Source organism: Paraburkholderia sp. RL17-373-BIF-A, assembly GCF_046030175.1.
Classification (GTDB): Bacteria; Pseudomonadota; Gammaproteobacteria; order Burkholderiales; family Burkholderiaceae; genus Paraburkholderia.
The window spans coordinates 228,916-280,909 of sequence record NZ_JARESO010000005.1; the positions used below are offsets into that span (position 1 = coordinate 228,916).

General features: G+C 62.2%; 72 protein-coding genes and 1 tRNA gene (2 of these 73 running past the window's edge). 24 read left to right on the forward strand and 49 right to left on the reverse strand.

Annotated elements, in window-relative coordinates:
* Positions 1–1,179, reverse strand: the 5' portion of a protein-coding gene (aceE, locus tag P0D80_RS08480) for a pyruvate dehydrogenase (acetyl-transferring), homodimeric type (protein WP_132373818.1). 1,518 nt of this gene lie to the left of the window's left edge; 1,179 of the gene's 2,697 nt are visible here — the first part of the coding sequence; it begins with the start codon at positions 1,177–1,179; its stop codon lies off the left edge, out of view.
* 275 nt (positions 1,180–1,454) lie between these two features.
* Here aceE and fixL point away from each other — a divergent pair, with 275 nt between their 5' ends.
* The 6 genes from fixL (at position 1,455) to folD (ending at position 8,774) form a co-directional block, all read left to right on the forward strand.
* Positions 1,455–3,971: an oxygen sensor histidine kinase FixL gene (gene fixL, locus P0D80_RS08485; RefSeq protein ID WP_132376838.1), complete on the forward strand. Its 2,517-nt coding sequence runs from the start codon at positions 1,455–1,457 to the stop codon at positions 3,969–3,971.
* Entirely contained in the window at positions 3,968–4,612 is a 645-nt protein-coding gene (gene fixJ, locus P0D80_RS08490) for an oxygen response regulator transcription factor FixJ (RefSeq protein ID WP_006051254.1), read from the forward strand. The genes fixL and fixJ overlap by 4 nt, the downstream gene beginning before the upstream one ends.
* Positions 4,613–4,988: 376 nt before the next feature.
* Positions 4,989–5,183 (forward strand): hypothetical protein, encoded by a 195-nt coding sequence (locus tag P0D80_RS08495; RefSeq protein WP_408282755.1) that lies wholly within the window; start codon positions 4,989–4,991, stop codon positions 5,181–5,183.
* Positions 5,180–6,601, forward strand: coding sequence for a DUF3300 domain-containing protein (locus tag P0D80_RS08500; RefSeq protein ID WP_408282758.1), 1,422 nt, complete (start codon positions 5,180–5,182; stop codon positions 6,599–6,601). The genes P0D80_RS08495 and P0D80_RS08500 overlap by 4 nt, the downstream gene beginning before the upstream one ends.
* 19 nt (positions 6,602–6,620) lie before the next feature.
* Positions 6,621–7,562, forward strand: coding sequence for a DUF2950 domain-containing protein (locus tag P0D80_RS08505; protein WP_408282760.1), 942 nt, complete (start codon positions 6,621–6,623; stop codon positions 7,560–7,562).
* A gap of 351 nt (positions 7,563–7,913) precedes the next feature.
* Positions 7,914–8,774, forward strand: coding sequence for a bifunctional methylenetetrahydrofolate dehydrogenase/methenyltetrahydrofolate cyclohydrolase FolD (gene folD / locus P0D80_RS08510; RefSeq protein WP_408282761.1), 861 nt, complete (start codon positions 7,914–7,916; stop codon positions 8,772–8,774).
* Between the two features lie 243 nt (positions 8,775–9,017).
* Here the strand turns inward: folD and P0D80_RS08515 are convergent, their stop codons facing one another.
* Positions 9,018–10,133: an acyltransferase family protein gene (locus P0D80_RS08515; protein ID WP_408282764.1), complete on the reverse strand. Its 1,116-nt coding sequence runs from the start codon at positions 10,131–10,133 to the stop codon at positions 9,018–9,020.
* Between the two features lie 324 nt (positions 10,134–10,457).
* Here P0D80_RS08515 and P0D80_RS08520 point away from each other — a divergent pair, with 324 nt between their 5' ends.
* Positions 10,458–12,566 (forward strand): M3 family metallopeptidase, encoded by a 2,109-nt coding sequence (locus P0D80_RS08520; RefSeq protein WP_408282766.1) that lies wholly within the window; start codon positions 10,458–10,460, stop codon positions 12,564–12,566.
* Between the two features lie 105 nt (positions 12,567–12,671).
* Here P0D80_RS08520 and P0D80_RS08525 read toward each other — a convergent pair whose 3' ends face one another.
* Entirely contained in the window at positions 12,672–13,964 is a 1,293-nt protein-coding gene (locus P0D80_RS08525) for an amidohydrolase family protein (protein WP_408282769.1), read from the reverse strand.
* Between the two features lie 211 nt (positions 13,965–14,175).
* On the opposite strand from P0D80_RS08525, the gene P0D80_RS08530 reads away from it, so the two are divergent.
* Positions 14,176–14,874, forward strand: a complete 699-nt coding sequence (locus P0D80_RS08530; protein WP_408282772.1) for an aspartate/glutamate racemase family protein — start codon at positions 14,176–14,178, stop codon at positions 14,872–14,874.
* Between the two features lie 97 nt (positions 14,875–14,971).
* Here P0D80_RS08530 and P0D80_RS08535 read toward each other — a convergent pair.
* Together P0D80_RS08535 and P0D80_RS08540 are read right to left on the reverse strand one after the other, a co-directional pair.
* Positions 14,972–15,048, reverse strand: a tRNA-Met gene (locus P0D80_RS08535).
* Positions 15,049–15,137: 89 nt separating this feature from the next.
* Entirely contained in the window at positions 15,138–15,425 is a 288-nt protein-coding gene (locus P0D80_RS08540; protein ID WP_106279408.1) for a hypothetical protein, read from the reverse strand.
* 365 nt (positions 15,426–15,790) lie between these two features.
* Here P0D80_RS08540 and P0D80_RS08545 point away from each other — a divergent pair, with 365 nt between their 5' ends.
* Positions 15,791–17,050, forward strand: a complete 1,260-nt coding sequence (locus tag P0D80_RS08545; RefSeq protein WP_408282774.1) for a tyrosine-type recombinase/integrase — start codon at positions 15,791–15,793, stop codon at positions 17,048–17,050.
* 22 nt (positions 17,051–17,072) lie between these two features.
* On the forward strand, positions 17,073–17,645 hold the full coding sequence (locus P0D80_RS08550; RefSeq protein WP_408282776.1) for a hypothetical protein: 573 nt from the start codon (positions 17,073–17,075) through the stop codon (positions 17,643–17,645).
* Positions 17,646–17,655: 10 nt separating this feature from the next.
* Here the strand turns inward: P0D80_RS08550 and P0D80_RS08555 are convergent, their stop codons facing one another.
* From P0D80_RS08555 to P0D80_RS08570, 4 genes are read right to left on the reverse strand one after another with little or no spacing between them, the layout of a single operon-like run.
* Positions 17,656–18,234: a lysis system i-spanin subunit Rz gene (locus P0D80_RS08555; RefSeq protein ID WP_408282778.1), complete on the reverse strand. Its 579-nt coding sequence runs from the start codon at positions 18,232–18,234 to the stop codon at positions 17,656–17,658.
* 1 nt (position 18,235) lies between these two features.
* Positions 18,236–18,745, reverse strand: a complete 510-nt coding sequence (locus P0D80_RS08560) for a glycoside hydrolase family protein (protein WP_408282781.1) — start codon at positions 18,743–18,745, stop codon at positions 18,236–18,238.
* A complete protein-coding gene (locus tag P0D80_RS08565) occupies positions 18,738–18,968 on the reverse strand; it encodes a DUF7940 domain-containing protein (protein WP_408282784.1) in 231 nt (76 codons plus the stop codon). Before P0D80_RS08565 ends, P0D80_RS08560 begins: the two co-directional genes overlap by 8 nt.
* The gene (locus tag P0D80_RS08570; RefSeq protein ID WP_408282786.1) at positions 18,965–19,294 is read right to left on the reverse strand and encodes a hypothetical protein; all 330 of its coding nucleotides are present in this window, start codon (positions 19,292–19,294) and stop codon (positions 18,965–18,967) included. The genes P0D80_RS08565 and P0D80_RS08570 overlap by 4 nt, the downstream gene beginning before the upstream one ends.
* A 318-nt stretch (positions 19,295–19,612) precedes the next feature.
* Here P0D80_RS08570 and P0D80_RS08575 point away from each other — a divergent pair, with 318 nt between their 5' ends.
* Both P0D80_RS08575 and P0D80_RS08580 read left to right on the forward strand, forming a co-directional pair.
* A complete protein-coding gene (locus P0D80_RS08575) occupies positions 19,613–19,918 on the forward strand; it encodes an XRE family transcriptional regulator (protein WP_408282789.1) in 306 nt (101 codons plus the stop codon).
* Positions 19,919–19,959: 41 nt separating this feature from the next.
* On the forward strand, positions 19,960–20,745 hold the full coding sequence (locus P0D80_RS08580) for an SGNH/GDSL hydrolase family protein (RefSeq protein WP_408282791.1): 786 nt from the start codon (positions 19,960–19,962) through the stop codon (positions 20,743–20,745).
* Between the two features lie 8 nt (positions 20,746–20,753).
* Here the strand turns inward: P0D80_RS08580 and P0D80_RS08585 are convergent, their stop codons facing one another.
* The 40 genes from P0D80_RS08585 to P0D80_RS08780 all read right to left on the reverse strand — a co-directional run bounded on the left by P0D80_RS08585 (position 20,754) and on the right by P0D80_RS08780 (position 47,964).
* The gene (locus P0D80_RS08585; RefSeq protein ID WP_408282794.1) at positions 20,754–20,960 is read right to left on the reverse strand and encodes a hypothetical protein; all 207 of its coding nucleotides are present in this window, start codon (positions 20,958–20,960) and stop codon (positions 20,754–20,756) included.
* 2 nt (positions 20,961–20,962) lie between these two features.
* On the reverse strand, positions 20,963–22,129 hold the full coding sequence (locus P0D80_RS08590; protein WP_408282797.1) for a hypothetical protein: 1,167 nt from the start codon (positions 22,127–22,129) through the stop codon (positions 20,963–20,965).
* A complete protein-coding gene (locus P0D80_RS08595) occupies positions 22,086–22,757 on the reverse strand; it encodes a DUF2612 domain-containing protein (protein WP_408282799.1) in 672 nt (223 codons plus the stop codon). The genes P0D80_RS08590 and P0D80_RS08595 overlap by 44 nt, the downstream gene beginning before the upstream one ends.
* A gap of 30 nt (positions 22,758–22,787) precedes the next feature.
* Entirely contained in the window at positions 22,788–24,023 is a 1,236-nt protein-coding gene (locus P0D80_RS08600) for a baseplate J/gp47 family protein (protein ID WP_408282801.1), read from the reverse strand.
* Between the two features lie 10 nt (positions 24,024–24,033).
* On the reverse strand, positions 24,034–24,387 hold the full coding sequence (locus P0D80_RS08605; RefSeq protein WP_408282804.1) for a contractile injection system sheath initiator: 354 nt from the start codon (positions 24,385–24,387) through the stop codon (positions 24,034–24,036).
* Positions 24,388–24,393: 6 nt separating this feature from the next.
* On the reverse strand, positions 24,394–25,155 hold the full coding sequence (locus P0D80_RS08610; protein WP_408282807.1) for an oxidoreductase: 762 nt from the start codon (positions 25,153–25,155) through the stop codon (positions 24,394–24,396).
* A complete protein-coding gene (locus tag P0D80_RS08615; protein WP_408282811.1) occupies positions 25,145–26,008 on the reverse strand; it encodes a baseplate hub protein in 864 nt (287 codons plus the stop codon). Before P0D80_RS08615 ends, P0D80_RS08610 begins: the two co-directional genes overlap by 11 nt.
* Positions 26,005–26,307, reverse strand: coding sequence for a phage baseplate plug family protein (locus tag P0D80_RS08620; protein WP_408282814.1), 303 nt, complete (start codon positions 26,305–26,307; stop codon positions 26,005–26,007). The genes P0D80_RS08615 and P0D80_RS08620 overlap by 4 nt, the downstream gene beginning before the upstream one ends.
* Positions 26,307–26,960, reverse strand: a complete 654-nt coding sequence (locus P0D80_RS08625; RefSeq protein ID WP_408282816.1) for a phage baseplate protein — start codon at positions 26,958–26,960, stop codon at positions 26,307–26,309. The genes P0D80_RS08620 and P0D80_RS08625 overlap by 1 nt, the downstream gene beginning before the upstream one ends.
* Positions 26,961–26,965: 5 nt before the next feature.
* Positions 26,966–28,804: a phage tail tip lysozyme gene (locus tag P0D80_RS08630; protein WP_408282818.1), complete on the reverse strand. Its 1,839-nt coding sequence runs from the start codon at positions 28,802–28,804 to the stop codon at positions 26,966–26,968.
* Between the two features lie 3 nt (positions 28,805–28,807).
* The gene (locus tag P0D80_RS08635; protein ID WP_408282821.1) at positions 28,808–28,966 is read right to left on the reverse strand and encodes a transcription elongation factor GreA; all 159 of its coding nucleotides are present in this window, start codon (positions 28,964–28,966) and stop codon (positions 28,808–28,810) included.
* Positions 28,967–28,974: 8 nt separating this feature from the next.
* Complete coding sequence (locus P0D80_RS08640) at positions 28,975–29,418, reverse strand: hypothetical protein (protein WP_408282824.1); 444 nt, start codon at positions 29,416–29,418, stop codon at positions 28,975–28,977.
* 2 nt (positions 29,419–29,420) lie between these two features.
* Positions 29,421–29,849, reverse strand: coding sequence for a phage tail fiber protein (locus P0D80_RS08645; protein WP_408282826.1), 429 nt, complete (start codon positions 29,847–29,849; stop codon positions 29,421–29,423).
* Between the two features lie 12 nt (positions 29,850–29,861).
* Entirely contained in the window at positions 29,862–31,349 is a 1,488-nt protein-coding gene (locus P0D80_RS08650) for a DUF3383 domain-containing protein (protein ID WP_408282829.1), read from the reverse strand.
* Positions 31,350–31,376: 27 nt separating this feature from the next.
* The gene (locus P0D80_RS08655; protein WP_408282832.1) at positions 31,377–31,916 is read right to left on the reverse strand and encodes a phage neck terminator protein; all 540 of its coding nucleotides are present in this window, start codon (positions 31,914–31,916) and stop codon (positions 31,377–31,379) included.
* A 2-nt stretch (positions 31,917–31,918) separates the two neighbouring features.
* Positions 31,919–32,317 (reverse strand): hypothetical protein, encoded by a 399-nt coding sequence (locus P0D80_RS08660; RefSeq protein WP_408282834.1) that lies wholly within the window; start codon positions 32,315–32,317, stop codon positions 31,919–31,921.
* Positions 32,307–32,795 (reverse strand): hypothetical protein, encoded by a 489-nt coding sequence (locus tag P0D80_RS08665; RefSeq protein ID WP_408282837.1) that lies wholly within the window; start codon positions 32,793–32,795, stop codon positions 32,307–32,309. Before P0D80_RS08665 ends, P0D80_RS08660 begins: the two co-directional genes overlap by 11 nt.
* Positions 32,782–33,207: a DUF4054 domain-containing protein gene (locus P0D80_RS08670; protein ID WP_408282840.1), complete on the reverse strand. Its 426-nt coding sequence runs from the start codon at positions 33,205–33,207 to the stop codon at positions 32,782–32,784. Before P0D80_RS08670 ends, P0D80_RS08665 begins: the two co-directional genes overlap by 14 nt.
* The gene (locus P0D80_RS08675; RefSeq protein ID WP_408282843.1) at positions 33,207–33,632 is read right to left on the reverse strand and encodes a hypothetical protein; all 426 of its coding nucleotides are present in this window, start codon (positions 33,630–33,632) and stop codon (positions 33,207–33,209) included. Before P0D80_RS08675 ends, P0D80_RS08670 begins: the two co-directional genes overlap by 1 nt.
* On the reverse strand, positions 33,633–34,643 hold the full coding sequence (locus tag P0D80_RS08680) for a major capsid family protein (RefSeq protein ID WP_408282846.1): 1,011 nt from the start codon (positions 34,641–34,643) through the stop codon (positions 33,633–33,635).
* Positions 34,640–35,116 carry a structural cement protein Gp24 gene (locus P0D80_RS08685; RefSeq protein ID WP_408282849.1) on the reverse strand — a complete coding sequence of 159 codons (477 nt, stop codon included), beginning with the start codon at positions 35,114–35,116 and terminating at the stop codon, positions 34,640–34,642. The genes P0D80_RS08680 and P0D80_RS08685 overlap by 4 nt, the downstream gene beginning before the upstream one ends.
* Before the next feature lie 12 nt (positions 35,117–35,128).
* Positions 35,129–36,346 (reverse strand): DUF2213 domain-containing protein, encoded by a 1,218-nt coding sequence (locus P0D80_RS08690; RefSeq protein ID WP_408282851.1) that lies wholly within the window; start codon positions 36,344–36,346, stop codon positions 35,129–35,131.
* On the reverse strand, positions 36,333–37,157 hold the full coding sequence (locus P0D80_RS08695) for a phage head morphogenesis protein (RefSeq protein ID WP_408282854.1): 825 nt from the start codon (positions 37,155–37,157) through the stop codon (positions 36,333–36,335). Before P0D80_RS08695 ends, P0D80_RS08690 begins: the two co-directional genes overlap by 14 nt.
* Entirely contained in the window at positions 37,142–39,391 is a 2,250-nt protein-coding gene (locus P0D80_RS08700) for an anti-CBASS protein Acb1 family protein (protein ID WP_408282857.1), read from the reverse strand. The genes P0D80_RS08695 and P0D80_RS08700 overlap by 16 nt, the downstream gene beginning before the upstream one ends.
* 17 nt (positions 39,392–39,408) lie before the next feature.
* On the reverse strand, positions 39,409–39,999 hold the full coding sequence (locus tag P0D80_RS08705; RefSeq protein ID WP_408282859.1) for a hypothetical protein: 591 nt from the start codon (positions 39,997–39,999) through the stop codon (positions 39,409–39,411).
* A gap of 42 nt (positions 40,000–40,041) precedes the next feature.
* Positions 40,042–41,427, reverse strand: a complete 1,386-nt coding sequence (locus P0D80_RS08710) for a PBSX family phage terminase large subunit (RefSeq protein ID WP_408282862.1) — start codon at positions 41,425–41,427, stop codon at positions 40,042–40,044.
* Positions 41,428–41,507: 80 nt separating this feature from the next.
* Positions 41,508–41,933: a hypothetical protein gene (locus P0D80_RS08715; protein ID WP_408282864.1), complete on the reverse strand. Its 426-nt coding sequence runs from the start codon at positions 41,931–41,933 to the stop codon at positions 41,508–41,510.
* A gap of 92 nt (positions 41,934–42,025) precedes the next feature.
* The gene (locus tag P0D80_RS08720) at positions 42,026–42,331 is read right to left on the reverse strand and encodes a hypothetical protein (protein WP_408282867.1); all 306 of its coding nucleotides are present in this window, start codon (positions 42,329–42,331) and stop codon (positions 42,026–42,028) included.
* Complete coding sequence (locus P0D80_RS08725) at positions 42,310–42,531, reverse strand: hypothetical protein (protein ID WP_408282870.1); 222 nt, start codon at positions 42,529–42,531, stop codon at positions 42,310–42,312. Before P0D80_RS08725 ends, P0D80_RS08720 begins: the two co-directional genes overlap by 22 nt.
* Positions 42,532–42,616: 85 nt before the next feature.
* Positions 42,617–42,865: a hypothetical protein gene (locus tag P0D80_RS08730; RefSeq protein WP_408282872.1), complete on the reverse strand. Its 249-nt coding sequence runs from the start codon at positions 42,863–42,865 to the stop codon at positions 42,617–42,619.
* A gap of 2 nt (positions 42,866–42,867) precedes the next feature.
* Positions 42,868–43,356: a RusA family crossover junction endodeoxyribonuclease gene (locus P0D80_RS08735; protein WP_408282875.1), complete on the reverse strand. Its 489-nt coding sequence runs from the start codon at positions 43,354–43,356 to the stop codon at positions 42,868–42,870.
* Positions 43,356–43,802, reverse strand: a complete 447-nt coding sequence (locus P0D80_RS08740) for a hypothetical protein (RefSeq protein WP_408282877.1) — start codon at positions 43,800–43,802, stop codon at positions 43,356–43,358. The genes P0D80_RS08735 and P0D80_RS08740 overlap by 1 nt, the downstream gene beginning before the upstream one ends.
* Positions 43,799–44,134 (reverse strand): hypothetical protein, encoded by a 336-nt coding sequence (locus P0D80_RS08745; RefSeq protein ID WP_408282880.1) that lies wholly within the window; start codon positions 44,132–44,134, stop codon positions 43,799–43,801. The genes P0D80_RS08740 and P0D80_RS08745 overlap by 4 nt, the downstream gene beginning before the upstream one ends.
* Positions 44,131–44,307, reverse strand: a complete 177-nt coding sequence (locus P0D80_RS08750) for a hypothetical protein (RefSeq protein ID WP_408282883.1) — start codon at positions 44,305–44,307, stop codon at positions 44,131–44,133. The genes P0D80_RS08745 and P0D80_RS08750 overlap by 4 nt, the downstream gene beginning before the upstream one ends.
* A complete protein-coding gene (locus tag P0D80_RS08755; RefSeq protein WP_408282886.1) occupies positions 44,304–45,044 on the reverse strand; it encodes a hypothetical protein in 741 nt (246 codons plus the stop codon). Before P0D80_RS08755 ends, P0D80_RS08750 begins: the two co-directional genes overlap by 4 nt.
* A 3-nt stretch (positions 45,045–45,047) precedes the next feature.
* On the reverse strand, positions 45,048–46,067 hold the full coding sequence (locus P0D80_RS08760) for a DUF1376 domain-containing protein (protein WP_408282889.1): 1,020 nt from the start codon (positions 46,065–46,067) through the stop codon (positions 45,048–45,050).
* Positions 46,064–46,921: a DNA adenine methylase gene (locus P0D80_RS08765; protein ID WP_408282891.1), complete on the reverse strand. Its 858-nt coding sequence runs from the start codon at positions 46,919–46,921 to the stop codon at positions 46,064–46,066. Before P0D80_RS08765 ends, P0D80_RS08760 begins: the two co-directional genes overlap by 4 nt.
* Positions 46,918–47,451, reverse strand: a complete 534-nt coding sequence (locus tag P0D80_RS08770) for an XF1762 family protein (protein ID WP_408282897.1) — start codon at positions 47,449–47,451, stop codon at positions 46,918–46,920. Before P0D80_RS08770 ends, P0D80_RS08765 begins: the two co-directional genes overlap by 4 nt.
* A 31-nt stretch (positions 47,452–47,482) precedes the next feature.
* On the reverse strand, positions 47,483–47,752 hold the full coding sequence (locus tag P0D80_RS08775) for a hypothetical protein (protein WP_408282901.1): 270 nt from the start codon (positions 47,750–47,752) through the stop codon (positions 47,483–47,485).
* Positions 47,749–47,964 (reverse strand): Cro/CI family transcriptional regulator, encoded by a 216-nt coding sequence (locus P0D80_RS08780; protein ID WP_408282904.1) that lies wholly within the window; start codon positions 47,962–47,964, stop codon positions 47,749–47,751. Before P0D80_RS08780 ends, P0D80_RS08775 begins: the two co-directional genes overlap by 4 nt.
* 93 nt (positions 47,965–48,057) lie before the next feature.
* Between P0D80_RS08780 and P0D80_RS08785 the strand changes: the two genes are divergently transcribed.
* From P0D80_RS08785 to P0D80_RS08840, 12 genes are all read left to right on the forward strand, one after another.
* Positions 48,058–48,726, forward strand: a complete 669-nt coding sequence (locus tag P0D80_RS08785) for a S24 family peptidase (RefSeq protein WP_408282907.1) — start codon at positions 48,058–48,060, stop codon at positions 48,724–48,726.
* Complete coding sequence (locus P0D80_RS08790) at positions 48,723–49,013, forward strand: hypothetical protein (protein ID WP_408282910.1); 291 nt, start codon at positions 48,723–48,725, stop codon at positions 49,011–49,013. The genes P0D80_RS08785 and P0D80_RS08790 overlap by 4 nt, the downstream gene beginning before the upstream one ends.
* A gap of 127 nt (positions 49,014–49,140) precedes the next feature.
* Positions 49,141–49,458 (forward strand): hypothetical protein, encoded by a 318-nt coding sequence (locus tag P0D80_RS08795; RefSeq protein ID WP_408282913.1) that lies wholly within the window; start codon positions 49,141–49,143, stop codon positions 49,456–49,458.
* Entirely contained in the window at positions 49,458–49,595 is a 138-nt protein-coding gene (locus tag P0D80_RS08800) for a hypothetical protein (protein ID WP_408282916.1), read from the forward strand. The genes P0D80_RS08795 and P0D80_RS08800 overlap by 1 nt, the downstream gene beginning before the upstream one ends.
* 1 nt (position 49,596) lies before the next feature.
* On the forward strand, positions 49,597–49,791 hold the full coding sequence (locus tag P0D80_RS08805) for a hypothetical protein (RefSeq protein ID WP_408282918.1): 195 nt from the start codon (positions 49,597–49,599) through the stop codon (positions 49,789–49,791).
* 1 nt (position 49,792) lies between these two features.
* On the forward strand, positions 49,793–49,996 hold the full coding sequence (locus P0D80_RS08810) for a hypothetical protein (RefSeq protein WP_408282921.1): 204 nt from the start codon (positions 49,793–49,795) through the stop codon (positions 49,994–49,996).
* A gap of 78 nt (positions 49,997–50,074) precedes the next feature.
* Entirely contained in the window at positions 50,075–50,281 is a 207-nt protein-coding gene (locus P0D80_RS08815; protein WP_408282924.1) for a hypothetical protein, read from the forward strand.
* Complete coding sequence (locus P0D80_RS08820; protein ID WP_408282926.1) at positions 50,272–50,559, forward strand: hypothetical protein; 288 nt, start codon at positions 50,272–50,274, stop codon at positions 50,557–50,559. The genes P0D80_RS08815 and P0D80_RS08820 overlap by 10 nt, the downstream gene beginning before the upstream one ends.
* Entirely contained in the window at positions 50,556–50,696 is a 141-nt protein-coding gene (locus P0D80_RS08825) for a hypothetical protein (protein ID WP_408282929.1), read from the forward strand. The genes P0D80_RS08820 and P0D80_RS08825 overlap by 4 nt, the downstream gene beginning before the upstream one ends.
* The gene (locus tag P0D80_RS08830; protein ID WP_408282931.1) at positions 50,693–50,989 is read left to right on the forward strand and encodes a KTSC domain-containing protein; all 297 of its coding nucleotides are present in this window, start codon (positions 50,693–50,695) and stop codon (positions 50,987–50,989) included. Before P0D80_RS08825 ends, P0D80_RS08830 begins: the two co-directional genes overlap by 4 nt.
* Complete coding sequence (locus P0D80_RS08835) at positions 50,986–51,207, forward strand: hypothetical protein (protein ID WP_408282934.1); 222 nt, start codon at positions 50,986–50,988, stop codon at positions 51,205–51,207. The genes P0D80_RS08830 and P0D80_RS08835 overlap by 4 nt, the downstream gene beginning before the upstream one ends.
* 13 nt (positions 51,208–51,220) lie before the next feature.
* Positions 51,221–51,994, forward strand: the 5' portion of a protein-coding gene (locus tag P0D80_RS08840) for a hypothetical protein (protein WP_408282936.1). The gene runs 255 nt beyond the window's last position; the window shows 774 of its 1,029 coding nt (coding positions 1–774); its start codon is at positions 51,221–51,223; its stop codon lies beyond the right edge, outside the window.

Here is a 51,994-nt window from a genome sequence, read left to right on the forward strand (position 1 = left end):
GATGACGGTCGGCTGGCCCTGCGAATTCGACGCTTCCTGGAACGCTGCGTAGATCTTGTGCGGATCGTGGCCGCCGCGGTTCAGATTCCAGATTTCCTCGTCGGACCATTCGGCGACCAGCGCCTTCAGTTCCGGCGTGTTGAAGAAGTGTTCGCGCACATACGCGCCCGACTCCGACTTGTACGTCTGGTACTCGCCGTCGACCACATCCATCATGCGGCGCATCAGCGCGCCCGACTTGTCGCGTTGGAACAGCGCGTCCCAGCGGCTGCCCCAGATGACCTTGATGACGTTCCAGCCGGCGCCGCGGAATTCGCTTTCCAGTTCCTGGATGATCTTGCCGTTACCGCGCACCGGACCGTCGAGGCGCTGCAGGTTGCAGTTGATCACGAACACGAGGTTGTCGAGCCGTTCGCGGCCGGCCATGCCGATCGCACCGAGCGATTCCGGCTCATCCGTTTCGCCGTCGCCGAGGAAGGCCCAGACCTTGCGGCCGTCGGTCTTCGCAATGCCACGCGCCTGCATGTACTTCATGAAGCGCGCCTGATAGATCGCCATGATCGGGCCGAGACCCATCGAGACGGTCGGGAATTGCCAGAAGTCCGGCATCAGCCACGGGTGCGGGTACGACGAGATGCCCTCGCCGCCCACTTCCTGACGGAAGTTGTCGAGCTGGTTCTCGGTCAGACGGCCCAGCAGGAACGCGCGCGAGTAGACGCCCGGCGACGAGTGGCCCTGCACGAACACGAGATCGCCGCCATGTTCGGCCGACGGCGCGTGCCAGAAGTGGTTGTAGCCGACGTCGTACAGCGTGGCGGCGGAAGCGAACGAGGCGATGTGGCCGCCGACGTTGGTGTCCTTGCCGGCGCGCAGCACCATCGCGATGGCGTTCCAGCGCGTGTACGAGCGGATACGGTGTTCGATGTCCTGATCGCCGGGGATCTTCGCCTGACGCGAAACCGGGATCGTATTGATGTAAGGCGTGTTGGCCGAGAACGGCAAATGTTCGCCGTGCACGCGGGCGAATTCAATCTGTTTCTCGATCAGGTAGTGAGCGCGATCTGGGCCCACAGCAGAAATCACGCCATCCAGCGCTTCAAGCCATTCGCCGGTTTCCTGGGGATCGTCGTCTTTTTCAGCAGCGACATATTTCATGACTTCGTCGGGTACAGCGGACATGCTCGTCTCCTGGATGTAGAGGAACGCTCTTTGAACAGACGACGCGGACGAAGCACGGCCGCGGCAGCTTCGGCCGATTGTAATAAGGGTCCCGACGTCCACGCAACAAAATTTTCGAATTACGAGATCGAATCTCATAATGCGAAAAATTGTTGCGGCGCAACCTGATTTGACTGCCGATCGACGGATACGTTGGCTAGTTTGCGCCGATTAATGGTCCTTTCCGCGCTTTTTTGCGCCATTTGCTAGCTTCACGCTGCGCTACAATGCCACGCATGTTGACCGAACGGCTTTTCGCACGCTCGGCGCGCACCGCCGGTTCGCCCGCGGATTCGACGCCGTCCTCCCGCTGGCACCACGGACCGTGGTGGTCCAATTCCTATTTGCTCACGCCGCTCCTGTCGATCCTGGTCTTCCTGGTCGTCATGAGTCTGATTTTGTGGAGCCTGAACCGGCGCGAACAGCAACAGCAGGAAGACACGCTTTACCGTAATGTCGCGTGGGCGCAGCAGCAGATCCGCCTGTCCATGACCGGCGCGCAGGAGCAGATCCAGGCGCTCGCGCGCGATCTGGTCGCCGGCCACGCCGATCCGCATTCGTTCCAGGTGTCCACCACGGACATCATGCAGGGGCATCCCGAGATCCTCTACATGAACTGGTACACGAGCCAGCAGCAGCCGCGCTGGCCCAATACCGCGCTGCCGGTGTTCGGCCAGCGTCTGGCCAAGCCGAACGACACGCAGATGGACGAAGCCGTCAAAGCGGCCTTCGCCGAGGCGCGCAACACGCGCCGCCAGGTGTATTCGCCGCTCATCTACGACGACCTCGGCAACGGCTACATCACGCTGCAAACGCCGGTGTTCCGCGACCGCGACTTCCTCGGCACGATCGCCGCCGTCTTCTCGGTGGAAGGCATCCTCAAGCACGACATTCCGCCTGAGCTGTCCGCCAAGTACAAAATCTCGATCATCGACGTGAACAACCGCGAGTTGACCACCACGTCGACCCGCCCGCGCCTGCCGCGCGACATGTTCTACGATCTGCCGCTCGACCCGCCGGGCCAAGGTGTCTCGGTGCGCGTCTACGCGTTCCCGCAGATGACCAACTTCACCAACAACACGCTGGTATGGCTGGTGGCGGGTCTCTCCTGTTTCGTGTTGTGGAGCCTGTGGAGCCTGTGGAAACACACGCGCCAACGCTTCGAGGCGCAGCAGGCGCTGTACGCCGAAGCGTTCTTCCGTCGCGCGATGGAAAACTCCGTGCTGATCGGCATGCGCGTGCTCGACATGCATGGGCGCATCACCCACGTCAATCCGGCGTTTTGCCGCATGACCGGCTGGGACGAAAGCGATCTGGTCGGCAAGAACGCGCCGTTCGCCTACTGGCCGCGCGACGCTTACCCCGAAATGCAGCGCCAGCTCGACATGACGCTGCGCGGCAAGGCGCCCTCTTCCGGCTTCGAATTGCGGGTACGCCGCAAGGATGGCTCGCTGTTCCATGCGCGTCTCTACGTGTCGCCGCTGATCGACAGTTCGGGCCGCCAGACCGGCTGGATGTCGTCGATGACCGACATCACCGAGCCGAAGCGCGCGCGCGAAGAACTCGCCGCCGCGCACGAACGCTTCACCACGGTGCTCGAAAGTCTCGACGCCGCCGTCTCCGTGCTGGCCGCCGACGAAGCCGAACTCCTGTTCGCCAACCGCTATTACCGGCATCTCTTCGGCATTCGCCCGGACGGTCATCTGGAATTGGCGGGCGGCGGGTTCGATAGCGCACAGGCGTCGTCCGATTCGATCGATATGGTGGATACCTACGCCGGCCTACCCGCCGCCGCGTTGACCGAAAGCACCGCCGATGCACAGGAAATCTACGTGCAGAGTATCCAGAAGTGGTTCGAAGTGCGCCGCCAGTACATTCAGTGGGTGGACGGCCACCTCGCGCAGATGCAGATCGCAACCGACATCACAACTCGCAAGCAGGCCCAGGAACTATCGCGCCAGCAAGACGAGAAGCTGCAGTTCACCAGCCGTCTGATGACGATGGGCGAAATGGCCTCGTCGCTCGCGCACGAACTGAACCAACCGCTCGCCGCGATCAATAACTATTGCTCCGGAACCGTCGCACTGGTTAAATCCGGTCGGACGACACCTGACAATCTGCTGCCAGTGCTTGAAAAGACCGCCCAGCAGGCGGTGCGCGCGGGCATGATCATCAAGCGCATCCGCGAGTTCGTGAAGCGCAGCGAGCCGAAGCGGCAAGCCACGCGCGTGGCCGATATCGTCGCCGACGCCGTGGGTCTGGCCGAAATCGAGGCGCGCAAGCGCCGCATTCGCATCGTCACGGATCTGCGCTCGCGCCTGCCGGTGATCTACGTCGACCCGGTGCTGATCGAGCAGGTGCTGGTCAACCTGCTGAAGAACGCCGCCGAAGCGATGGCCGAAGCCCGTCCGAATGCGGTCGATCCGGTGATCCGCGTGGTCGTGCGGCTGGAGAGCGGGTTTGTCTGCATCAGCGTCGTCGACCAGGGACCGGGCGTCGACGAAGCGACAGCCGAGCGGCTGTTCGAACCGTTTTACAGCACCAAGTCCGATGGTATGGGCATGGGGCTGAACATTTGCCGTTCGATTATCGAATCGCACCGCGGCCGTCTGTGGGTGGTCAACAACGTCGAATCTGACGGCCACATCACAGGCGCCACGTTCCATTGCAGTCTGCCTATTGGAGAGCCTGATGGCCCGAGCAACGGCGGGACACAGGCGCCGACACCACAAACCGTTACGGGAGAGCTATGAACAGCCCAGTCACCACACAGGAAACTGTCTTTGTCGTCGATGACGACGAGGCCGTGCGAGATTCGCTGCGCTGGCTGCTGGAGGCGAACGGCTACCGCGTGCAATGCTTCTCCAGCGCCGAGCAGTTCATCGACGCATGGCAGCCGCATCAGCATCCGGGCCAGATCGCGTGCCTGATTCTCGATGTGCGGATGTCCGGCATGAGCGGGCTCGAGTTGCAGGAACGCCTGATCGCCGACAACGCATCGCTGCCGATCATTTTCGTGACGGGCCACGGCGATGTGCCGATGGCCGTGTCCACGATGAAAAAAGGCGCGATGGACTTCATCGAAAAGCCGTTCGACGAAGCCGAGTTGCGCAAGCTGGTCGAGCGCATGCTCGACAAGGCGCGCAGCGAAAGCACCAGCGTGCAGCAGCAGCGCGCCGCGGCAGAACGTCTCGGCAAGCTGACCGCGCGTGAGCATCAGGTGCTCGAGCGCATCATCGCCGGCCGCCTGAACAAGCAGATCGCCGACGACCTCGGCATCAGCATCAAGACGGTCGAAGCGCACCGCGCGAACATCATGGAAAAGCTCAACGTCAACACGGTCGCCGATCTGCTGCGACTGGCGCTGTCGAACAAGCCGCAACCGGCGCAATAAGCCTCGCACGGCGGCGCTTACCCCGAAGGAGGGCCCTTTGGGGAACTCGCCGCCACACCAGAAGTGACTGCGTGCCAACGGCCGGACTATCAAAGAGTCCGGCCTGTTTCGCCCTCTTTTTCCCTCCTCATTTCCCTCCCCTCGATCGCACGGCAATCACGACGAAGCGCGTGATTTCGACGCACCCCGCGCGTGCAAAATAATACGCATTGCTCAGCAATTACTTACGCTAATCCGCAACAGGTTCTTTCCTCAGACAAGATTGACGGATTCGGACGCGCCCCTTAATTTACACAGAACTCCTTAGCAGACATCGCCGATGCGACGATCGACGCGGGAGTGACTTGCTGCGATACGCCGCATGCGGCATCGCCTGGTGATGCGAAACAATTGGAGCAGTTCGAGCGCCTTTACGCGGCATCGTGCCGTGCCGATCGAGCCGTCCGACCACCCACCGGACACCGGCCCGACTCGCCATTTCCTTGCCGTATTCCATCGCGGCGAAGCGACGCAGCCCGTGCTGCGCACCGACATCTCGTCGTATAAACCCACCGGGAGGAATTCATCGTGAAACGATACGGAGCACACCGCTCGCCTGTGATGCTTATTTGCGCCGTTCTTGCGGGAGCGCCGCTATTCGTCGGACTGGCCGCGCCGGACGTCGTCCATGCGCAAGGCACAGCGAAAATGTCGAACCAGCAACTCGATTCACTGGCGGCCCCGATTGCCCTTTATCCGGACGCCCTGCTCGCCCAGGTGCTGATGGCCTCGACGTTTCCGCAAGACGTGCAGGCGGCGGCCATATGGTCCAGAGTCAACTCGACGCTGCAAGGCGACAGCGCCGTCAAGGCTGTCGCGTCCGAACCGTGGGATCCGAGCGTGCAGTCGCTCGTTGCCTTCCCGCAGGTGCTCGCCACCATGGCCTCGAAAGCGGATTGGGTGACGCAACTCGGTAGCGCGTTTCTCGCCCAGCCCAACGACGTGATGGACTCCGTGCAGCGTCTGCGCAGGCAGGCACAGGCCGCGGGCAATCTGAAGACGACGTCGCAGCAAACGGTCGTGGTCGAACAGAGCACGATTCAGATCGTGCCGGCCAATCCGCAAGTAGTGTACGTGCCGACCTACAACCCGACCGTGGTCTACGGCGTGTGGCCTTATCCCGCGTATCCGCCGGTGTATGTTCCGCCGCCGCCCGGTTATGTGATCGGCACCAGTTTCGTCGCGGGCCTCGCGTTCGGCACCGGCGTCGCGGTGGCGAACGCGCTGTGGGGCGGCTTCGACTGGAACTCACATGACGTCAACATCAACGTGAACCGGTACAACACTATCAATGTGAACAACCGGATCAACGTGAATGGCAGCACGACGAACTGGAATCGCAACACCAACATCAATCGCAACGTCGGCAACGCGAATGTCAATCGCAGCTTGAACAATAACGTCGGCGGCGCACAGCGCGATGCGTATCGCGGCCGCGACGACGCCCGCGCCCGGGCGCAGCAGACGCTGCAAAACCGCACTGGCCAGAATCTGGGTGGCAGCGCGAGCCAGCGTGTGCAAGGCATTCATCACGGCGGCACGGCGAACCCCAAGTTGCAGAACCGCGCGCAGAACGTCAATCGCGACAACGCGCTGCGCGGCGCCGGCGACGGTAAAGCCGCGCGGCAGGACACGCAGCGCGGCCAGGCAAGCCGTGATGCGCTCGCCGGCCGCGGTGGTCAGCAGCATGCGGACGGCACGACCGGCGCAAATGCCAGCGGCCTGCAGCGCACAAGCGAAGGTCTCGTCGCAAATGGCGGCGGCCAGCATCACATGAGCGGAAATCTCGGCGGGAACAGTGGGGGCGTTCAGCGTAGCGGCGGTACCGCCGGCTCGGGCGGCGGCTTGGGCGGTGGCAGTGGCGGCGGTGGCAGTGGCGGCGGCGGCTTGGGCGGCGGCGGCCCAGGCAGCGGCGGAGCAGGCGAACATCACTTCGGCCGCAACCGTTGAACAAAAAAGGAGAAGTCTGATGATGCGTCCATTCTCTCGGGGCAGGCTGCGTGCCCAGGTCCTGATACTTGCTATCGCGCTCGGCAGCACCGGCGCACTGCTGCTGGCGCCGGCGCTGCTAATCAGCGCGATCCCCGCTCATGCCCAGGCGATCTATCCCAGCGCGGACGACGCCGCCAATGCCTTCGTCGAAGCCCTCGCCCGCAACGACGACGATGCCCTCAAGCGCGTGCTCGGCGGCGATTTTCATCGCTTCATTCCAACCGAAGGCATCGGCGAGGATGACATCTATCAGTTCCTCGGCGAATGGTCGAAAAACCATCAGATCGTCGAGGACCCCGTCATGGACAAGGGGCGCGCCACCGCGCATCTGACGGTCGGCTACAGTGGCTGGACCCTGCCGATTCCGCTCGTGCAGTCGGGCAACGGCTGGCGTTTCGATCCGCCGGCGGGACGCGACGAGATGCTGACACGGCGCATCGGCCGCAATGAACACGCCGCGATCCTGACCTCGCTCGCCTACCTCGATGCGCAGTACGACTATCGCAACCTGACCCAGCACTATGCACAGCGCTTCGTCAGTACGCCGGGCCAGCACGACGGCCTGTACTGGACGACGGCGCCCGGCGAAGCGGAAAGTCCGCTTGGGCCGCTCGCTGCCACGATGCCCGACGGCACGCAGCCTGAAGAGGCGTATCACGGCTATCACTTCCGCATTCTCACGGCACAAGGGGCTCACGCGAAGGGTGGCGCGCGGAACTACGTCGACAATGGCGTGCTGAGCAAGGGGTTCGGACTGATCGCATCGCCGGCCGACTATGGCAAGACCGGCGTGATGAGTTTCATCGTTAATCAGGACGGACAGGTGTATCAGAAGAACCTCGGGCCGCGAACCGCACGCGCGGCGGCGGCGATCACATCGTTCGAGCCAGGCGCGGGTTGGCAGGCGGTCCAGCCATAGCAAGTCGCGTTTGACAGCTTTGCCTCCGCCCGCCGCACCAGGTGGCAGGCGCGACCCCGAACACGCGCCTGGCGGCGCACCCGCTGCCGCCACCGTTCGAACCGGGCATCCGTCCCACCACGTGAGGCAAGCGCGGCCGACATCCGTAGCGCTGCCGCACAGCCTGGAATCCGTACGCGGCGCACCTGGCAGGGCCGGTATAATGTCGCACTTTGCAGCGCTGCTTAACCCCGATTCGCGCCGCGCGCTTTTCACGTGCCGACCCATTCCCGTTGAAAAGCGCCATCGCGCGCGGCACGCACAAGCGTCTGCGCCCTGCCCCGCTTCCCAAACTGCCCATCTCGACCGACCATGACTGCCAAACTGATCGACGGCCTAGCCCTCTCCAAGACCCTGCGCGCCGACGTCGCCGCGCGCGCCGCCGCCCTCACCGCTCGCGGCCATCAGCCGGGCCTCGCGGTGGTGCTGGTCGGCGACAATCCGGCCAGCGAAGTCTACGTGCGCAACAAAGTGAAGGCGTGTAACGACAACGGCCTCGGCTCGTCGTTCGACCGTTATCCGGCCGAGCTGCCGGAAGCCGAGCTGCTCGCGCGCATCGACGAACTGAACCGCGACCCGCGCATTCACGGCATTCTGGTGCAACTGCCGCTGCCGCCGCATATCGACAGCCACAAGGTGATCGAAGCGATCGCGCCGGAAAAGGATGTCGACGGCTTTCACGTTGCCAACGCCGGCGCGCTAATGACCGGCCGGCCGCTGTTCCGCCCGTGCACGCCGTACGGCGTCATGAAAATGCTCGCCGCTTACGAGATTCCGCTGCAAGGCGCGAACGCGGTGGTGATCGGCCGCTCGAACATCGTCGGCAAGCCGATGGCGCTGCTGCTGCTCGAAGCGGGCGCAACCGTCACGATCTGCCACAGCAAGACCCGCGACCTGGCCGCTCATACGCGCAACGCCGACGTGGTGGTCGCCGCCACCGGCTTGCGCAACATCCTCACGGCGGAGATGGTGAAACCGGGCGCGGCGGTGATCGACGTCGGCATGAATCGCGACGAAGCCGGCAAGCTGTGCGGCGACGTGGATTTTGCGGGCGTCAAGGAAGTGGCGGGCTACATCACGCCGGTGCCGGGCGGCGTCGGCCCGATGACCATCACCATGCTGCTCGTCAACACGATCGAAGCCGCCGAGCGCGAAGCGGAAGCGAACGCGTAAACGGCGGGAGAAAAGCCGGCGGAGCATCTTCGCCGGCTTCGGGACTTGACGGCCCTGGCCGTCGCGCCGGGGCATCGACATCCATCGGCGCCGAACGCGCGCCGCAGTTCTCAGCGCTCTGTTCGATCGCCTGAACGCGGGCGAAGCACCTTCGCCGGCTTCGGGACCTAGCGGCCCTGGCGGCGTCTTGCCAAACTCTCCAAGTCAATCGGCACCGGCCGCGGACCTCATACTCAGCACATCTCAGCGCACCGCCTGATCGCCAGCCGGCATACCCGCGGCTACCTGCGTCGACGGCCGCGCCAGACGCCCGCGGCACCACTTCAGCACCGGCCGCTCCACGAAGTGCCACGACAGCGCCGCGCACAAAAGAATAAACGGCGCGGCAATCAACACCGCCGCCACATGGCTCAACTGCGGCGCGATGTTCGCGACGCATTGCTGCACCATGAAGCCGTACAGATAGATGCCGTACGAGTAATCATGACGCGGCACGAAGCGCCGCAAGAGCGGCGTCGTCCCGATCCACAGCACGCCGTACACGAAGGCCAGATAGAACAGCGGCTGCGCGCCGGCCGTGTCGCGGAACACCAGGAACACCATCGCGAACGCCAGCGCCGCCAAGCCGTTGATGTCGATCCGCTCACGCCAGCCATACAGCAGCATGCCCAGCATGAAAAACGGCTGCGGCCAGAACGAATAGCCGTCGGGCGTTTCGCTGAAATCGCGCAAGCCGATCTGCCAATGCGCGTGATCCACGTTCAGCATGAATGTGGCGCAGCCGAGCGCGGCCGCGAGCACCACGCCACGCGAGTTGGACAGCAAACCCACCATGCCGGTCACGAGCACGAGCAGATAGCAGCGCACTTCGACCGGCAGCGTCCAGAGCGGTCCACAGATGTCGACGGGATAGCGGTTGTGCTCGAACACGCCGGGCAGCGCCCAGCCGGCCGACCGCACGATGGTCGAGAAGTTGTCGAGGTTGCCCCAAGTCATGCCGGAGGCAAAATACTCGCGCAGCGTCAGCGTCGTAAAGAGCGGACCGACGATGAACACCGTCACCAGCGACCCGGCCGCCACCGCCGGCCACAGGCGCGCGATGCGCAACACGGCGAAGCGCGGCACCGAGCGTTGCCGGTCGAAACTGGCGGTCACCAGCATGCCGCTCAGCAGGAAGAAGGCGTAGACGCCCAGCGCGCCGAAACCGTCGAAACCCAGCGCGTTCTGGACCCAATCGGTGCTGCCGTCGGGAGCCTGGAGCACATACGAATGGCCATACACGACGGCAATGGCGGCCAGCAGTCGCACGAGATCAAAATTGTTGCCCTTGTGCGATAGAGCGTCCGAAAGCGGATTCATTGATACCTCTTTGCAAAAAACGCCGCTGACCGGTAGCGACGCTCCACCTTGCCGCATAGCAGCAATCGGGACCGTGCGCTTTCGCACAAAGCACAGCGGCGCGTTATTGCCGCGCGCGGCGCCGCCCGGCCTATCCGGCACGCGCACAAGGCCGCGACATCTGATAATTTGTCTGCCGACGGATTGGAATCGGCGCGCCCTGCCCCAATAATGTCTGTATCGGCCGTTATGGGGCGTCATTGCACGCGCTCCGAAGGAAGTCCCCTTGTGGGACGCCCGTCGATGCACCGATTACCCGTTCACCCGCGTCAGACAGGAAGCCTCATGTCCACTACCGCCTCGAATCACGACAATCCGCTCCTCGATTTCTCCGACCTGCCGCGCTTTGGCGAAATCCGCCCCGAACACGTCACGCCAGCCCTCGATGTGCTGCTCGCCGATGCGGCCGCCGCCGTCGAACGCGCTGCCCAGCCGATCACCCCCGCTTCGTGGGCCGACGTGGTCGAACCGGTCGAGCGCGCCACCGAACCGCTGTCGCGCGCCTGGAGCGTGGTCGGCCATCTGAACGCCGTCGCCGATACGCCCGAGTTGCGCGCCGTGTTTGGCGAAAATCTGCCGCGCGTCACCGAATTCTGGTCGAGCGTCGGCCAGAATCTCGCGCTGTACGAGAAGTACAAGGCGTTGAACGCGAGCAGCGATTTCGCCTCGCTGACCGACGAGCGTAAGAAGATCCTCGGCAACGCGCTGCGCGATTTCCGCCTGTCCGGCGCGGAATTGCCGGAAGACCAGAAACCGCATTTCGCCGAATTGCAGGAACGCCAGGCGGCGCTCTCGAAAGCGTTTTCCGATCACGTGCTCGATGCGACCAACGCCTATGCCTATGTCGTCGAAGCCGGCGATGAAGCGCAATTGGTCGGCCTGCCGGAAGACGTCGTCGAGGCCGCGAAGGAAGCGGCCGAACGCGAAGGCAAGACCGGCTACAAGTTCACGCTGCACTTCCCGTCGTATTTCCCGGTGATGCAGTACTCGGAAAATCGTCCGATGCGCGAAGCGATGTATCGCGCCTATGTCACGCGTGCTTCGGAACTCGGCTCGCAATACGGCAACGGCAAGCCCGAGTGGGACAACACCGCGGTACTCGCCGACCAGTTGAAACTGCGCGCCGAAGAAGCGCACATGCTCGGCTTCAACAACTTCGCCGAAGTCTCGCTCGCGCCGAAAATGGCCGAGTCTCCCGCTCAGGTGATGAGCTTTCTCGAAGACCTCGCCACGCGTGCGCGTCCGCATGCCGAGCAGGACTGGAAGGAACTGCGCGAATTCGCCGCGAACGAACTCGGCATGAGCGAGTTGCAACCATGGGACATGACGTTTGCCGCGGAGCGTCTGCGTCAGAAGCGCTACTCGTTCTCCGAGAACGAAGTCAAACAGTACTTCCCGGAAGACGCCGTGTTCAAGGGTCTGTTCAAGGTCACTGAAACGCTCTTTGGCGTGCGTATCCGTCGCGACGACGCGGCCGTGTGGCATCCGGACGTGCGCTTTTTCCGCGTCGAGAATCAGGACGGCGGCCTCGTCGCGCAGTTCTACCTCGATCTGTATGCGCGCGAAGGCAAACGCGGCGGGGCGTGGATGGACGATGCGCGCGGCCGTCACAAGCACACGCACGGCAGCGTGCAAACGCCGGTCGCGTATCTGACCTGCAACTTCTCGGCGCCGGTCGGCGGCAAGCCCGCCTGCTTCACGCACGACGAAGTCATCACGCTGTTCCACGAGTTCGGCCACGGTCTGCATCACATGCTCACGCGTGTCGATGAACTGGGCGTGTCGGGCATCAACGGCGTCGAGTGGGACGCGGTCGAACTGCCGTCGCAATTCATGGAGAACTTCTGCTGGGAGTGGGACGTGTTGAGCGACATGACCTCGCACGTCGAAACGGCCAAGCCGTTGCCGCGCGATCTGTTCGACAAGATGCTCGCCGCGAAGAACTTCCAGAGCGGATTGGGCACGCTGCGCCAGATCGTGTTCTCGATGTTCGACATGCAACTGCATACCGGCTTCGATGCTTCGGGCACGAAGAACGCCACCGAACTCGCGAGCGAAATCAACGAGCGCTTCCATGTCGTGCCGCAGGCGCCGTTCTCGCGTTGGCCGAATACGTTCAGCCATATTTTCGCGGGCGGTTACGCGGCGGGCTACTACAGCTACAAGTGGGCTGAAGTGCTCTCCGCGGATGCCTACGCGGCATTCGAAGAAGCGGCGCAAGCGGCGAGCGGCAGCGTGCTCGATCAGGCGACCGGCATGCGCTATCGCAAGGAGATTCTGGAAGTGGGCGGCAGCCGTCCGGCAATGGAGTCGTTCAAGGCGTTCCGCGGCCGCGAGCCGAATATCGACGCATTGCTGCGCCACAATGGCATGTCGCCGGGCGCGGCGCATTGATGGGTTGAGGCAAGCGTCGGCGCTTTGCTTCGCGCCGATAAAAAACCGGTGACCTGCGTAAGCAGGCACCGGTTTTTTTGTTTCGCGCGAAGCATCAAGCCGCAATCAATCGCGATGCAATTTGAAGTCCACTTGCGCTGGACGGCCTTCGAGCGACAGCGCCGCGCGCGCAGCCGGCGCGCGGCTCACCACCTTGCCGCGGCTCACTACCGCGAGGCGCGCGGCGCGCAAGCGGATCGCTTCCACCGGATCGCGCGCGTCGAGCAGCACCAGATTGGCCGCGCATCCCGGCGCGATGCCGTAGCCTTCCAGACCGAGAATGCGCGCGGCGTTCACCGTCACCGCGTCGAAACAGGCGCGCATGCCGTCGACGCCCGTCATCTGCGCCACATGCAAGCCCATGTGCGCGACTTCGAGCATGTCGCCCGAGCCGAGGCTGTACCACGGGTCCATCACGCAATCGTGGCCGAACGCGACGTTGATGCCGGCCGCCATCATCTCCGGCACGCGCGTCATGCCGCGGCGTTTCGGATACGTGTCGCTGCGCCCTTGCAGCGTGATGTTGATCAGCGGATTCGCGATCGCCGCGACGCCCGACTCGCGCATCAGCGGCAGGAGCTTGCTGACGTAGTAGTTGTCCATGGAATGCATCGAGGTCAGATGCGAGCCGGTGACACGCCCGTGCAAACCGAGCCGGTGCGTTTCGGCCGCGAGCGTCTCGATGTGCCGCGACATCGGATCGTCCGATTCATCGCAATGCATGTCGACGCGCAAGCCCTGCTCCGCCGCGTACTCGCACAAGAGGCGCACCGACTGCGCGCCGTCGGCCATGGTGCGCTCGAAATGCGGAATGCCGCCGACCACGTCCACACCCATCGCGATCGAGCGCTTGAGATTCTCGAACGCGCCCGGGCTGCGCAACACGCCGTCTTGCGGAAAGGCCACCAGCTGCAGATCGAGATACGGTGCGACGCGGCGCTTCACTTCGACCAGCGCCTCGACCGCGAGCAGACGCGGATCGCATACATCCACGTGGCTGCGGATAGCAAGCAGTCCGCGCGCGACGGCCCAATCGCAATATTGCAACGCCCGCTCGATCAGCGCCTCCTGCGTCAGATCCGGCTTCAGTTCGCCCCATAACGCGATGCCTTCGAGCAGCGTGCCCGACGCGTTCACGCGCGGCAAACCGTACGAGAGCGTCGCGTCCATATGGAAATGCGGATCGACGAACGGCGGTGTGACGAGTGAACCCGCGGCATCGATTTCTTCGCGCGCGCTGGCGGCCAGATTCGGCTCGACGGCGACGATGCGGCCCGCTTCGATGCCGATGTCGACCGGCTCTTTGTATTGCGGCGCGGCGCCCGGTGGCAGCATCGCGCGGCGGATGATCAGATCCATCTATCGCTCCCTTTGACCCCGTCCTGATTGACTACGATTCTATCGGCGTCAGAAAGCGCGTGGCGGCGTTTTTGTTCGACGCTTTTTTCATCTGGCCGTACCGGCGAGCGGCGCGCGATCCGTACCGGCAGTGCGTCGCGCCACCCGCCTATACTCGCCAGACAGACGGTCGATGCGATGCCGCGCCGTCATCCACTCACGGAGCAAGCACATGAAAACCATCGGCGTGATCGGCGGGATGAGCTGGGAATCGTCCACCGAGTATTACAAGCTGCTCAACCGCCACGCCAAAACGCGCCTGGGCGGCCACCACAACGCCCGCAGCCTGATGCTCACCGTCGACTTCGCGCCGATCGAAGCGAACCAGCGCGCGGGCGACTGGAACGCGCTCGGCCAGCAGATGGCCGACGCCGCGCGCCAACTCGAACGGGGCGGCGCCGATCTGGTGATGCTCGCGACCAATACGATGCATCGCGTGTATGAATCGATCGAAGCGGCGATCGACGTGCCCTTCCTGCATATCGCCGATCCGACCGGCAGCGCGCTGCGCGCGGCAGGCATCGAGCGAGTGGGCTTGCTGGGCACGCGCTATACGATGGAGCAAGCTTTCTACACGGGACGCCTGCGTGAGCGCTACGGCCTCGACACAGTGATTCCCAATGAAGCCGAACGCGCGGACGTGCACCGCATCATTTACGATGAGTTGTGCCACGGCAAAGTGAACGACGCTTCGCGCGCGGTGTATCAGCGTGTGATCGAAGCGCTGGCCGCTCGTGGCGCGCAGGCAGTGATTCTCGGCTGCACCGAGATCACGTTGCTGATCAAGCCAGAAGATTCCGCGTTACCCGTGTTCGACACGACCGCATTGCATGCGCAAGCGGCGGTGGAATGGGCGATTGATTCGGAGTGAAGGTGGGTGCGCGCACGCGCTTCAACCCGTATGCGCACGGATGCCGTAGAAGTTAAAAAGCCCGCGTGGCTTGCGCCAGCGGGCTTTCAACAATGCTTGGTTGCGGGGGTAGGATTTGAACCTACGACCTTCGGGTTATGAGCCCGACGAGCTGCCAGACTGCTCCACCCCGCGTCAGAGAAAACGGATTGTATAGAGATGTTCGCAAGACGTCAAACAATCGCGCGAATTATTTCACGCTCGTGAAATGACGCACACGCGACTCACAGATCCTGGACCGTCGCGCCTTCCACCTTACCGTCGATGATGTCCGCGCCGTACTGGCTCGCACTGCGTTTGGCCACGCCGAAATCGGAGAACGTGAGCGGCAGCACGAGACGAAATACGCGGCTCGCCTTCGAGCCGCTGATTGCTCCCGGCCGGCAGACGCGCACCGCGACGTCGTAGCCTTCGGAGTGGCGCTTGTGACCGTCGAACTTGTCGAACGCCCGCGAAAATACCAGCGGATGCACTTCGAAGTCCTTATAAAGGGCTGGGTAAAGTTCGGCCATGATGCCTCCCCGATGCGCAAAAGCGCGAGTGTGAGTGATCTCACTATACGCCGCGACATGACCGGCTCGCGCTTTTATTTTCGGTGCCGCGGCGGGGCCATTTTCACCGTCCGCTCGCCCGCGCGATAAGATGCGGGACTATCGGAATCACGCAAGCTTGTGAGAATGTCATGAAAATCGCCACCTGCGAATTCGAACGGCATTCCGCAATGTCGCAACTTGTCTCATAAATCCCGCCAAGCGCCACCGCTCGCGGGATTTGTTGCTTCTTGGCGTCTCACAGTGATTCCTGTCGGCGCGTCAAAAATGGGTAGCTAGGTGGGTAGCTAGATATAATCCGCCCTAGCTACCCACCCCCTGACGCCATGGCCAAGACAACAAACCTCCTGGACGATATCCAGATCAAACGCTGGATCGCCAAAGCCGAGCCGATCGCGAAATCGGACGGCGAAGGCCTCACCTTCACGCTATCCAAAGCCGGCACCGCGAGCTGGGTATTGCGCTATCGGATGGGCGGTGGCCGGCGCAAGGAACTGACTCTCGGCAACTATCCGGACATGTCACTTGCGGCGGCACGCAAAGCTGCGCGCACGCAGCGCGCCGCGGTCGACGAAGGCAAGGATCCTGCTGCAGACAAGAAAACGGCCAAGGCCCGCTCGCTTGCCGCGTGGACCGTCAGCGAACTGGCTGATGACTTCGCCGACAAAGCGTTGAAAGCACCGCTCGCCAAAGGGACGATCTACTACCGCAAGTGGGATCTGGACAATGTCGTGCGCCCGAAACTGGGCTCGCTTGAGGTGCGCAAGGTAGCCGCAGCCGATGTCGTCCACATGCTCGAGACCAGCGGCCGGGGATGGACGGTATGCAAGCGCATCCTGACGACCGCCACGCAGCTGTTCGGGCACGCGTGCGGGAAGCGCATGATCGACGTCAACCCGTGCGTCGGTATCACGCTCAAGGCCCTGATGGGCCCGCGGCCGCCGGTCAAGAAACGCGTCATGCTGACCGAGGATGAACTGCGCACGCTTCTGGCCGACATCGACAACAAGATCGGCCGCGAGAATGCGCTCGCGCTGCGCATCCTGCTGGCGACCTGTGTCCGTTCGATTGAACTGGCCCGTGCGCGCTGGCAGTACGTCGACTTCGACAAGAACACGTGGTTCGTGCCCGACGAGAACGTGAAGACGCGCACCGGTTTTCTGGTGCCGCTCACGCCGACGGTGCGAAGTTGGTTTCAGGCCCTCAAGGCGATCGCGGGTGACTCAGACTGGGTGCTGCCTGCGCGGACGTCGCTGCGCAGGAAGAAGCACGGCGACACGCACGTGGGTAACACGACGCTCTGGTCAGCAATCAACCAGGCATTCGTTCGCGGCGATCTCGATATCCGCCGTTTCACGCCGCACGACACCCGCAGCACCGCCAAGGGCCATATGCGAAACATGAAGATTTCGCGCGAGATTAGCGAGCTGGCGCTCAATCACAAGCTGAAGGGTATGGAGGGGATCTACGACGTGCGGGAAGACATACCGGAGCGGCGCGAAGCGCTTGAACTGTGGGCAGCGTTTATCGTGTCGTGCGCGGAAGGCCGGAAATGGAATGTGGTCACCTTCAACGCCGCAGCATAACAAGATAACGACGGGGATATACATGCAGCACTCTGACGCACCTTGGAATGCGCTCAAACGCGCGCGTGACGCTGTCGACAGCATGAAGGCCAAGAAGCATCCCGCTGAGCGGGCCGAATGCTGGCAAGACTTTCTGGTTCACCTTGAGCGGGTTTGGAACAAGGCACACGCGCATTTCAGCAAAAGCCCCAAATGGAGCGGCTGGCGCAGCCCGTATGAACACCTGCGCAAAACAGACCCGCTCTTGAGCTACCTTCGACATGCGCGCAATGCTGACGAACACACAGCAAACCCCATAAGCACGAAGACGCCTGGCGGCTTGGCCATTAACCCGGCGCGGGGCACGTCTCTAAATATTCACCGGATGGAAATGAAGGGTGGTCGGGTGATGCTTAAAACAGACGCACCGGTCAGATTTCAGATCGCCGGTGGCGAGGCCGTTCCGATCCCCGTCATAGATAGCGGCGTTGAATACTTGCTCCCTACCCACCACCGCGACAAACCCATCGAACCCAAGTTCGTCGAGATGGCCGAACTCGCGATCGCGTTCTACGAAGACGCCCTGACAAAGGCCGAGGCGTTCTTCGTCAAATAGAAGCTCGCGACTATTCGTGACTGCACGCGCCAGCGATCAATCCTTGCTGCTGGAGGGTGCAGACATAGCCTTGGAGGTAGATGGCTTTTGCGCGGGCGTCGGCGTCGGCGTCGTCGACGATCCCGAAAAGAGCGCTTCCAAACGCTGGTGATAGCTCGGCTGTGCCACTGGTGCCATCGCCCACGCTGCCGGCGCCGGTCCCTGCACCTGCTGCGTTGCCACCGCCTGCGGCGGGAGTGTAGTTGGTGACGGCGATCCGCAGCCGGCGAGCGCCGTCAGCGATAGCAGCGCGATTCTTTGCATTGTCGGCTTCATGGGCTTCTTTCTCCTGGGTGAGTTGGGTGTCGAGCGTCGCGATCTTGCCGGCCGCGACCCGGCCGTCGGCGATTGCCTTCTGCTCTGCCGCCAGCGCCGCGTCGGACACGGCCTTCCGTTGCTTCGCGTTCTGCTCGTTGTCCTGCGCACGCGCAGCGCGCTCGGTGGCCAGCTGCGCGCCGTAGTGATTGGAGTCGAGCGCGTGCGTGCCGCCGGCGCCGATTGCGATACCGAGCAGCGCGGCACCGAGACCGGTGATCAGATAAGGTGACATGTCATTCTCCCAGGCACGCGGCCCGCTCAAGGTTGCGGCGCGTGACGATGCCGCCGCACCGGTTTGCCACGATCGCGCAGTCCTTGCCGGCCACGAAGCGCCAGCGATAGAACTGGCCGCACGCGGCGGGAAACTGCTTCTTCACGTACATGGCTCGCAGCGTCGAGCCCTTGTAGTTCGCGAGGCCGGTGTTGTATGTCAGGTCGATCACCGCCACCTTCTGCCCGTCGGTCAGCTCGTCGAATCCCGGTGTGATCGCCCTCACCGCTTCGGCATAGTCCGCGAGCCGGTCGCCTAGCATTGCCTTGCACTCGTTTAGCGTGTACCGGCGCATCCTGACGGTGGTGTCGCCGAAACAGACCGTCTGCACGTCGTGCGCGAGCGCGTCGTTGTACGGCGTAAGTCGCACGCCCTCCCGCGATGCGGTAAGGCCGATCAGAGCGCTCGCCGCGGCGGCGCCGATGACGGCCGCTAGCGTTCGCTTGCGCGGCGGCTGGCGAACGTCAGGCATCGTCTTTCTCCTGCAGCGCCGGCTGCGCGATGTAAGCGCCGGCCAGGCCGACCGCCGAGATACCCGCGCTAATCGTCAGCACCAGCCAGAGCGGCAAGCGGTCGACGAACGCGCCGGGCAGCGCGGACCAGATGCCGGTGATCAGCGGCGTGACGGTGCCGATGATCAGCGCGCGCACGGAGTTGCGCTTGTGCGCGGTGCGCCAGTAGGAAACAAGGCTCATGACATTACCTTCGATTTGAAAAAAGCCCAGACGGCGAGACCGATCATTACGATCAGTGCCCACAAACCTTTTTTCGCCAGTTCGGCACGCAGATCGTTGTAAAACTGCTCTCTCGCTTCGAGCTTTCGAATCAGGTTTTCGTGATATTTGCGATGGCTTATCCAGTCCCCGCCCGGAAAAGCATCGTGGAGATCGTCCACGCGCCGTATTACCTCTTCGACTTTCTTGTCGGTCACGTCGAGACGCGTCACATTCTCGCTGTGGCGCTGCGCCTGGTCTTTACCAAGCTCGCGTATTGATTCGACGACTTCTTTCCAACCGTCCATTAATGCCCCGGTGATTTTAAGAGACTAGCCGCCACGAGAAATTCGGCATTATCTACGCCTTTGACATCAGCGTCGTTTATCAGATGGACAGGATTATCCCGCAATTAATCCAATGATTTTCATCGGATTAAAACCGCGTGTTTTTGATAATCGGAGACGGCGCGACGGATGCGACCGGAGGAAAAATTGCACTTGACGATGCGCCCCCTTGGGGCTAGTCTGGGCGCGTTGGGTAGCGCGTCGCGCAGCCCGCCACCTCCGAAAGGATGACCATCATGAAGTACTCATTTCGCGTGCGCGTTCTGCGCGCCATCAGCAATGCCAATTCGCTACGTTCCACCCACGCCTCAAGCACTGCATGCTCAGAAAGAGCGTCTGAAGAAGACCGGCGACCAGATGGCAGACATGTACGGACTTGCGGGCAACAATCAGTGGCGCAAGTACACCAGCGGTCACGACAAGCGTCCTATGAGCCTTCCGATGTTGTTCCTCGCTGGCGCGCTCCAGAATCGCACCGCAACGGTCGAGGAAGTGTTCGAGTGGTGCCGCCGCGAGACCGGCGCGACCATCGATCTGGACGCGACGTCCGACTCCCCGGTGCCCGATGGAGACCCGCCGCCATAGCGGCGACGCGCGAGTGCACAAGCACTCCCGACGTGCCGTGTATGATCTCGCGCTGGAATAAAAAAAACGCGAGAAAATTTATGGCGAAGGGGTTATGCGTATCGGTTCTGGGGATGTTTGTGATGGCCTGCAGTGGGTGCGGCGGAGGCGGTGGTGGAAGCTCGCCTGTGACGGTCACCCAAGCGGCTCCGGCGCCAGTCAAAAAGCCAATTTCTATCGGCGCAAACGGCGATTCGCTCACGCGCGGAACTGTCCAGAATCCTGACGGCACCTACCGCTTCACGGACAACACGGCGCCGGCCAACCTTCAGAAAATGCTCCAAGCCAGTCTTGGCTCATCCGTCACGGTCGCCAATCACGGAGTGGGCGGAGCGACGGTAGCCGATGTGTTGAACGGTGTGGCGGGCTACAAAATGGGCTGGAAGGATGCCCTGCCGATCAACACCGAGCAGATCCAGATCGCAAAGTGGGCCGTCAATGATTCGAACCCAGTCGTCAACGAATCAACGACCGTTTTCGAGAACGATCTGATCTACTGGATTCAGATCACGCAGGCGGCTGGCAAGACGGTGGTTTTGGAAGAGCCGAATCCCGTCTGCAATCCGGCCTTCGCAACACTGCCGCAGTACGTCGCAGTGATCGATAAGGTAGCCGCACAGCTCGCACTGCCACTCATCAAGCAATACGACTACATCCTGTCGTTGCCGAACTGGCAGAGCTATCTGGGCGCGGACTGCACGCACCCTGCTGACGATCGGCTTTACCAGATCATGGCGCAGCGCGAATACGACGTTGTGCAGCCGATTGTCGTTGCTCTGCAGAAGTGACAAAGCCCCTAACTATTCGTAGGGGCCGGCATGCTGTCTTTTACCCAAACCGGCTGCGCTGCGTAATAAGCCGCATACTCAGCGCTGCTGGTGGTGACTTCCTTCTGGTATGGCCATGTTTCGAGAGCCTGCTCCCAATACGACCAGCCACACGGCTCCGTCATGGCCTCGTCGGTGTATTGAATCCAGATATTCGCCACGTCGATGTTTTCCATGCTCAGATTTCCCACGAAGAAACGGATGCCACGAAAGTCGGCGAGCCTGAACTGCTGGACGCCGAATAAAATGCCCGCTGTCCAACCGTCAATTCCAAATTATTGAATGGCGTAGCGACAGACGAAGCGTTCAATGTAGACGCTAGCGTTTGCGCACCCGCCCCGCCGACTGATCCAAACAGTGACATCGATACGCTGGCCGTTGCGCTATTGCCAATTTGCATCACGCCGGAACAAATTTTTGCGTTAAGCGGGACCGCTAGATTGTTTACGATTGTGGGACTGGCAGAGGTTGTCGACGTCGAGAACATCGACACAAGCGCTACCGACGTTTTACGATCGCGAACAGTGCAAATGTTGATCAGACTTGCCGCGGTTGTCGAAACGATGCACAGCAACGAACTCGCGGTGTAACCGGCCGGCATGTTCGCGCCACCGTACACATTCGGCAGCGTTACCCCGTTCGCGCTCTGCCCGAGCAGTCCCTTCGCACCTGTAGTCGGGTTGTAGATCTCATACAGACCGAGAAAGCTGCTGGCAGGGATACTGCCGGTATCCATCCCGTTGACGCCTGTCGTAGCGCCATTGAATGTCTGGTTGATGGAAGAGAGCACATACTTTTGGCCGCCCAGCCCGGTACTTACGACAATCTCGTCTGCCGTCAGCGTGGCTGACGCACTCGCAGCGCTGACGGTCATCGACAGGTTGCGCACAGCTCCGACGACGCCACTCATGAATGCTGGCGCCCAGTTCGCTCCACCGGTGTCCGGATTGTTCGTGTTGTTGTCGGCCTGGCTGATCCACATGCCGCCCTTATCCGATCGCAGCAGTAATGCACCGCGCGGATAGCCGCCTACGTTCGCGTCGTTGGCAAACGTCGAGTTATAGCCGTATGTGCCGCCGCCGTGCGCCCAGCGAATCGACGCAGTGATCAGGTTGAGCACACCGTTGAAATCAGCGCCTGCCGGCGGCACACCGCCCGCCGCGATCGGTGTGAACGTGAGCGGCGGAAAGCCATCGTTTAGTGACGCGGCGCCCGGCGTAATGCTGATCTGCGACGCTTCCGGGATGACGTTCTTCGTGCCGTTGGCCGCAAAGGCGAGCGGGACGAGAGTTGGTGTCTGACTAGCTTGCATTCTGTGCCCCAGTAAAGAAAATGCCCTGTCCAAATGATGCCGCGCTTGCCGTACCAGCCTCTGCAAAACCCAGCACGTTCGGCAACGGAACCTGAATCATTGATGCGAGGACGCCGGTCGGCCGTGGCAGCGCGCCAGACTGGGTGACTATCGCCACCTCGAACGGCTGCATATAGAACTCGAACGTGTAGCGCATCTGCATGTTGCCGAGATCATTCACATAGCAGCGGCCACGGCCAGCGAACAGGTTCAGAAGCAACTGGTTGTAGCTCGGGATCGAGCCATCGCAGATGTTCGCGAGCGCTTTAACAAGGATCAACGTACGGAATGCGTCATCCGACAGCGAAAAGTTCTGCGTTGCCGGAGTGCCCGAATAGAAAACCCCTTGGCCGAACGGCGCAGCGCTCGCGGTGCCCGCTTCATCGAAACCGAGGTCGATTTCAGTGGACGGTATTTTCAGGATCCGGCCATTATCAAGCCCGACAATTTTTCCCCAGATGTCGAGGCCATAGCCGACCGCCGTATCGACGTTCCAGATCAAATCGTAAAACGAGTCAATATCGGCCGACGGGTCGATATAACCGTTCATGTTCTGAATCAGTTGAACGATCGTCGGACTGTTCGCATATTGACTGATAATCGTCCGCTCGACGTTATCCATAATCCGGCACCTGAAAATCCAATTCCAGAATCATACGAGAGTAACGACGATATTATTCGCGGACAGCGTCGGAATCTGATTGATATTCACGCCGACCGAGTTCTGATTTGCTGTCGTCGTGCCGATTTGCACCGAGATTAATTCGACGTTCGGATTGATATTTTCGATGCCCGGGTAATAGCGGCTCGCGTAAATCGTCCGGCCGATGCGCGCGCGCTGGCCGCCGTCGGCGCCGGTGAAGGCCGCAGTGATTGCGTTCTGCACCAGCTGCGTGATGTTCGAAGGCAAGCCCGGCACGTTTGCGATCTGCACCGCGTACAGGATCGGCAGACCGGTCGCAATGTCGAGCTTCACCGTGTACTGCGGAAACGGCGCCGTGTAGCCGTCGGTGTCGAAGACCGTCACCGGCGTGCTGCCCGAGTAGTTGCAGCCGGGCCCCTTCTTCGACCAGATTGCATTCGCGACATCCTGCACAGCGCCGCCGGCAACGCACACATACAGCGAATTGGCCAGCAGCGTAACGCTACCCACGACCGCGGGCGTGCCGAGCGGATTGTCGACCACGTAGGCATCCAGCACATTGGCCACGCTCAGCACCGCGCCGCGCACCGAAGGCACCGACCCCTTCGAGTTGAGCGCTACCGACTGCCGGCGGCGATTCTCGAAGTCCGCGCGCGTTTCGACGTCCGAGCCCAGCACGCCGTCGGCGGCGTTCGAGATCGAATCGCAGCCCGGAATCTGCTGATAGATCTTCAGCGAGCCGGCCGGGCACGCGATCGGACCATTGACCGCGCAGGCGAATGTCAGATCGATGCTGCCGCCGGCCGGAATGACGCCGGCCTGCGTGCACAGATAGATGTTGCCGTCCGTCGAGCTCTGCGCCTTCGCGCCGACCGGGATCGGTGTATTGACCAGGCCGCTACAGGTGGCAGTGACGGTGGTCGGCTCAGCGGGATTGCGGTCGATGAAGTAGATGCGCCCAATCGCGTCCTGAAACCGCCCATCGGACAAGTCGGGGTCGACGCCGGTGACGACCTCGAGGATGTCGTCGTTCTTCGCGCCAATGATCGCCGTCGTGCTTGAGGCGAGCTGCCCCTGCGGCGTCTTCAGGTTCGGCGTGCCGTCGGCGTTCGTCACGTTCATGTTGCCGCCGAACGCGGCGTTCGCATCGGCGAAAACGCCGTCGAGGATTGCAGACTCGTCGGGCACCACCGGGCCGCTCGGTGCCCAGTTGATCGGAGGTACGCTGGAACTCGGGGTCGACATGGTGATGACCTCAGAAGGAAACAGGAAGAGTGATGCCGCTCGACGTGGTCACCTGAATCGTGCCTTTGATCGTGCGGCCCACGAACGAGGTGATTGTCGCGCTAGCCTTGACCACTTCATTGACAGTCAGCGCGGCATGCTCGATCAGCGATTGCAGCAGTTGCAGCGGCGGTGACATGCCAAGCACTTCGGAGAAGTACGGCACGCCGTCTGCGGTGTTGAACCAGCACTCGCCCTGGAAAGTGCGCACCGCGCTCGCGACGTCCTGCGCGATCGAATATGGATCGCTCGCGAGCGCGATGTTGCCGCTCGCGTCGAGGCACAGATCCCACGTGGTTTGATCAAGAAGAAGTGTCGTTGCCATGATTGCTCACTGTGGAGGGCCGCCGAGCCCGGAACCGCCCGAGTTCGTGTGCTGGTGCGAGCTGTCGATCGCATGGCCGTTTGAGGTGATTGTGCCGATGAACTGCACAGCGCCACTGATGACGGATGCAACGCCGCTCGCGATGCTGCCGGTCATGCCGCCGAGCCACGACAGCAGACCCTGCACGATCACCGTGCCGCTGAAGCCGGACTGCGGCGAATTGACAGTGAGAGACGTCGAGGCGTCGATCTCGACGAGCGGCGCGGTCAGCGTGATCTTCGTCGGCGACACGATGCCGATGCCGGCGGCCGAGAAGCGCACATATTGCTGCGGCACGCCGTTCAGGAAGCCGCCGATATACAGGCCATCGGCCGCGTCGAACTTGCGCTTCGAACCCGGGTTCGCCTGCGCCTTCGTGGATTTCACTGCAGAGATGTCGCGATCTGCGATGACCGCTAACCCGATGTCGCCCTGCTTCGGATCGAGGATCACGGCATCGGTGCCGCCCTGCAGCCGGAAATAAGGCAGGTTGTACACGGTGCCGTGTGGCACTGCGTTGTCGCTGCCGTCGAGCTGGTTGACCAGTGGCCGCACGTCAACGAAGCCGACCGGCGACAGATCGCCTGCGTTGGTCACGGCGATCACTTCCACCAGCTTGGCCGTGCTGATTTCGGCCAGCACCTGCCGGATCAGGAACAGATGCTCGTTGTAGGGAGAGCCGCCGGAGGTCGCATCGGCCGCGCCGCGGTAACCGAGGTCATTGGTCATTGCTGGGCACCGCGAGGATCGAAGTGAACCATTGGCCGTTGGGCGTCTCGGTCTGTAGCGAGTGCTGCACCTGCATTACCGTCCATTTCCCGCGCGCCACCTGCAGGGAGCTCTCCACCTGAACGACGCCACCCGGCTTGATGGATGCGTTAAACAGCGTCGTGAGACCGAGTCCGTTACTGGAGAACGTCGGATAGCCGACCATTCCCGTGTCTGGAGAAATCAGCGGCACGTCGCCGCTGCGTGAACCGTTCTTCGGCCAGATCGCAAGCGTGCCGCGGTCGATCGTCCAGCTGATATCCGCGGCGCGCGCACACGCGCGGACCTGCGCGAGCGCGGTGCCCGGGAAATATGGGCTCGCCAGTTGGACGGACACGCCGTTGTTTTCGAACGCCACGCCCATCGTTTGCGCGAGCGTCTGCATGATCGTCGCGACGTCGGCCGAGCCGGGAAAACTCAGCGCATTGACGGGCTTTAGCGCCGACGCGAGACCGCCAAGGCCTGTGATGTTCAGCGGAATCTCCGGCGCGCCCTGAAACTCGCCCCACGCCTGCCAGATCGTGCCGTTGTAGATCGTTTGCAGGCCAGTCTCGTCATCGCCGGCCGCGACGAGCACCGCGTTGTTGAACATCACCGCCGAGTTGATCGGCCCGATGGTCGTCAACTGGTTGATCATGTCGAGCGGCAGGCCGAACAGTCGCAACTGCGCCTGCGGCATCGCCTCGCCGCCGTAGACCTGAATGCCGGCGTGCACGCGCAGACCTGATAGCGTGACCGTGTTCGCGCCAGAGTCACCGAACTGGCCGGTGCCGAGCGTGATCGTCACGTCGATGCGTTTGCGAGTGAAGCTCATGTGAGATCGCTCGCTTCAAGGTAGACCAGCTGATACCGCGCGCCGAGGCCGTCGTACGTAGGATCGGCGACGCCTTGCGTGTCGAAGAACGATAGATCGCCGACAAACCCGAGATAGGACTGGCGCACGACCAGCACGCGGTCGCGCGCGATGACGCCTGTCACGATCGGCACGTTGTTGACGTACAGGTCGAGATACATGCCCGTCGACTTCTGATAGACCTTGAGCTGACAGTTCTGGCCGCCGAGCAATGTGCTCAGCTTCTGCGACGGCACGGAAGATAGCGGAATAGTCTTCATCACTGCACCACCGAGACCGGGCCATACAGCGCGGCAAGCGATGCGCTCGGCGTGCTCGCCTGCACCTGCCCCTGACTGACCGTGTCAGCAGAGGCCGGATTCTGCACGTTATCGAACGCTGCGGTCGCATTCACGCGGATTTCCTCGATGTGCAAATCGACCTTGAACAGCGTCGCGCCATCGCGCTGCTCACGCCGGTAGTCGTACGCCACGATGTTCGCGTTGTTGTAGACCACCTCCGGCATGACGATGCTGTAGAGGTTTGTCGACCGCTTGGCGAGATCGATCGCAGAGATGAAGTTGGCGCGCCGCTGCTCATCACCACCACACACCAGGCTCACGACGGACGCGTACGGGCGTTGCACCTTGTTGTATGACTGGAACGCGCCCTGTTCCATCGGATAGTCGGGAACGTTCGAATCCGCGCGATATTGCACGGCGCGCACGCTGTCGGCGATCGCGACCGGCTGGTTGCTCGAGTCGAATACTCCCCAAACAGGCTTTGCGAAGCCGAGCGCAAACTGGCCGAGGCCTGCGTTGATCAGGAAGCTGTTCACCTCGGTCAGCACCGGCGTGCCGACGGCGCGCACCAAAGCGGGAACGCCCGGCAGCGCCGGGACGTTCGGGAATTGCGGTACCACAATGTCTGGCATCGGCATCAGCTCACCCCCGTGTTGGCCTGCGGCACCGTGAAGCTATAGTGCGCGACGGCACCGCCGAGCTCACGCGCGATACCGTGAGCGTCTGTCGCCTGCGTATGGATCGTGATCGGACCGTTGATGTTGGTCTCGGCGGTCGTCGTGCTGGTCGACGTGTTCGACGCGACGGGAGCGACATCACGCGCGCCGACAGTCTGGCCGGCGATCTTGGCGGCGTTGGCCTGTCCGATAGACGCATAGAGGTCAGACGCGGCACGTGCGCGAGCTCGCGCTTCGCCCTCGGTGTCCGCTGGCCGTTCGTAGTAGCGCGAGACGATCGCGCCTGCATCGAGCGCATTGGTCGAAGCGCGCAGCCGCCGGCCGGCGCCCTGCTCGTTTCCCTGTGTCAATTCGTAGTTAGCGAACTGCAGTTGCTGGTCGAGCGATGACTTACGAATGTCGATGCCGAAGAGTTTCTTGAACTCGGCCTGTCTGTCTTCGTGCCACTGGCCGATGCCGTACGCGTGCCCGTTGTCGCCGACAGCCTTCGGATCAAGCAGGCTTTCTTTCCACATGTTCGCAACGAGACCCGACGCCTGCTCTTTCGACCAGCCCATTTGCATGAACCGCGCGACGGCCGCCTGCGCTGCCGGATCTTTCCCGACACCGCCGCGGCGCTTGTCGCCGATCGGGTCGCCCTGCCACGTATCGCCAGCCTTCGGTCGATGCTTTGCAATCTCTGCATCTTCGCCCTCGTTCAGGCTCTCGCTGTGCAGCGCGAGACCGGCCACGCCGAGCAGCTTGGCGAGAATTGGCAGCGCTGCGGCGCCCGTCGCCGAGATGCCGCCAAGCGCACCGCCGAGCTTCAGGAACGCGCCAGCGAGCGAGAGGATGCCGGACGACATGGACAGCACCTTCAACGCGGCCAGCGCGATCAGCACGTTCTTCCAACCGCCGACCGAATCCACAGCCTTGTCCGCCCACTCGACGAAGCGCTGCGCAGCGGTCACGGCGTTATCCACCCACGCGCTGATATCTGCCTTGTGGTCCGCGACCCAGTCGGCCATCGCCTGGAGCTTTTGCAGCCACTTCTCGAACACCGGCATCAGCTCGAGCAGGATCGTCGTCCCGACGTATTGCAGACGGTCGCTGAAGTCGAGCCATTCATTCTTGAGCTTGAGCGCCTGTGCGGCCTGCTTCTCGGTGATGGCGGAGTTTTTTTCCTGCGCGGCCACCAGCGCGAGAATCGCCTGAGGGCCCTGCTTGATGAGATTGAACTCGCCGTCGCCGATGCCCATCTGTTGTGCGACGAGACGCGCGCGGCCCGGGTCGGTTTTGAACAGATTCGCGACAATGCGCGAGCGGGCGAGCAAGTACGAGTTGCCGTCTTTCAGGTCTTTGACCGAGCCGCCGAAGCGCAGGAACCATTGCTGCGAATCGCTCACCTGCCCGAGCTTGAACTTGGCGACCTCCTGCTGCGAGGCCTGCAATGCGGAGGTGATGCCCTCCGCGCTGCCGCCGGCGCGCTCAGCTGCGCGCTGCCACGCCGACAGATCCTGCGTGCTCATTTGCAGGTTCTTCGCCATGAAACCGAGGCTGGCCGCCGAGTTGATCGTGCTCTCGGTGAAATTCTTGATGCCCATGCCGGCGGTGAAGATCGCCACCAGCGCGAGCACTTCGTTGCGGACTTTCTGGAAGGAGTCAGCCGCGCGTTTGTTCGCCGCCTCGACCTCTTTGGCGGCGCTCTTCTCTTCGGCGGTGAGGGTCTTGGTAGCTTTGGTGGCGTCGGCCTTGCCACGCTTGAATGCAGCAAGGTCTAGCCCGAGAGTGACGACCAGCGCGTCGACGACAGTTGCCATGCTTCATTTCCTCGGTTTGTTCAATTCGCGCTCGTTGTGCGAATCGACAGCGATCACTTCGAGCAGGTTGTACAGGTCCTCGGCCCCGTACACGGTCTGTAGCTCATGCAGCGTCGCGAGGCGCCGGGAAACGACTGCCCCGATGGACCGGGGCAGATTCACATACTCGATCAGGCCGGGGACGTACTGGCCGCGTCCGGAGCCTGTTTCAATGGCGCGGCGACGCGAAAAAAATCCATGTGCAGATCGACCGTTGCCTTGCGCAGCATCAGCCGCGTGCCGACCTCTTCGATATCGTCATCGATCAGCGGCCGCACGAACTCGGGATTCGCTCGATCAGGAATGATCTGCACGCACTCCATCATCTGGTCAAAGAGCGGCTTGGCCATGTCGAACGGCACGCGGGCCAGCGACTTGATGCTGATCGCGGCGAGACCCGCGAGGCCCGATGAGAGCAGTTCGTCGGGAATCTCGACGCCGCAGTTCATCGCGGTGAAGAGCGCCCGCGCAGCCCATTCCTCGGACTGCGCTGACGACATTTCGGTGATCAGAAACGCCTTGCCCTTGTCGCGGCCGGCCGCCGTCACGGTATAGGTGAGTGTCTTTCGTGCCATGGTCAGAACGGTGCCGGGTCAACCTGATCCCACGTGATCTGGTACTCCATCGCCTGGAGCACCTTCTGCGCATTCGGGATTGCGCGGATGCGCGAGAGAACACCCGTCGTCAGCGTGTATTTCTTGCCAATCGACGGAATACGGATGGTGGCGTTCGCAGCATAGATCGTGCTGTTCGCCTTCATCGCCGCGAGCCACTGTTCGAACAGCGTCAGTTGCGGCGAGTCGGGCATGATCGTGATCGTTTGCGGCGTGTTGTACGGCGTGTAGCCGGCGTACATGTTGCCGTCCGCGCCCTTGCCGACTTCCGCCGGCTCAACGTCGTCGGTCGCGAACATCGCGTCCGCAGCGAACTTGGTGAGCTTCTGCGGAACGGGGAAGATTGTCGCGATCGACAACATGAAAACGGCGTTGCTTGAAGTGATATCCATGTTCTAGTCCCCTTACTGCACCAAGATGGAAGCCATTTGCAGCACTTGGACCGACTGCCCGTCCATGTACCAGTAGTTGATCGGCGGACTGCCGCGCGCGGCGCGTACCTGCGCGGTCGCGGCAAGCACCTGCAGATACCAGCCACGCGTCGAGAGCACGTTGTCGATCGCGAGGCCAGCGGCGGCGTTCACCTCGGCGGCTTCTGCCGCGGACAGTGCGACGCCCGCGCGCTGACCACCGAAGTTCTGGAACTGGTTGATCGGGTCGGTCAGGAACGCTTCGATGGTTGTGTCGCCGTCGGCGTTGTACGGGATCGAGTTGACCGACGTCAGTCCGGTCATCATCGCCAGTTGGAACTGGTTAGTCAGGAAGATCTGGTTGACGTACGAATCGATCCATTCGAACTGACCGCCGATCTGCCCGTTCGAGAGGAACAGGAAATCATCGTTGGCGGTCGAGAAGTCGCCATAGCAGCTGTAACCATTGGCGAGCAGGTTCGTGTACACCGTCCCGTCGGTGACGTCCGGAGTCAAACCGTCCTGCGATCGGAACGCGGCCGTCGCGCGGCCGTTGGTCGCCGAGAAGTCGAGCGATGCGACGTAGCCCATGAGGAACGCCGCCTTGTCGGCCGGGCTCCAGAGCGGCGCGACGCCCGACATGTTGTTCGCCTTCACCTGCGCACCGAAGGACGTCGGCGCGGCACCGACCGTCGGCGCGACATCCTGATCCCAGCCGGCGTACAGATAGCGATTGCCCTGCGACACCGTCCAGGCGGCGAACGCCATCTTCTGCGTGTTGCCCGTGCCGTTGTCCGGATCGAACACGGTCATGAACGAGCACCAGTTCGTCGTGAGCTTCACCAGCGCGGCCATGGCAGTCGCGGGCGTCGCTGCGATCGCGCCTTGCGACGTAACCGCGCCGGTGGCGGTCGTGAGACTCAGACCGGCTGCAAGCGTGCCGCTCGCTGGCGTGATAGTGGAACTCGCGCCGGTTGTCGCCGACGTGAAAACGTATGCGCTCGACTGGCTGTCGAATGCAACGGTCGGGCCGCTGGTGAAAGCCGCGGCGATGAGCGCCGCGGCGTTCGAGAAGCTGGTCGCGCTCGACAGGTTGATCGCCGACGAGGTCTTGACCACACCGTCAACCGTCAGCGTCAGAGTGCCGGTGAGTGCCTGCAACTGCGTGAGCGTCATCGACGCGAGCGAACCGCCGCGCAGATAGGCAGCGACCGGCGCCGTCGGATATTGGAAGAAACGAAGTGCGCCCGGCTTTTTCGTCGAGTTGTTGAAACCGTTGAAATAAACCGGAGCGAGCGCCGCTTCCGCAGAAGCCGGACCAAAATAATCAGAAACCGCTTGCGCCGTCGGAAATGAAGGCGCAGAACCAATCGGCGCGCGCGGGTTATTCGTCAACATAATGCCAATGAGATCAAGCGCTGAACCGCCAGCGCTAATAACGCTCGGGATCACGTTGGCAATCAGGGATGCTGGGATCGACATTTATCTGTGCTCCAGATAGGCGCAGCGCTACGCAGGGTAAGTGGCGTCCACGCTTATGATATTGACGCTGAGAGCGTCGGCAAAATCCTGCGGCACTGCTGTGACAGGATTGTACTGAATTACAGCGGTGATTATCCAACGCTGCTCATACTGATTTTCTCCGTTATTAAACGGCATTTGCCGCGCGTCATCGCAATATAGCGGCTGAATATCAAGGCCTGACGCCTTAAATGAATCGACCGCATATTCACTTCGGTAAAGCGTTTCGATCATCGCGGCGTTATCAGCCGAGTTCGGGCCGTGAATATCGATCTGGATGGTTGACTTCGTCGCGCGCTCGAAATTGCGCGTGCCCGGGTTGGTGCCCGAGTCCGTGTAGGTGTCGCCGTTGGTCGAAAGGCGCGACTGACCGAGCGGCGTCATGACGAGGAAGTCATCGCCCACCGGTTCAGGCACGCGATTGTCCTGGCCGTTGACCACCTCAACGCCGGCGGCGACGATCGACAGCAGGAAAGTGCGCAGCGTGGCGAGCACATTGTCTTCGGTGATGCTGACGGTGGTCGGCATGGTCAGGCCTTCTGGAGTTGGATCGCGAGCGAGCACCAGTCCGGCCACGTCTCGAGCACCTGCACGACCAGCCACGTCGTGTTTTGCAGCGATACCGGAACGTCGGGCGTGCCGCCGAACGCGATCAGGTCGCCGCCTTGCGAGTCGGGCCGGTAGACGCTGCGCCAGTCGCCGGTCAGGCGTGCACTGCGCAGCACGCCGGTGATGTTCAGGCTGTCGAGGTGCTGGAGCTGCGGCGCGGACAGCGCCTGCACCTGAACCTGTGCGGTGACGGGCGCGGCATACGTCGGCGTGCGCTTGCCGCTCGGCGCGGTGTCGTAGCCGGTGCTGCGCGACAGCTGCGCCGCGGTATTCGGGTTGATAGCGCTGGTGACGCTGTTTGCGATGCCTCTAAGATTCATCAGGCGGTCCGTCCACGATGTCGTATGCGATGGCGTGTTGCATCGGCGCCTGCGCTGAGCCGCGCAGCGGGCCGTCGAAGCCCTTCTTGCGGATCGTCGAGGGCGCGTTTGCGGGAATGGTGAAAGTGCCGATGGTCTGCTGGATGTCGGCGACCGCCGCCTCGCCGGCGAGCCGAAGCGCCTGGTCGAAGTTGCCGCCGTTGCGTTGCAGCGTCACGCCGACGATCTTGGCCCAGCGCGCGGCCTTCGCATCTGCGGTGCTGCGCATGAATGAGCGGGCCGGCGTGATGATCACCTTGCCGTCGACGACGCGGACCGTGCCGTACTCATTCCAGAAACCGACCAGCGCCGACGGCAGGCCGTCCGGTTCAGTCGCACCTTCGAGAATGCCGGCGCGCATCGTCAACGTGGCGTTGTCGAGGTACCGAGCGAGGGCTGCGTCGAGCTTTGCGCCGCCCGTGACCTTAACGGCACACATGCGGCGTGGGCGCCGGGAAGTACCGGAAGGACCGATACGGCAGAGCCATCTGCCAGAACATGAAGCCGTATTCCGACTGAGTCCAGAAGGCTGCGTTCTTCGCCTGGACTGCGACGAGCGAGACGTTCACCGAGCCTTCGCCGGCCGATGCGATCTGACCGACGAGTGCCGCGTTATCGCCATTCGAACCGGCAGCGCGGCCGAGCAGGAAAGCAATGTGCGCGGTGATGAGGTTGAGCATCGTCGCGCGCGTGGTGAGGTCTTGAACGATCGAACACGGCGAGTTGTTGAGGTACAACGTCGCCATGTTGAAATAGGACGTGAGCGTATCCGCCGACACCGCCGTAAACGCCGGAAACTGCACGATGAACGCTGCAGGATCGAAAGTGACGACGCCGGCGGGATCGCTCATTACTGACCTTCGACTTCTTTCAGAGTGGCGTTATCCGTGGTTCCGTCTTTCGACTTGTCCTCCGGATGGGCCTGCGGATCGTAGGGTTCGAGGCCGGTCTTTTCGGTCTCGTTGTTTCGCGCCTGAGATGCACCGGACTTGTCATCCTTCGCCGCGAAAATCAGCTCGTTCACGTGCGCCTTCGATTTGCCGTGATCCTTAACGATCTGTTCCCAGTCTTCCGCGTCGACCATCGTGACACCGAAGCCGAACACGGCGTCGCGACCCTGCAGACCGCTGACCTGAAGCGGCGAGCGCTCGTCACCGTACATGCCGACAAGGCGCACCCGGCGGCCGTCAGGCAGCTGGTACTGGATGCCGTTCGGGAGTTTGCAATAGACCTTGACGGGCTTGCTGATTTTCTTTTCTTGCGTATCGTCCGGCATTTAGATCCCCAGCATTTGAGAAACGAAGATGGGCCGATAGATGATCGCGCCAAAGTTGTGGCCCGACTTCTTTTCGGAGTAGTACGACGAGTGGCGCACCACACCGTGAGCACGCATGCGCTCGGCGTAACCCAGCTCGCCCGTCGGTTGACCTTCGACTTCTTCGACAATCATTTGCATCAGATTGCCGCCGCCCGTCGCGAATTCCGGGATCGTGACGATGGTCATGTTCTCGTAGGCCAACTTCAGCCGGTCTTTAAGAACCTGACCGAAGCTGTTTTGCTTCGTGAGGTTGCCCGACACGACTGTCGGGATGCCCACGGTGACTTTGGCGTCCGTGTCGACGAGGCCGTTGCCCTGCAAGATTGCCTGATCCCACAATGCGACGAAGTCGGCATAGATTTCATCTGCCGTCTTCAGCGCCCACGTGTTGCCGCCGGCGCCAACGGTCGGCGCGATCGGGGCAATCAAAGACGGGTCGTTGGTCAGGCCGTAGTTCTGCAGGCCAGCCACACCGAACAAGTTGATCGCGTTTTCCTTCTTGCGAAGGATCAGCGCCGAGGCGATCTGCTGACGCGACGCATAGTCAAGGCGCGCTTTCGCGGCCTTCGCCATCTGTTTGTCGCCCCACTGCGTATTCGTCTGGAACCCGTAGTTTTGGCGCTGCGGGAAGTTGGCGTTGTGGCCGGACATGCCGTTTTCGCTATAGTCGCCGTACGTCGCCGTCTCGCCGGTCGACTCGACCGTCATGAACGTCGCTGTGTCGGTCGCCCAGTCGCCCTTCTGCACGGCGCTGTAGAGCATCTCCGACTTCATCGGCGAGACCAGAATCTCGATCACGCGCGGGTCGAAGTAGTTCGTCAGCATGGCCGGGATGCCGTTGTTGGGCGCCGTAACCATCGGGCCCGCAGCATCCATCGCGGCGACAAGTTTCGTTTTCGCCGGCTCGTCAAGCAGCTCGGCACCATAAGCCAGGTGAATCCCGTACTGGGAAAGTTGATCGAGCTTCATGCGAGTTCGCTCCAGGTGGAAATCTTGATGACGGCGTTCGCTGCGCCGCCGCGGGTGACAACGAACTTCGTCTCGATCGCGCCGGCGATCGTCGCACCGGCGGCGCCGAACTGCAGCGTGCCGTCTGCGAGCGTGGCGAAAACCTTCTGGCCGAGCGTCGAAACGTTGGCCGACGAAGCAAACCACTCGCCCTGCTCAGCCACCTGCACCGGGAAACCAGCAGGCACCGCCATGCTGAATTCCTGCAGGTAGTTCGGGATGATCCCGGTCTGGTCACGCACGGCGAGGCCGAGCGGCTTACCGGAGCCGGTGTTCTGCACCTGGTTGTCGGTGTCCGTGCCCGGCCACACGAAACGCGCGACGGTCACTGCCGTCTGCGCGAGGCGCGAGATGACCGAAATCGGGTTCATCGACGCGCGGCTACCCGCGACGCCGACTTCGGGTTGCTGCTGAACGGAAGTCTGGAAAGACATGGTGGACCGTCCTTACGCGTGTTTGATGTTGGCGAGCGCCGGGAAGGCGGTCAGCAGTTCGCCGGCCGATTTCTCGTCATTCGCGGAATGGATCACCGGCGCCGCCTTGTTGGCGAGTAGCACGTCGACGATGCCGCTATAGGCTTCCGGCTTGTGGTCTTCGGGCTTCATGCCGCCGACCTTCAGCGTGTGCGAGAAGATCGCCTCGGCCGAGTCGAACGCCATCGCGTCGATGTTGCCGACCAGCGGACGGACCTTCTCGGCGGCCTTGAACCGGCCTTCGATGGAGGTGCGCACGCCGTCGGTTGCGTCCTTGATCTTCGCGTCCATCGCGGCGGCGTTCTTCGCGGCTTCCGCTTTGTTCGCGGCCTCGGCGGTCTTCGCCACTTCGTCGTCGGCCGCTGCCGTCGAACCGCCTTCGAACTTCGCGAGCAGTTTCTTCAGCAGTTCGGCGATTTCGGGATCGCCAGTGGGAGCGTCCTGCGCCGGATCTGCGGCAGGCGTTTCGCCGAGCGCCTGGACTTCTTCGAGCGCTTCCTCGAGGGCGTTTTCGACGGCTTCGGTATCGAGCGATGCTTCATCCATCGCCACCAGCTTCGCGACGTGCGCCTTCAGCGCCGTCTTCTGCTTGGGATTGAGTTTCACGGATTTTCCTTTAACAGGATGGTGGAGTTTGGAATCAGCGACCAGAACATCTGGACCGGCGCGACCCTCAACGACTAAAGCGACGTGATTGAATTCAATCTGCGTCATTTTAATATCGTATGGCGAGCCATTATAGGAGCCGTTTTCGATAATCGGAATATACCGGTACGAACTCGATAACTCGCGCTGCGTCTTATCGTCGATTTTCTGGATATATTCAGCATCCCAGAAGCCGAGCCCGTTATTCAGATATTCCCCGTCGAACGTCGCGGTGCTTCCCGTTCCCCCGATAATCACTTCCTTCTGCGGGTTTTCAGCAGTCACATGGGTATGGATCGCGAGAATCGGGATGTTGTTGGACGTGTGAGCGCCCTTCTCAAGCTCTTCCGGCGGCCGGAACACCTGATAGACCTTGTCCGGATCGAGGCCGAGTTCATCGTATTTCGGGATTTCCCGACCCCAGTATGGATTAACCCCGGCTTTTGATATGCGGCTGGTTTCCAGAAACAGCCGGCCGTCGGTGTCGGTGCGGCGAACGCTCGATTTATCGAACGCCAGCAAAACCTCGGATTTATTCGTCTTCATCGTCCATGCCCGGGATAATAGGTGCCCCGACGCAGCCGCAGTTAATCAGTTCGCCGGGGAATATATATTCGCCGTCGATTTTAAGACCTTTCGTTAAATCGAAAACCTTCCCGTTTGCTTCAACGTGAGAATGTCGCGGGTTTTTACCGCCGCCGACGTGAAGCCAGCGCGCCTTGGTGACGCCAAGCGCCAATTGACGGGCGCGGGCCATCTGCGCTGTGGCCTTATTGTTCTGGTCGCCCGCGATCAGTTTGGCGCGGCGCCGCGTGACGCCGAAGCGCTCCTGAAGCTGGTCGGTCAGGTATGCGAGGTCGCGGCCCGTGGTCACGCTGCGCATCACCAGCCCTTCCACCTCGGTCGCATATTCCGACTGGATGGATCGGATCAGCGAGACGTTTTCCTGCACCGAGGCCTGCATCACCGTGTTGGTGACCAGGGTGTCTTTCATCGACACGCTCATGCCGGTGAGCGCGACGGCGGCCTGCTTGGTCGCGTTGGTGGCGTGCCTGTCGACCTTGGAAATGAACCAGCGCGCGAGGTCCGGCGCACGGTCGGCGAACATCTTGCGCCACTGGTTCGCGCGGCGCCGCAGTTGCGCGGCGAGATCGGCGGCCGGCGACGAATCCTGAACAATCTCACCTTCGCGTTGCCCGTATGTCGCTCGCAGCCAGTACAGCGTCGAGCGGTGCATCTCGTCGATCAGGGATTCGAGCGCGCGCTGGTAGGCGATGCGGTTGGCGGCGCTGGGGCGCGCCGGCCGCATTTCACCACGCGCTTTGGGAGCGCGGGCGGGCATCAGGAAATCGCCCAAGGGTTTGATTTTCTTGCGCAATCATGTACGATTGGCGTCATCCCGCCATCGTTTTGCACGTTGGGAGAGACGGTTCGGGCAACCGATGATGCATCTCTCGTGGCGGGATACTTCCGAATGCTGGTGAACGCCAGCGTCTTCTTCCCGGTTCGCACTTCCTCGATCACCAGCACCGTGCCGTCGTCCATCTTCCGGACGCTCGCGATCGCGTCGCGGCCGATCTTCGTCTTACCTGCATAAACCACCGAATCCGGGTCGCTTACCACGTCGCCAATGGCGGCGATGTCAGCGTCGGTAATCGCGAGTTGACCGCGATTCTCTTCGGCCTTGGCGCTCCCGTGCCGCTTCATTGCGTGGCGCACGGCGTACATATCCACGGTGTGTTTGAAACCGGCGATGTCGACGTCAGCTTTCTCCTTGGCCACGCGCGCTGCCTCATCCGAAACGGTGCCGAGCTCAACCGTGCGGTTTTCATTGCCGCCGTTGCGCGCCATTTCGGCCAGGCCGACTAGCTCGTCGCCTTTTCCGCCGCTCGCGGCGCTCGTGCTGCCCGAACCGCCGCCGCTGCCGAATTTTCCGTCTTTGTCGCGCGGCTGGTCGTTTTCATTGAAATCGCTGTCGGCCGCCGTGCCCGCGTTGCCAGCGCCGTCCGTGTCGTTCGGATTGTTCGGCGGCTCGGGGAGATCGTCGACGTCGATCGAATCGTATCCACTGTCCGGATCAGCAGCGAGACGCGTGCGCTCTTCCTCGTTCGACAGAACGCCGCGGTCAAAGTAGATGCCAAACGTGTCGGCGTTGGTCTTGCGGATGTTCGATTTCTCAACTTCGCTCAGCTCATGCAGCGGCACGAAGCGATGCGTCAGATCCTCGTCGATCTTGCCGTTCTCAGACAGCTGAATGACCTTGACGGCCTTGTCGAGGTTGTCGCCGAATACTTTCGACTGCTGGCTCGCGACATGGTCGTACCAGTTCGCCTCGTCATATTCGCCGGTCGAATTGAACCCCTTCGGCGAAATGCCCAGCAGCTTGACGGCCGGCGTGCGGCAGATCGCGGCGAGCAGTTCGAGTTGCTGCGACACAATATCGCCGAGACCGGATAGCGGCGTGTTCACCTGGACGAATTCCTCACCCTCCATGTCGAGGGTCATCAGGCCGTCGTTGGTGCCCATCATGCTCCAGAGCGCGGCGCGCGCCTTGAGCGATGTCGCATCGTCGTAGCCACCACCGTTGAGCATCTGGCTCATGTCGGTCTTCAGGATCGAAGTGCTGAACCGTTTTACAAGCTTCGCGACGGCAATGCGCACGGTATCGAACCGGTCGACGTAGTCGAGCGCCATCTGCGCCATCGGGATGCCGAAGAAGTTATACGACGGCTTGAGCAGGATCGGCGGCTCATTCGCCACAAAGCGCAGCAGCCGCGACGCGTGAACCGTGCGACCTTGGACGAGCCATGCATCCGGCTTGTAATACCCCTCGGCGAGCGGGTTGTCCGCGTTGTACGGCGCGGGGTAACAGTTGATCGGCTCGATCAGCCGGAACCCTTTGAACTTGCCCTTGGGGATCTTGCCCGAGTCGAGCGTAAGGGGCGTTTTCAGTTCGGCGGCGCCCGCGTCGCTCTTTGCGTTGTCGCCCATGTCGATGAACAGCATCGAGCCGCCCATATAGCCCATGGTCGACGCGGCGGAGTTGAAGCGCGCCTTCAGGTGATATTTCTGCGTCGCAAGATCGAGCGCCTGGACGCGCTTCGCATCCGACTCGGTCGACCCTTGACCGCCGAACTCGATCCACTTGCGGGTCATTTCATCTGCGAGCGTCTCGACGATGGCACGGATCAGCGGATGCTGGGCGAGCAGCGACAGCGCGGCGTAACCAATGAAGTCGACGCCAGACAACTGGTTGAAACCGCCGCACATGCCGAGCGTGGCCGCCATGTTGTCGCACATGGAGTCCATCGCCAATTCTTGCGGCTTGTGGCCGGCGGGCAGCGTGCCGGGCGCAACCTGCGCGTGTTTGAACTTGGCCTGCCAGTCCACCGCGGCACCCTGGGCTTTCTGCATCGACTGCAGTTGCTCGAGCAGAGCCGGACTGATATTCAGGCCGCGGCGCGGACCTTCGACGACCGGCCAGCTCGGCTCGGCGCGTGGCGCGTTGTCCTGCGCTACAACGCGAGTGCTGGCGGGTGCCGACGGAAGGAGCGGCACGCCGCTGACGAGGTTTCGTAGCTTATTGAGCATGGCGCGCCGCGGTGGAGTTACGAGAGGTCTTCGGCTTTGTAGTCGCCGGTCGTCTGGGCAGTCGTGGACGCCTTCGAGTGCAGATGCAGCAGCGTGCCGATCGCAACGAGGTCCGCGCGCAGCTCGTCGATCGCTTCGTTCTCGAACTGGTGCAGGCGAGCCAGCAGACCGGCGAAACGGTCCTTGGCCTCGGCGTGCGAGCCGGTTGCGATCTCGACCTTGCCGGTGTTTTCGTTCAGCGGCGCGTTACCGCTCGAGGCAGCAGCCGATGCCGTCGCGCCAGTAGATGCATCGGCACCGGCCGCGGCGTTTCCCGCATCACCAGTCGTCTGCGTCGCATCGGTAGCCTGCGACGTGCTCGAGGTATCGCTCGAAGCGGTCGCCGCACTCGCGTTTCCCGCGTCACCTGCGGCCGTGCCGTCGGTGTCGGAGCCGGTGGTTGCAGTCGTCGCAGATTGCGTCGTGCCGCTTTCTTGGCTGGCGGCCGCAGCAGAGGCACCGGCGTTTGGGTCTTCACCCGGCGCGGCCGAAGCGGTTTCATCGGCCATATAAAACGGCAACGCGGCGGCCATAGCAGCCATCAAAAGGGATTTGCGGAGGGTGCGCATTTGATTAACTCCGATAATGGGTTAAAACCCAGTGAATACCGGTCAGGCGGCCTGCATCCTTTGCAGCGCTTCGGCGGAAATGATAATACCCTGACCGCGCCCCCGAATATATCCATCAAGGGAGTATCTGATTCCGTCAATATGGTGATTATTCTTGTCAACGATTATCGGCAATATATCCCCAGTCTGTTTATCGACCTTGTAGGAATAAAGCCCGAACTCCGCAATGGTGTGAACGCAGCGCGGGTGAATCACGATTTCGTCGAAGCCGCGCAGCACTTCGATGCCGTCCTCGACCGAGCCGCCCCATTTCTTCGCCGCGTCGATGTTGAAGCCCTGTCGCGCCACCTGGCTGATCGTCTCGGGCCGCGCGCCGTCCGCTTTGATCTTCCATTTCCTCGCACCGGGCACCCCCGGATATTTCAGCGTATCTTCGGGCGTCCACTCTTTCAGCTGCGCTGGCTTCGCCCCTTCCTTGCCGGCGAACAGCTTCCAGATGTCTGTCGATTCGGTGCGCAGGCCGTGCGCCTCGTAGTCGATGAACAGCGTGTTGCCGCGCACCCAGCAACGGTTGAGCGTCGTCGGATCGACGGCGAAGCCCCAGTCCGCGCCGAAGAAGAAACGCACGCCCGGCGGCGTCTCGAAGGCCTCCACGCGGTATTTGCCTGCGAAGATCACCTCATCGGAGCGCTTGTTGAATTGGCCGAGCCAGATCCAGTTGTAGCGGTCCTTGTCGGTGCGCTCCATCTTGGCGCGCTCGAGCTCCAGTTCGGCGGTGAACCACGGGTTGTCCGTGTAGTTGGCACGGATGATCAGAACTTCGTCGTCCTCGTAGCAGCCGTCGGCGTCGAGCAGCGCCTCGTACGGTCCGATCAGGTCCGTCCACGTCGGGTCCGTTTCCTTGTCCGGATTGAACGTGACCCAGATCTCGGAGCCGTGCTCACGGATTGTCGGCATGAGAATCTGCCACGACTCGCGCGACACGGTCGCAGCCTCGTCTACCCATGCCTTCGTGGCCTTGGTGAAGCCTTTGATACCGGTCTGGTTGCGGTAGAGGCCGCGGAACGAGAAACTGCTGCGCGTGGCCGGTACGCGGATCGTTTTCTTGCCGGTAACGAACGAGCCAGATAGGTCGCGCCGCTCGATTTCCTCGACGAGTTCCTGATAGCTCGACTCTTCGATGGACGCCTGAATCTCGCGCAGGCAGAGAACCCGCTCCCGCCGCGCCGACGCCTGGGCGGTCTGGATGGACACCACCGTCCGTGTCTTGGCCGAGCCACGGCCACCGTAAACGATCTTCAGACGCTTCGGGTAGATCAGCCGCTCGAGCTTGGCCGGGATCAGGACCGTCGGTGCGGCGTCGGTTTCGTTGCCGTCGACGTCAACGCGCTTGATGACCTCGCGCTGCATGTTGCAGATGCCGAACACGGCCGGTTCGGCTTTGGTTGCGATGCCCTTGAAGTACCGCTCGACCCGGGCGATCGCGGCGTGCGAGATGCGCCGCCGGCTCATTTGTCCTGCGCAAGCTGGGCCTCGATCGCGGCGAGCCGGTCGGCGAGTTCACTGATTTCGAGCACGTCGAGCTTCGCGCGGATCATGTTGACCAGCATCTGGCCGACGTCGGCGGGCACCTTGCCGGTGGACACGGCCTTCATGATGGCATCGACCTGCTGCACGGGCGTGCCGTCTTCGGGGAAGTCGAAGCGCACGTCGGGCGCCACCGGCTTGGACACCGGCGCGACGCGCATCAACAGTTCTTTCATCATCACGACGTCGTTATTCGTGATGGCACGCTTCGAAACCTCCCGGTAAAACAATTCCTCGCTCAGTTGGGTTTCTTTTTTAATCGCGTCGAGGATTTTTGTGCGCGTGTCTTTACCCCGACGCTTCGTCGGCTGACGCTCTTTTGAGAATTGGGTGGCCTGATTCGTCATTTTCCGTACTCAACACCGTTAATTCGGTCTTACGAAACGATTATCCAAGAAAAGGGGCGTCAATAATCAACGCCCGATTTTCCGGGCGATTATCAGTACGGTGCGGCGGCGAATTCCGCGACCTCGGCGGCAACGTGGTCGAGCACGGCGGTCGCGGCCTGCGGTTCGAGCACGGTCAGCTGCTGCTGCAGGTACAGCATGGTGTGGAAGCCGGCGAAGAACGTGCGGCGGTACTCTCGGCGCTGTTCCGCCGTGGCCTCGGCCGGCACGCTGCGGCGTTCGAAGATTTCCCACGACGACTGGATCGCGGTGCGGGTGGTGGACGGTGTCTTCATGGTCTGCCTCATGTTGCGGGTGGAAAAGTGGAAACTGCGAATCAATGCTTGCGGCTGTTCCACTCCCAAATCCACACATTCCCTTGCACTTCGGCATCCTTCGGCAGGACCAGGCAGGTAACGGACTTGGGAGTGATCTTGAGAATCTGATAGCGGCGCCCGGTGCACGTGCGCATCTCGTCACCAGCTTCGGGACGAGGTGCGGACGGATCCTGCTGCGTCTTGCTCAGCCGGAACTTCACGTGATCCCATGGCGCTTTCATGATCAGCGTTTGCCCTCGCCGAGCAGTTGGCCGGTGATCCACAGGCACGCTGCAAGCGCGAGCACGATGAGTTCGGGTTGGATGGTCATGGTTTGGCCTCCACGGTTAAAGCAACGGGCGGCATCGTGTTGCCTACCACCCAGAGCATGACGAGCGCACCATTGGCGATCGCTTTCAGTTCGTCGGCAGTCGGGTGCCAGAACGAAACGACCTGACGGATGCCGTCGATCTCGACGTGGGTGACGGGCAGCGCGTTGCATGGCGCTTCGGCCTGATCCCAGCCTTTCGGCGCGCCGAGCACGGCGTTGTTCGAGGGATGCTGATGGCGGTCCACGGTCAGACCTCCAGCGGGTCGGCGACGCGCACCGGCAGCGCGAGTTCAACCTGCTGCGGTTGCAGCGGCAGGATCTGCACGACGGTGCGCGGATTGACGCGGTCGATGCCGTGGAACACGTGCTTCTCGCGCACCTGCCGGTCGTTGACGTACACGCCGCGTTGGACGAGATAGCGCTCGCCCTTCATGCCCGCTTCTTTCTGCGCTTTCGTGAGCTTCTGCGTCTCGTACCGGTCCTGCAGGATGTCGAGCACGATCGACTCGTCAAGGTCGGGCCGCTGGCTGGCGTAGAAGATGTGCAGCGTGACCGCAACGGGCCCGGTGTAGCGCACGCGATAGCGCGGCGGAATCTGGCGGAGGGCGTTGCGCTCGAACTCGAGCGCCTTCTCGCTTTTGATGCTGGCCGGGCGGCCGCCGCGCACGACGATCTGGCGGCTGTTCGCTTTGCTGGCCGGCTCGCCGAGGATCGTGAAGATGATCGGCTGGGCCATCACGCCACCTCGCCAGTTTGCGTTTCTGCGCAAGTTGCAGCTGCGCGCACGGCATCTTCTGCGATGACGAGCATGTCGTCGAACGCGGAGAGCAGGATTGAAATCGCTTCGTGCGGATAGGTATCGCGGCGGTGCTTGCGGAACTCGGCGAGCGCGTCGCGCATGTCCTGCAGTTCCGCTAACGCGGTTTCTGGCTTGCCATGCCCAGGCTTATCCGCGGTGCCCTGTTCGACCGGTGCGCTGGTCTGGCCATGCGCGGCCACAACGGCCGCCTCGGGGGTATTCGATTCCGCGGCCATCATCATCGCGTCCACGATCGCGTCGTGGATGATCGCGGTGAACTGCGTCTTGCTGCCCGGCAGGCGCGAGCGGTCAATGCTGGCGATGCTGCGCGCGACCAGCTGCGCGTGGCGGTCCCAATCGACCGGTGGGGTTTTGGTGGTCATGCGTCGGTCTCCGAAAAGGACGGTTCAGCGTGGGTCGGGCCAATGAGCCCGCCGGTGGGAATGGATTGCTGGCGGCCGATCTCGCGCGTGAGCTCGATCAACTCGGACTCGGCCGCGAGGATTGCGCGGTAGCCGGCGTGTGTTGCGCGCAGCGACAGCACGCGGTCGACGAGCGGCTTCTGGCGGTGCAGCTCGGCGGTGATCGCATCGTTGGCCGAGCCGCCGATGTTGAAGTGGCAGCAGCAGACCCACTTGCCGGCGTCGCCAACGGTGCCGAGCAGCGGGCAACCGTACGCGGCGCACATGCCCCAGGCGGTGCCGTCGGCGTTCATCGCAGATCCTTGCGGACGGGGTTGATGACGAGTTCGCGCAGCGTATTCATGAACTCGGCGCCGACGACGTGTTCCTGCCGGCAGCGAATGATGTCCTCGAGCAGGGCGAGACTGGCTCGCTGAACGCCTTCGACTTCCTCGGAGGTGGGACGGCGGATCAGGTCGGCGCTCATACGGAAGCCTCGTACTCGGCAACGCGCGACGCGATCGCCTGCTTCGCCTCGGCCAGCTGCTCGGCGTCCTCACGTGCGTGACGGGATTTGGCGGCGGCAGCGCGCGCTTTTGCACTCCCAATCCCGGACACCAGCGCCTTCAGCCGCGCGAGATTCGCCTTGACGTTGACCGTGGGCACGGACTCGGCAGGCCCCGCCAGCATTGGCACTGCGGCCTGTGCGTGCTCGAGCTGCAACCGCCCTTCGCGCACGGCTTGAGTCACGACCGCTTCGCGTCGCGCGGCGTCGAAACCTTGCGAAACGACCCATTGCACCGGGCGATTTACACCTCGCGACTGCTCGGTAATTCGCAGATACGCGGCCTTAAACGCCATTCGCGCGCCGATTTCGTCACCGTCGATGACGCTTTGCGCGACGCTCCACGCTTCGGCGATTTCGTCGGTCCAGACGACCGTGTCACGTTCGTCACGCGAGCGCAGTGCGATCGCCCATGCCTCGTCGACTTCGGGACGACCGTCGCTTTCCTTCGGCAGGTGCTTGAGGATCGCAGCGGGAGTCGGCGCGAATTCGCTCGCGGCGACGTGCTTCGAGATCGCACGCAGCACCGCGTCGAGCGGAAAGGCTTCGAGGTTCGCCCAGTACACGGTGAGCACGCCTGGAGTCGGCAACGGTTGACGCGCCGTTTCGTAGGCCAGTTCGAGCGCGTCCTTGAACGCGCGCTTGTCGGTCGCTTGCATGGGTCAGTGCTCCATGTCGATGACGTTGGGATCGGACTGCGGATCGTCGGCGAGCCACGCTTCGCCGTTGGCTTCGCTGGTGAGTCGGCGCTGTTCGGCGGCCGTGAGGCGCGGCGGTTGGGATTGCGATGCGATGACGCGATCGACGTACACCGGCAGACAGCCGATGCCGCCTTTCGCGCTGGCGATCGCTGTTGCGACGGCCTTGTCGACGAACTCGGTGGTCAGTCCGGCATTGACCCAGCCAGCGAACACCGGCCATATTTTTTTGCGATCGTGGACGCTCGTCGGATCAGCCTCGAAGCCGTGCTTCGCCTTGAAGTGGCGCAGCCATTCACCCTCGTCTTTCGGGGTGAAATCATCGCGCCCACCGCGCGGGGGTTTACCACCTACGATGACAGAACCACTGTTTACTTCTCCCTGTCCCTCTCCCTGTCTCTGTCTATTGCGATCGGGGGGCGATTCGGGGGGCGATTTTTCATCGGATCGGGGGGCGATCGGTTTTTTATCGGGTTGCGATCCCGACACGATTGCGACGACCTGCTTCTTACGCAGCGTTTTTGATTGCGGTGCGACGGTCTTCAGCAGTTCAACGGCCTCAATTACACGCGCCGAGATCGCGTCAATATCGACCTCCACGCCCCAGCGCTTCGCGTTACCGGCAGCGCCCGACAGACTGGCGAGCAGCTTCTCTATCCACGCTTCGAGCGACTTCTCCGCGACGACCGGATGATAGAAACGACCGTCGGCGCACTTGACCCAGCCGCGGAGTGAATGCGCCTTCACTTTTTTCCACGCCTTCGACTGCGATAGATGCGCGAGCATGCGATCGTCGTCCGGCAGACTTGCGGCCGGCACCTGATGCCAGCTTTCAAGCCACAACGTGATAGCGGCCGCGCGCTCGTCACCGGTGCCGAGGATCCACGTCTCCGACGTGAGCAAACGCTTCACGTCGAGCGGCATGAACCCGAAATCGCGCAGGTTGCAATCTGCTGGGGTGAGAGGATTCGGGAGGCCGTTCATGCTGCCGCCTCGCCGAATATTCCGGCGCGATCGAGGGCCCGCGAGCATGCGGGGTTAAGCCAGAGGCATTCAGTGCGCAGCGCTGTGCCGCGCGCGGACGAGATCCGCGCCTCGGTCGACGCCATCGCCCAGCCCTCAAGCGCTTCGACGTATTCCGAGCTCGAGTAACCGCTGAGCACGACCATGCCGTTGGCAGCGCGCAGCGTGTCCAGCAGCTTGAAGTGATCGTCGTTCGACATCTCGCAGTCGTAGTAGCGACCGTGCTTTGCGCCGACGTAGCGCGTGCTCATGAGGTATGGCGGATCCACGTAAAACAATGTGTCCGTCGCATCATGCTGGTCGATGATTGTCAGCGCGGGTCGGTTTTCAATCATCACGCCGGCAAGGCGTTCGCATACTCGAGCTAGCGAATCAGGAAAGCGCGCCCACAAGCCCTGAGCTGTGCCGTGTTTGCGGCGCGTGTCTATGCGGAAGCCGGTCTTACCCTTCGTCGCGCCGGCCGATCCGAAGCCCATTTCGGCGCGCACAAGCGTGCGTCGTGCCTGCTCGATCGGATCGTCCGTCGGCTCGTATGCGCCTTCAAATTCTTCGCGCGCATAGGGCGTCAGCAGCAACATGTCGATCAAACGAGCGCATTGGCCCGGCTCACGCAGCACACGGAACAGATTGACGATGTCGCCGTCGAGGTCGTTGTAGACCTCCGCGTAGGCACGGTCTTTCTGGATGAGCACGCCTGCAGCGCCGCCGAACGGTTCGACGTAGCAACGATGCGGCGGGAAATGCTTGATGACCCACGGCGCGAGTCGAAACTTGCCACCGTGGTAGCGCAAAACGGGGCGTGTCGGTGTGCTCAAGCGGCCTCCCAAAGTTGTTTCTGGCCGCGCAACAGTTCGTCGGTGTCAATGCGTGGCCGCGCCGGCGTGTTCCAGTTGCCGCCGCCGCATTGGCCGATAAGTCGCCATCCGGACGCGCGAAGGCTCGCGCCGTTTTCGGTAGCGAGCGTGTATGTGATCAACCGCCGGTATCCCATTGCCCGAGCAGCACGCCACGCTGCGCCGTAGAGCATTGAGCAGGCGTTCTTCGTGCCATCGGTGCAGCAGCGGTTCACCTCGAGCGTCCATCCATCATCGTTACCGCGCGCGACAGGACGGCCAACGATTGCGACGCCGTGGATCTCGCCGGGCATACCGTCAACGTGGAGCGTTTCGAAGTTGCCGAGCGCAATGCTGAACTTGTGCCCCACGACAGGCTTGTGATGGCGGTGATGCCTCGCGACGAACGCGTTCGCTTCCGCGAGACTCGTCGGAACGATCGCAAGACGCGTCCCACTTTGTCCCAGGCTTTCCCGCCCGGAAGCACGCGTGCCGTCGATTTCTTCGGCCATGAAAACCCCGTGAATACGTTTGCGGGCCGCGTTAGCGCGCGACCGTTGGTCCCTGCTGGTCACTGACGGCCGGCTGCTGCGTCCGCACAATTCCACACAACAGGATTTCAGCCAGACGAGCGAGAGCTGCCGAGTCGCTTTCGATGAAGTGGGCCTGCTTGAAGTCCTGCAGGCGCACGTACACGTCGTCGCGAAGTCGGGTTTTCACTTCGTTGCGGAAAGCGGCACGAGACGCCGAGGCGCGGCGCCGTGTTCGTGCTGGGGCCGACGCCCGGCCAGCTGGTGTGGAGAGGTCGTTCATACGGCCGCCGGAAGTTGCTCAGTCGGTGCGATGAAGCCGTCGGGAACGGGCTTACCCAGTTGCACAGCCGCGCCAATCACCATCGCGGTCTGCTTCTGGTCCAGTTCGTCGGGCCACTGAGAGATCGCACCTTTGGTGATGCCAAGCGCGCGTCCGAGCGCCGCGCCGTTACCGCCGAAGATGTCGATCGCTTGTTTTTTGGTCAGGTTCATCTGGATGGCTCCGGTTCACATTGCCAGCAGTATAGAACCCTAAACTCAAAAAGGAAAGCGATCTAAACCGCGTTTGGTTTAGATTCCTAGACCATGAATCTTGCTGAACGAATCCAGACTGTGTTAGACGAAGCCGACGACATCGACCAGGTAAAACTGGCCGAGGCCGCTGGCGTGACAAAGGGGACCGTCAACCAATGGTTGAGCGGTCAGATCAAGTCGATCAAACTCGAATATGCAGTCGGAATTCAGGATCGGTACGGCTTCAATGCGGTCTGGTTGGTTATGGATAAGGGACCGAAAAGAGCAAAAATCACTCATTCCTCTGACAACTTTGATCCAGTACCATTGCCCGCTGGCAAAGCAATCCCGGTCGTAGGCATGGCATCACTTGGAGACAACGGCTTCTGGGCCGAATTGGAAACCGCCGCAGGGCACGGTGACGGCTACCTAGATTTCCCATCCAGAGACAGAAACGCCTACAGCATCCGCTGCAAGGGCGATTCGATGACACCCCGGGTAAAGGATGGCGAGTATGTGGTCGTCGAACCAAGCCACGAGGTAGAGCCCGGCGATGAAGTATTGGTCAAAGCGAAGGACGGTCGCGTTATGGTCAAGACGTTCCTGTACAAGCGCGCCGGCCGGGTGCACCTGATGTCCGTAAATGAGGACCACGCGCCCATCGTCATTGATCAGGAAGAGATTGACCGGCTGCATTACATCGCAGCAATTGTCAAACAAGCTTGGTGGCGCCACGAATGAGACCGGCGCTTTTCCTCATTGCGTTGTTTTTTTGCGGCGCTGCCGCAGCTCAGACCACTTCCCAGCAGCGCTGTAATCTGTTATCGAGCACGGTCGCAGCCACTGCCGATTGGCGAGACAACGGCGTGCCGATCGCGAAAGCCCAAGCAAATGTGGAACAGGTGCTTCTTCAGATGTCCGCGTCGGGGGACGACAAGCAAAAATGGCACGACGCGGTAACAGCGATCTACAGCAGCACCGTCCGGTCTGACCAGATCGAACAGAAGCTCCGAAACTACTGCCAATAAAAGCGTTTCGAAATAACCGATCCCGCCCTCGCGGGATTTTTTTTGCTCAATCGGTTTAGAACACTTGACTTCTACGGTTTAGTTTCCTACACTGCCTCCAAGTTCAAACGAACAGTGAGGCGACCAGATGGCAACCCTACTTTCTCAAACTGAAGCAACCGGCGACCACGTCGTCGACCGCGACATGTACCGAGCCGAGCAGGCGCAGGAACTGGCCGAGCAACTGCGCGAAGCCGCGAGCGACGCCTCGTCGTTGGACGACGTGCTCGAACACATCAGCCAGTTCCTGACGCCGTCGCAGCACGCTCGCGCTAAAGCGCTGCTGCAGCGCCATGACTATCGCTCTCTCGGAAAACTGCTGTGCGACGTGCATGAGCAGCTGGTGAAGGCTCGCGTCGCGAAGGTCGCGCCGCGTCGCGTGGTCTTGTGGGACGAGGTGCAGTGATGAGCGTCCTCGCGAAAGACCTGATGGAGTTGCGTGCGCAGCCTCTGCCGCATGGCGCGCTCACTGAGCACCTGATCCGCGCTATCGCCCTGAACCTGATCGCGGCCGGCGTCGCCGATCAACGGAAGGGGTGCTGACGTGACTGAATCATTCGACATCGTCTATCAGGACCGCGCGATCTCGACGCCGATGGACATTCGGCGCGAGTTCTACAGCGCTGACGCGGGCAACCTGGACGCGCCGCAATGTATCCCGTGCGGCTCGACCGAATCGATCAACGGTCACGACGGCGTGTTTCACACGACCTCGTATCACTTCCGCGCGGGGGCCTGACATGCAAGTTTCTCTCGAAAAAATCCAGGCTGCGATCGAGACGCTACACGCCGCTGAGAAGGCGCTGCTCGAGTGCGATTCGAGCGACGGCAGCAACGGCGCCCTCGCCGGCCGCTGCGCGATCGCTGCGGTGTATCTCGAAACCTCGGTTGCGATGGCCGGCGAGCCGGTCCGTCACTTCCGCATCGTTGGCGAGGCGTCGTGACATGTCGACTGCCCACCAAATCATCGGCGCAGTCATCGCGTTTTACGCGGTGCTCGCGGCCTTGTGGCGGGGTCGCTCATGACTGCGCTGTTCTTCGTTCGCCGCGCCGCGGGCCGCGTTGCGCGTGCTATCGGGTTGCATCCGAAGCGCGAGCCCGTGCGACCTGCTACCGAGCGCGACTTCGCGCACACGTGTCTGCTGCTGGGTTTCACCGCCGGCGCCTGCGCGATGGCAATCGGCTTTTCCTTCGTTCTCACCTTCTCGGGGAGGTTTCTGTGCAACTGACCAAGCTCTTTCACAAGGCCTGCGCCGCTCGCGAATGTCGCCGCGCACGTAACACGCTTCAGGCGTTTTGCGAGGAACGCGTCGCCGCGCGCCGCGCGCTCGATGAAGCGAATCGCCGTGCCGATCGTGCACTGCGCGCCGCAGCTGAGCTCGAGCGCGAGCAGTTTCGCGTCGAGTTCTTCGGCCCGCGCAATCCGGTGCGCTCCGCATACATGGTTGGCTCTAAAGCGATCTTCGCTGAAGCCGCGATGTTCATGGAACCGGGCGCGCTCAAGTGAAAACCCTCCGCGCACTCGCCCAGCTTGTCGGCCTATGGCTCGTCATCACCGCGGCGCTCGCCGCTGCGGCGCTGGTGCTGTCGCCGGTCGATCCGTTGCACGCAATCCCCTCCACCAACTCCCGAGGTCAAGTATGAACACCGCTGCCGCAGTACCCGTCATCGCCATGGACGCCGTCGAGTCGTCGCAGATCCACAGCCTGGGCTATGACGCCGCGAGCGAAACGCTGGCGATTCGTTTCAAGAACAAGGCCGGCGCGCCGACGTCGCTCTACCACTACGCGCACGTCACGCCCGCCAACTTCACCGCGCTGCGCGACGCCGAGTCGATCGGCTCGCACTTCTACAAACACATCAAGCCGCTGCCCGAGCGCTTCCCGTACGTGTGCATCGAGAAGATGCCCGCGCCGGCCGAGCAGGATCAATCGTGAGCGAGGCGCGCGACAAGTTCTGGATCGTGTGGTGCCCGACGGGTACGCATCCGCCGTCGTATCGCCACGAATCGTATGAGTCGGCAGTGTCCGAAGCCGAGCGTCTCGCGCGCTGCTCTGGATCTGCTGAGTTTTATGTGATGGGCGCTGAAACGCTGCGCAAGGTCGACAACATGGCCCGCATCGATTTCGTCGACCAAGACAAACCGCCGTTTTAACCCTGAGGAATTCATGTCCACGCTTGCTGAAACTCAAACCGCCATCGCGCCGCGCCAGTCGAATGCGCCCGTACGCGCCGGCTTCTTCGATCTCGAAGGCTTCGAACTGCTTCAACGCGTTGCCAAGGCATTCGCGTCGTCGACGCTTGTGCCCGAGGCATACCGCAACAACGTGCCGAATTGCATGATCGCGCTCAACCTCGCGAGCCGCCTGCGCGCCGATGAGTTGATGGTGATGCAGAACCTGTACATCGTCCACGGAAACCCGGGCTGGTCGAGCAAGTTCCTGATCGCCAGCGTGAACACGTGCGGCCGCTTCGAGACGTTGCGCTACGAGTGGCGCGGTGAGGAAGGCGCAGACAACTACGGCTGCCGCGCCTGGACGATCGAGAAGTCGACGGGCGAACGCCTGAACGGTGTCTGGATCGACTGGAAGATGGTGAAGGCCGAAGGCTGGAGCAAGAAGAGCGGCAGCAAGTGGCTGACGATGGCCGATCAGATGTTCATCTATCGCTCAGCTGCATTCTGGCAACGCGGCTATGCGCCTGAAATCAGCATGGGTCTCAGCACCGCCGAGGAACTGCACGACGTTATCGACGTGCGTGCCGACGGCACCGTGTCATTCGGTGGCTACGAGGAAGGCGGCGCTCGCGCGCCGGCCGCCGAGGTTGTGCAACCGCAGTCGAAGAGTGCAAAGGCTGCGGCACTCCCTCAAGCCGACGCTGACGGCGTGATCGAGCATCCGACGACGCAACGCCAGGCCGAACCGGTGCAACGCGAAGAGCGT

What these genes read in the sequence shown, in the direction of transcription:
- fixL (WP_132376838.1), top strand. Translation starts at nt 1,455, where the DNA reads ATGTTGACCGAACGGCTTTTCGCACGCTCGGCGCGCACCGCCGGTTCG.
- fixJ (WP_006051254.1), top strand. Translation starts at nt 3,968, where the DNA reads ATGAACAGCCCAGTCACCACACAGGAAACTGTCTTTGTCGTCGATGAC.
- P0D80_RS08505 (WP_408282760.1), top strand. Translation starts at nt 6,621, where the DNA reads ATGATGCGTCCATTCTCTCGGGGCAGGCTGCGTGCCCAGGTCCTGATA.
- folD (WP_408282761.1), top strand. Translation starts at nt 7,914, where the DNA reads ATGACTGCCAAACTGATCGACGGCCTAGCCCTCTCCAAGACCCTGCGC.
- P0D80_RS08515 (WP_408282764.1), bottom strand. Translation starts at nt 10,133, where the DNA reads ATGAATCCGCTTTCGGACGCTCTATCGCACAAGGGCAACAATTTTGAT.
- P0D80_RS08520 (WP_408282766.1), top strand. Translation starts at nt 10,458, where the DNA reads ATGTCCACTACCGCCTCGAATCACGACAATCCGCTCCTCGATTTCTCC.
- P0D80_RS08525 (WP_408282769.1), bottom strand. Translation starts at nt 13,964, where the DNA reads ATGGATCTGATCATCCGCCGCGCGATGCTGCCACCGGGCGCCGCGCCG.
- P0D80_RS08530 (WP_408282772.1), top strand. Translation starts at nt 14,176, where the DNA reads ATGAAAACCATCGGCGTGATCGGCGGGATGAGCTGGGAATCGTCCACC.
- P0D80_RS08540 (WP_106279408.1), bottom strand. Translation starts at nt 15,425, where the DNA reads ATGGCCGAACTTTACCCAGCCCTTTATAAGGACTTCGAAGTGCATCCG.
- P0D80_RS08545 (WP_408282774.1), top strand. Translation starts at nt 15,791, where the DNA reads ATGGCCAAGACAACAAACCTCCTGGACGATATCCAGATCAAACGCTGG.
- P0D80_RS08550 (WP_408282776.1), top strand. Translation starts at nt 17,073, where the DNA reads ATGCAGCACTCTGACGCACCTTGGAATGCGCTCAAACGCGCGCGTGAC.
- P0D80_RS08555 (WP_408282778.1), bottom strand. Translation starts at nt 18,234, where the DNA reads ATGTCACCTTATCTGATCACCGGTCTCGGTGCCGCGCTGCTCGGTATC.
- P0D80_RS08560 (WP_408282781.1), bottom strand. Translation starts at nt 18,745, where the DNA reads ATGCCTGACGTTCGCCAGCCGCCGCGCAAGCGAACGCTAGCGGCCGTC.
- P0D80_RS08565 (WP_408282784.1), bottom strand. Translation starts at nt 18,968, where the DNA reads ATGAGCCTTGTTTCCTACTGGCGCACCGCGCACAAGCGCAACTCCGTG.
- P0D80_RS08570 (WP_408282786.1), bottom strand. Translation starts at nt 19,294, where the DNA reads ATGGACGGTTGGAAAGAAGTCGTCGAATCAATACGCGAGCTTGGTAAA.
- P0D80_RS08575 (WP_408282789.1), top strand. Translation starts at nt 19,613, where the DNA reads ATGCCAATTCGCTACGTTCCACCCACGCCTCAAGCACTGCATGCTCAG.
- P0D80_RS08580 (WP_408282791.1), top strand. Translation starts at nt 19,960, where the DNA reads ATGATCTCGCGCTGGAATAAAAAAAACGCGAGAAAATTTATGGCGAAG.
- P0D80_RS08585 (WP_408282794.1), bottom strand. Translation starts at nt 20,960, where the DNA reads ATGGAAAACATCGACGTGGCGAATATCTGGATTCAATACACCGACGAG.
- P0D80_RS08595 (WP_408282799.1), bottom strand. Translation starts at nt 22,757, where the DNA reads ATGGATAACGTCGAGCGGACGATTATCAGTCAATATGCGAACAGTCCG.
- P0D80_RS08600 (WP_408282801.1), bottom strand. Translation starts at nt 24,023, where the DNA reads ATGTCGACCCCGAGTTCCAGCGTACCTCCGATCAACTGGGCACCGAGC.
- P0D80_RS08605 (WP_408282804.1), bottom strand. Translation starts at nt 24,387, where the DNA reads ATGGCAACGACACTTCTTCTTGATCAAACCACGTGGGATCTGTGCCTC.
- P0D80_RS08610 (WP_408282807.1), bottom strand. Translation starts at nt 25,155, where the DNA reads ATGACCAATGACCTCGGTTACCGCGGCGCGGCCGATGCGACCTCCGGC.
- P0D80_RS08615 (WP_408282811.1), bottom strand. Translation starts at nt 26,008, where the DNA reads ATGAGCTTCACTCGCAAACGCATCGACGTGACGATCACGCTCGGCACC.
- P0D80_RS08620 (WP_408282814.1), bottom strand. Translation starts at nt 26,307, where the DNA reads ATGAAGACTATTCCGCTATCTTCCGTGCCGTCGCAGAAGCTGAGCACA.
- P0D80_RS08625 (WP_408282816.1), bottom strand. Translation starts at nt 26,960, where the DNA reads ATGCCAGACATTGTGGTACCGCAATTCCCGAACGTCCCGGCGCTGCCG.
- P0D80_RS08630 (WP_408282818.1), bottom strand. Translation starts at nt 28,804, where the DNA reads ATGGCAACTGTCGTCGACGCGCTGGTCGTCACTCTCGGGCTAGACCTT.
- P0D80_RS08640 (WP_408282824.1), bottom strand. Translation starts at nt 29,418, where the DNA reads ATGGCACGAAAGACACTCACCTATACCGTGACGGCGGCCGGCCGCGAC.
- P0D80_RS08645 (WP_408282826.1), bottom strand. Translation starts at nt 29,849, where the DNA reads ATGGATATCACTTCAAGCAACGCCGTTTTCATGTTGTCGATCGCGACA.
- P0D80_RS08650 (WP_408282829.1), bottom strand. Translation starts at nt 31,349, where the DNA reads ATGTCGATCCCAGCATCCCTGATTGCCAACGTGATCCCGAGCGTTATT.
- P0D80_RS08655 (WP_408282832.1), bottom strand. Translation starts at nt 31,916, where the DNA reads ATGCCGACCACCGTCAGCATCACCGAAGACAATGTGCTCGCCACGCTG.
- P0D80_RS08660 (WP_408282834.1), bottom strand. Translation starts at nt 32,317, where the DNA reads ATGAATCTTAGAGGCATCGCAAACAGCGTCACCAGCGCTATCAACCCG.
- P0D80_RS08665 (WP_408282837.1), bottom strand. Translation starts at nt 32,795, where the DNA reads ATGTGTGCCGTTAAGGTCACGGGCGGCGCAAAGCTCGACGCAGCCCTC.
- P0D80_RS08670 (WP_408282840.1), bottom strand. Translation starts at nt 33,207, where the DNA reads ATGAGCGATCCCGCCGGCGTCGTCACTTTCGATCCTGCAGCGTTCATC.
- P0D80_RS08675 (WP_408282843.1), bottom strand. Translation starts at nt 33,632, where the DNA reads ATGCCGGACGATACGCAAGAAAAGAAAATCAGCAAGCCCGTCAAGGTC.
- P0D80_RS08680 (WP_408282846.1), bottom strand. Translation starts at nt 34,643, where the DNA reads ATGAAGCTCGATCAACTTTCCCAGTACGGGATTCACCTGGCTTATGGT.
- P0D80_RS08685 (WP_408282849.1), bottom strand. Translation starts at nt 35,116, where the DNA reads ATGTCTTTCCAGACTTCCGTTCAGCAGCAACCCGAAGTCGGCGTCGCG.
- P0D80_RS08690 (WP_408282851.1), bottom strand. Translation starts at nt 36,346, where the DNA reads ATGAAGACGAATAAATCCGAGGTTTTGCTGGCGTTCGATAAATCGAGC.
- P0D80_RS08700 (WP_408282857.1), bottom strand. Translation starts at nt 39,391, where the DNA reads ATGCTCAATAAGCTACGAAACCTCGTCAGCGGCGTGCCGCTCCTTCCG.
- P0D80_RS08705 (WP_408282859.1), bottom strand. Translation starts at nt 39,999, where the DNA reads ATGCGCACCCTCCGCAAATCCCTTTTGATGGCTGCTATGGCCGCCGCG.
- P0D80_RS08715 (WP_408282864.1), bottom strand. Translation starts at nt 41,933, where the DNA reads ATGACGAATCAGGCCACCCAATTCTCAAAAGAGCGTCAGCCGACGAAG.
- P0D80_RS08725 (WP_408282870.1), bottom strand. Translation starts at nt 42,531, where the DNA reads ATGAAAGCGCCATGGGATCACGTGAAGTTCCGGCTGAGCAAGACGCAG.
- P0D80_RS08735 (WP_408282875.1), bottom strand. Translation starts at nt 43,356, where the DNA reads ATGGCCCAGCCGATCATCTTCACGATCCTCGGCGAGCCGGCCAGCAAA.
- P0D80_RS08740 (WP_408282877.1), bottom strand. Translation starts at nt 43,802, where the DNA reads ATGACCACCAAAACCCCACCGGTCGATTGGGACCGCCACGCGCAGCTG.
- P0D80_RS08745 (WP_408282880.1), bottom strand. Translation starts at nt 44,134, where the DNA reads ATGAACGCCGACGGCACCGCCTGGGGCATGTGCGCCGCGTACGGTTGC.
- P0D80_RS08750 (WP_408282883.1), bottom strand. Translation starts at nt 44,307, where the DNA reads ATGAGCGCCGACCTGATCCGCCGTCCCACCTCCGAGGAAGTCGAAGGC.
- P0D80_RS08755 (WP_408282886.1), bottom strand. Translation starts at nt 45,044, where the DNA reads ATGCAAGCGACCGACAAGCGCGCGTTCAAGGACGCGCTCGAACTGGCC.
- P0D80_RS08760 (WP_408282889.1), bottom strand. Translation starts at nt 46,067, where the DNA reads ATGAACGGCCTCCCGAATCCTCTCACCCCAGCAGATTGCAACCTGCGC.
- P0D80_RS08770 (WP_408282897.1), bottom strand. Translation starts at nt 47,451, where the DNA reads ATGGCCGAAGAAATCGACGGCACGCGTGCTTCCGGGCGGGAAAGCCTG.
- P0D80_RS08775 (WP_408282901.1), bottom strand. Translation starts at nt 47,752, where the DNA reads ATGAACGACCTCTCCACACCAGCTGGCCGGGCGTCGGCCCCAGCACGA.
- P0D80_RS08780 (WP_408282904.1), bottom strand. Translation starts at nt 47,964, where the DNA reads ATGAACCTGACCAAAAAACAAGCGATCGACATCTTCGGCGGTAACGGC.
- P0D80_RS08785 (WP_408282907.1), top strand. Translation starts at nt 48,058, where the DNA reads ATGAATCTTGCTGAACGAATCCAGACTGTGTTAGACGAAGCCGACGAC.
- P0D80_RS08790 (WP_408282910.1), top strand. Translation starts at nt 48,723, where the DNA reads ATGAGACCGGCGCTTTTCCTCATTGCGTTGTTTTTTTGCGGCGCTGCC.
- P0D80_RS08795 (WP_408282913.1), top strand. Translation starts at nt 49,141, where the DNA reads ATGGCAACCCTACTTTCTCAAACTGAAGCAACCGGCGACCACGTCGTC.
- P0D80_RS08800 (WP_408282916.1), top strand. Translation starts at nt 49,458, where the DNA reads ATGAGCGTCCTCGCGAAAGACCTGATGGAGTTGCGTGCGCAGCCTCTG.
- P0D80_RS08810 (WP_408282921.1), top strand. Translation starts at nt 49,793, where the DNA reads ATGCAAGTTTCTCTCGAAAAAATCCAGGCTGCGATCGAGACGCTACAC.
- P0D80_RS08815 (WP_408282924.1), top strand. Translation starts at nt 50,075, where the DNA reads ATGACTGCGCTGTTCTTCGTTCGCCGCGCCGCGGGCCGCGTTGCGCGT.
- P0D80_RS08830 (WP_408282931.1), top strand. Translation starts at nt 50,693, where the DNA reads ATGAACACCGCTGCCGCAGTACCCGTCATCGCCATGGACGCCGTCGAG.